Genomic DNA, 57,336 nt, shown 5'->3' with positions numbered 1-57,336 from the left:
TTCCGACTACCAGTCGATCATCGCCAAGATCAAGAAGTTCGCCGCCGAGGGCAAGAAGACCGCGGTGGTCTCGACGATCAACGGCGACTCCAACGTGCCGTTCTACAAGGAACTGGGCAACCAGGGTCTGAAGGCGACCGACGTGCCGGTGGTGGCGTTCTCGGTCGGTGAAGAGGAGCTGCGCGGCGTCGACACCAAGCCGCTGGTCGGCCACCTGGCGGCGTGGAACTACTTCATGTCGATCAAGAACCCGACCAACGCCGAGTTCATCAAGAAGTGGTCGGCCTACGCCAAGGCCAAGAACATCCCCGGCCACAAGGACAAGCCGCTGACCAACGACCCGATGGAGGCCAGCTACATCGGCTTCAACATGTGGGTGCAGGCGGTGGAGAAGGCCAAGAGCACCGACACCGACAAGGTGATCGCGGCGATGGCCGGCCAGACCTTCAAGGCGCCCAGCGGCATCGTGTCCAAGATGGACGAGAAGAACCACCACCTGCACAAGAGCGTGTTCATCGGCGAAGTCAAGGCCGACGGGCAGTTCAACGTGGTGTGGAAGACGCCGGGGCCGGTGAAGGCCCAGCCCTGGAGCCCGTATATCCCCGAGAACAAAGGCAAGAAGGACGAGCCCGTCGTCGCAGCGAAGCCCTGACGGAACCCGCCGCACGGGCTCCCTCCCCCTCTCCCGCTGGCGGGAGAGGGAGCCACGCCCCGCCCGCACCCTGACCCGGGTTCCCCGACGATGCTCCACCGACTCCTTCTCTGCCTGGCGCTGCTCGCGCCGCTGGCCGCCCAGGCGCTGACGCCCGAGCAGGCGGCGCGCATCGCCGCGGGCGACAGCGACGAGCGCATCGCGGCGCTCGCCGAGGCCGTCGCCGCCGGCGACCCGGCGCTCGCGCCCTTCGTGCAGGCCTTGCTCGACGACGCCGTCAAGGTGGCCGGCGGCAAGGCCTACGTCTTCGACGGCAGCGACACGCGCCTGGCCGGCACGGCCCAGGTCGTCGCCCTGCCCGACGACGCCGAGGACGTGGTCAACAACAACCGCATGCGCCGCGAGCTCGAAGCCGCGCTGGCCGGCCTGCGCCTGTTCTCCGCCGACCGCGCCGAACGCGCCGCGGCCATCGAGGCGCTGAAGGACGGCGTCGACGAGAGCCGCCTGCCGCTGCTGGAAAAAGCCGAGGCCGCCGAGCACGACGCGGCGCTGAAGTCGCGGCTGGCGATGCTGAAAGCCAGCGCACTGATCACCGCCGACGACCCGGCCAAACGCCTGGCCGCGGCGAGACTGCTGGCCGACAGCCCCGAGCCGGCGACACGCTCGCTGCTGCTGGAACGCCTGCAGGCCGAGACCGACCCCGGCGTCAAGGGCGCGCTGATCGCCTCGCTGGACCGCGTCGAATCGCGCCTGGCCTGGGGCGAGCGCCTGGGCGTCGTCTTCACCGGCATCAGCCTGGGCTCGATCCTGCTGCTGGCCGCACTCGGCCTGGCCATCACCTACGGCCTGATGGGCGTCATCAACATGGCGCACGGCGAGCTGATCATGATCGGCGCCTACGCCACCTACGTCGTGCAGGGCCTGTTCCGCACCTGGCTGCCGGGCGCCTTCGACTGGTACGTCGTCGCGGCGATCCCGGTCGCCTTCCTCGCCAGCGCGCTGGTCGGCGCGGTGCTCGAACGAAGCGTCATCCGCTTCCTCTACGGCCGGCCGCTGGAGACGCTGCTGGCCACCTGGGGCATCAGCCTGATCCTGATGCAGACCGTGCGCTCGATCTTCGGCGCGCAGAACGTCGGCGTCGAGAACCCGGCCTGGCTGTCGGGCGGCGTGCAGCTTCTGCCCAACCTGGTGCTGCCCTACAACCGCCTGGCGATCATCGTCTTCGCCGGTCTGGTGCTGGCCGGCGTCGCGCTGCTGATCGGCAAGACGCGGCTGGGCCTCTTCGTGCGCGGCGTGACGCAGAACCGGCGCATGGCCGCCTGCGTCGGCGTCGACACCGCGCGCATCGACACCTACGCCTTCTCGCTGGGCGCCGGCATCGCCGGGCTCGCCGGCTGCGCGCTCAGCCAGGTCGGCAACGTCGGCCCCGACCTGGGCCAGGGCTACATCGTCGACTCCTTCATGGTCGTCGTGCTCGGCGGCGTCGGCCAGCTCGCCGGCACGGTCTACGCCGGCCTCGGCCTGGGTGTGCTGAACAAGCTGCTCGAAGGCTGGCAGGGCGCCGTGCTGGCCAAGATCACCGTGCTCGTCTTCATCGTCGTGTTCATCCAGAAACGGCCGCAGGGCATCTTCGCCCTGAAGGGCCGCAGTGCGGAGGCTTGAGGAGATGGAACCGATGCAGGAACCCGCCCTCACCCCCGCCCTCTCCCGCCAGCGGGAGAGGGAGCCAAGCCCGCTCCGCCGGCATCGTCTTCCTCCCTCTCCCGCTTGCGGGAGAGGGTCGGGGTGAGGGCCGGTGTTCTCGCCGCCACCATCACCATCACCACCGTCGTGCCGCTGCTGAACCTCGCCGTGCCCGAGACCAGCGCGCTGCACCTCAGCGACTACGCCGTCAGCCTGCTCGGCAAGATCCTCTGCTACGCGATCTGCGCGCTGGCGATGGACCTGATCTGGGGCTACACCGGCATCCTGTCGCTGGGCCACGGGCTGTTCTTCGCGCTGGGCGGCTACGCGATGGGCATGTACCTGATGCGCCAGATCGGCCGCGACGGCCAGTACCGCAGCACGCTGCCCGACTTCATGGTCTTTCTCGACTGGAAGGAGCTGCCCTGGCACTGGGCCTTCAGCGACTCCTTCGTCTTCCAGATGGCGATGGTGGTGCTGGTGCCGGGGCTGCTGGCGCTGGTGTTCGGCTTCTTCGCCTTCCGCTCGCGCATCAAGGGCGTGTACTTCTCGATCATCACGCAGGCGCTGACCTTCGCCGCGATGCTGCTGTTCTTCCGCAACGAGACCGGCTTCGGCGGCAACAACGGCTTCACCGACTTCAAGCGCATCCTCGAGCTGCCGATCGCCACCTCGGGCATGCGGGTCGCGCTGTGCGTCATCAGCGGCCTGGTGCTGATCGGCTTCTTCGTGATGGCGCGTGCCATCGTCACCAGCAAGTACGGGCGTGTGCTGCAGGCCATCCGCGACGCCGAGAGCCGGGTGATGTTCACCGGCTACAACCCGCTGGCCTACAAGCTGAGCATCTGGACGCTGTCGGCGGTGATGTGCGGCGTGGCCGGCGCCTTGTACGTGCCGCAGGTCGGCATCATCAACCCCGGCGAGATGAGCCCGGCGGCGTCGATCGAAATCGCGATCTGGACGGCCGTCGGCGGCCGCGCGACGCTCGTCGGCCCGATCGTCGGCGCCTTCTTCGTCAACGGCGCCAAGAGCTGGTTCACCGTCGCCTTCCCCGAGTTCTGGCTGTTCTTCCTGGGCGCGCTGTTCATCGCGGTGACGCTGTTCCTGCCCGACGGGCTGGTGGGCCTGCTCAAACGCCGCAAGAAGGAGACCCGCCGATGACCCCGGACCTGATGGCCGCCGGCGCCGAGCGCCTGGCGCGGCTGCAAGCACGCGAGGCCGAACGCGGCGGCTCGGGCGGGCGCAGCGCCGCCTACGGCCGCGTCGCCGGCGCCGAGGCCGACTTCGCGCACGGCGTCGCGCTCTACGTCGAGGACGTCAGCGTCAGCTTCGACGGCTTCAAGGCGCTCAAGGCCCTGAGCCTGACGATCGACGTCGGCGAGCTGCGCTGCATCATCGGCCCCAACGGCGCCGGCAAGACGACGATGATGGACTGCATCACCGGCAAGACGCGCCCCGACAGCGGCCGCGTCAGCTTCGGCAGCAACATCGACCTGCTGCGCCTGTCCGAGGCCGAGATCGCCCAGGCCGGCGTCGGCCGCAAGTTCCAGAAGCCGACGGTCTACGAGGAGCTCTCGGTCTTCGAGAACCTGGAGCTGGCGCTGAAGGCCGACCGCGGCGTGCGCTCGGCGCTGTTCTGGCGCCTGAACGGCGAGCAGCGCGACCGCATCGCCGAGGTGCTGGCGCTGATCCACCTGCAGCACGAGCTGCAGCGCACCGCCGGCCTGCTGAGCCACGGCCAGAAGCAGTGGCTGGAGATCGGCATGCTGCTGATGCAGGACCCGAAGCTGCTGCTGCTGGACGAGCCGGTGGCCGGCATGACCGACGAGGAGACCGAACGCACCGCCGAACTCTTCCTGAGCCTGGAAGGCCAGCACAGCCTGGTCGTCGTCGAGCACGACATGAAGTTCGTCGAGCAGCTGACCGAAGGCCGCAAGACCGTCACCGTGCTGCACGAGGGCCGGGTGCTGGCCGAGGGCCGGCTGGCCGAGGTCCAGAACAACCCGGAAGTGGTCGATGTCTACCTCGGCCGCTGAGAGCGCTGCGCTGGCTGGCAGGCAGGGGTCAGGTCTCGCAAGACCTGACCCCGTCTTCGGTCTTCGACGCTGGCTGGGGCTGCTGGGGTCAGGTCTCACAAGACCTGACCCCGTCTTTCCGTCTTTCGGTCTCGCAACGCTGGCTGGGGTCAGGTCTCGCAAGACCTGACCCCGTCCTGCCCCCGTCTTCACACACCTGACTCCAAGATGCTCCAAGTCGACGGACTGAACCAGTACTACGGCGGCAGCCACATCCTGCGCAACGTCGGCTTCGAGGCCAAGGTCGGCGAGGTGACGGTCGTGCTGGGCCGCAACGGCGTCGGCAAGACGACGCTGCTCAAGAGCCTGATGGGCGTGGTGCCGGTGAAGACCGGCACGGTGACGCTGGACGGCGCCGACCTGACGAAGGCCACGAGCTACGAGCGTGTGCGCCGCGGCGTCGGCTACGTGCCGCAGGGGCGCGAGATCTTCGGCCGCCTGACGGTCGAGGAGAACCTGCGCATGGGCCTGGCGACGAAACCCGCCGGCACCGAGATCCCGGCCGAGCTCTTCGAGCTGTTCCCGGTCTTGAAGCAGATGCTCGCGCGCCGCGGCGGCGACCTGTCGGGCGGGCAGCAGCAGCAACTGGCGATCGCCCGTGCGCTGGCAGCCGGCCCCAAGCTGCTGATGCTCGACGAGCCCACCGAGGGCATCCAGCCCAGCATCATCAAGGACATCGGCCGCGTCATCCGCATGCTGGCCGACCGCAAGACGATGGCCATCGTGCTCGTCGAGCAGTACTACGACTTCGCCGAGGAACTGGCCGACCAGTACCTGGTGATGGAACGCGGCGAGATCGTCGCCCGCGGCCGCGGCGCCGACATGCAGGCCGACGGCGTGCGCCAGCGCATGTCGATCTGAGCGCCGGGCCGGCGGGCGGCGTAGGATTCAGTCCCACGCCACCGGAGACCGCCATGCGTTCGACCCAGCAGTTCAGCATCACGCTGCCGCACGAGATGGCCGACGCGGTGCGCGCCAAGGTCGCCTCGGGCCAGTACGCGACCGAGAGCGAAGTCATCCGCGACGGCCTGCGCGTGCTGCTGGCGCGCGACTCGGCGGTGGAGAAGTGGCTGCGCGAGGACGTGGCCGCGGCCTACGACGCGCTCGAGGCAGATCCGACGCGTGCGGTCAGCGTCGAAGAAGTCAGGGCCCATCTGGCCGCGCTGCACGCCGCCTCGAACGAACCATGATCCGCTACACCGTCGTCTTCTCGCACGAAGCGCGACGGCAGTTGGGGGAGCTGCAACGCTACCTCGCCCGAGAGGCTTCACCGGTCGTGGCCTCGCGCTACACCGCCGCCGTCGTCGACACCTGCGTCATGCTGTCGTCGTTTCCACATCGCGGAACACCACGACCCGAGATTCGGGCGGAGTTGCGGACGACACACCACAAGGGACGCACCACGATCGCCTATCGCATCGCGGAGGATCGAAAGGAAGTGGTCGTGCTCGGGATATTTCACGGCGGTCAGGACTTCGAGTCCGCGCTGAACGAAGGTCCGGATATCTGACTCGTGCGCCGATCCATGAGCCCTTCAGAAGCCCTGCTCACCCGCCTCGACACCATCGCCCGCTCGCTTGCCGCCAGCGGCCAGGCGCTGGCCCTGATCGGACTGGGCTCGGTGGGCCGCGAGACGGCGCGGCTGGACGCCTGGTCCGACCTGGACTTCTTCGCCATCGTCGAGCCCTGCGCCAAGGCGCGTTACCTCGACCACCTGGACTGGCTGGACGCCGCGCACCCGCTGGCCTGGCACTTCCGCAACACCGCAGACGGCCACAAGGCGCTGATGGCCGACGGCGTGTTCTGCGAGTTCGCGGTCTTCGAGCCGCAGGAGCTGGCCGCCATCCCGTTCGCGCCCGGCCGCCTGGTCTGGGCGCGTGACGGCGTCGACCCGGCGATCGTCGAGCCCCGCCGCCCGCTGCCGGCCGCCACGCTGCCCGACGAGACCTGGATCGTCGGCGAGGCGCTGTCCAACCTGCTCGTCGGCCTGCAGCGCTGGCAGCGCGGCGAAAAACTCAGCGCGATGCGCCTGGTGCAGGGCCACGCGCTGGACCGCCTGATCGAGCTGGACACGCTGCGCGCCGCCCCGGCGCCGGGTGACCCGTTCAACCGGGAGCGCCGGCTCGAAGCCCGCCAGGCCACGCTGGCTGCCGAGCTGCCGGCGCTGGCGCCCGGCTACACGCAGACGCCGGCCGCCGCGCTGGCGCTGCTGGCCGCGCTGGAGCGCCGCGGCGCGCTGCTGAACGGCGCCGTGGTGGCCCGCATCCACGCGCTGGCCGACGGCTGACGGCCCCACCCCGCCCACGCTTGCCGGCTTGACGGCCCCCCGGGGCGCGCGCGATCATGCGCCGCACGGGTGCGGCGCACCGCGCCCGGCCGGCGCCGGCGCACCCGCGGCGCATTCCGACAGACACACCCCCACGCTGAAGGAGAACCGCATGGCACGCACGATGAAAGCCGCCGTCTTCGTCGAGAAGGGCCGCATCGAACTGCGCGAGAAGCCGATCCCTGAGGTCGGCCCCAACGACGCGCTCGTCCGCATCACGACGACGACGATCTGCGGCACCGACGTCCACATCCTGAAGGGCGAATACCCGGTGGCGCCGGGCCTGACGGTGGGCCACGAGCCGGTGGGCGTGATCGAGAAGCTGGGCTCGGCGGTCGTCGGCTACCAGGAAGGCCAGCGTGTGATCGCCGGCGCGATCTGCCCCAACTTCAACAGCTATGCCGCGATGGACGGCAAGCCCAGCCAGGACGGCAGCTACCTGATCCCGTCGGGCCGCTGCGGCTGCCACGGCTACAAGGCGACGGCCGGCTGGCGCTTCGGCAACCTGATCGACGGCACGCAGGCCGAGTACGTGCTGGTGCCCGACGCCCAGGCCAACCTGGCGCCGGTGCCCGACGGCCTGAGCGACGAGCAGGTGCTGATGTGTCCGGACATCATGTCCACCGGCTTTGCCGGCGCCGAGAACGCCGGCATCCGCCTGGGCGACACGGTGGTCGTCTTCGCCCAGGGCCCGATCGGCCTGTGCGCGACGGCCGGCGCGCGGCTGATGGGCGCCACCACGGTGATCGGCGTCGACGGCAACGACCACCGGCTGGAAGTGGCCCGCCAGATGGGCGCCGACGTGACGCTGAACTTCAAGCGCTGCGACGTCGTGGCCGAGGTGATGAAGCTGACCGGCGGCCGCGGTGCCGACGCCGCGATCGAGGCGCTGGGCACGCAGCAGACCTTCGAGGGCGCACTGCGGGTGCTGAAGCCCGGCGGCACGCTGTCCAGCCTGGGCGTGTACTCCGAAGACCTGCGCATCCCGCTGGCGGCGTTTGCCGCCGGGCTGGGCGACCACACGATCAAGACCGCGCTGTGCCCCGGCGGCAAGGAACGCATGCGCCGGCTGATGAACGTCATCGAGGCCGAGCGGCTGGACCTGTCGCCGATGGTGACGCACCACTACCCGCTCGACGACATCGTCGCGGCGTACGAGCTGTTCTCGCATCAGCGGGATGGGGTGTTGAAGGTGGCGTTGAAGCCTTGAGCCTGGCCGCCGGGCGGCGCGCCTGGCGTGTCGCGCCGCTAGCAGGGTGGCAGCCCGGGCAGGTTGCCCGGGGCATCACGACGATCCTGGCGGGCTGACCAGGAAGCGGTGCGCCCGAGCAGATGGTCGTCAAGACGCCCGGGCTCGTCCTTCGCGCTGTGCTTGATTGCGGCCCGAAAGCTCAGGTCGAAGCGGGGCGGCACTTGCCTCGCAACTGCGCACGCCGGGCCTCCAGCTTGGCCTGAAGCTCGGCGTGGACCTCGTCGACCGGGTAGCTGACGCCGGTGCTTCGGTAATCGACCCATGCCGCATCCGCGCGGGCCGAAAGCTCTTTCTGGGCGAGGCGGTGCTGCACCGCGCTGCGCACGCTGGCCTCGGTGAACCCGGCCAAGGTCTCACCTTCGCTAAGCACCGATTCGAGATCCGCGCGCAGCTGGGGATCCACGTGCACCGGGGGAAGGATGGCGCTCTTCATGCGGCCAGCGTGTTGCACAGGCGTTGCAGCGTCAAGGTCTTCGGGGGCTTGTCCTGATGGCGGCCATGGCCGCAAAGCTGGGAGGCCACACGATCAAGACCGCGCCGTGCCCCGGCGGCAGCGAACGCATGCGCCGGCTGATGAACGTCATCGGGGCTGGACCTGGGGACGATGATGGGACGTCGGCATCGGCGCGTAGCGCCCCGCCCCCCACCCGCCGGCAGCTCCGGCTTCGGCGGGTGGGGGGCGGGGCGCTCGGCGAGGCTTGTGGGTCGCCGTCAATCGGCTGCGGTTCGCCAGTTCGGCGTGTCGCCGGACCAGCGCTCGCGCACGAAGTCGACGAAGCAGCGGACCTTGGGCGACTTGTGCGCGCCGGGCAGATGCAGCGCGTACAGGCTGCTGCCCAGGTTGCCGTGGGCCTGGTGGTCAGCGAGCACGCGGATCAGGCGGCCCGCGGCCAGATCGTCGTCGACGGCGAAGCGCGGCAGCAGCGCGAAGCCCAGGCCGCGCACGGCCAGGTCGCGCACCGCCTCGCTGCTGTTGACCGAGACGCGTGTCGTCACCGGCACTTCCTGCGTTGCCGCGCCCTGCGTGAAGCGCCACCGCGCGCTGCGGCTCTTGAAGCCGTAGAACAGGCAAGGCCGGTCGCGCAGATCGGCCGGCGTGGTGACGCCCGCGCCGTGCGCCAGCCCGGGGCTGGCGACGACGGCGTAGTCGATGGCGCACAGGCGCTGCGCCACGAGCGGGTCGGGCGGCGTGTCGCACAGCCGCAGCAGCACGTCGACGCCCTCTTCCATCGGGTCGACGTGGCGGTCCAGCAGGCAGAGCTGCAGTTCCACATCGGGGTATCGCTGCAGGAACGCCGGCACCAGCGGGACGAGGTGGCGCGTGCCGAAAGCCACCGAGGCGCTGACGGTCAGCACGCCGCGTGGCTGGCTGCGCAGCGACACCGCATCGGCCTGGGTCTGTTCCAGCTCCTGCAGCAGCCGCTGCGCACGTTCGTAGACCTGCGCGCCGGCTTCGGTGAGCACCAGGCGCCGGGTGCTGCGGTGCATCAGCCGCGTGTCCAGCAAGTCCTCCAGCGCGCGCAGCTGGCGGCTGACGGCGCCCTTGTCCAGCCCGAGGCTGGCGGCCGCGCCCGAGATGCTGCCCTGCGCCGCGATGTGCGCGAAGGTGATCATCAGCTTGGCTTGCTGGACGGGGGAGTGGGCCATGTTGTCCTGCAGTCAACGATTATTTGCCGATTAGACCGCTACCGCCGCATTGGCAGTGTTTCAACAATGGTGGCCTCTCTCCCTATCGAAGGAGCCGCCATGACCACCACCGCCGCCCCGCTCGCCGCCGCGCCTGGCGCCACCGCCCCGACGACGCCGCTGCTCTGGCCGGCGGTCTTCATCCTGATGTGGAGCACTGGCTACGTGGCCGGCAAGCTGGGCCTGCCGTACGCCGGCCCGTTCACGCTGCTGTTCCTGCGTTTCGGCGTCGCCGCCGCCGTGCTGCTGGCCGTGGCGCTGGTGACGCGCGCGCCCTGGCCGCGCACGGCGCGGCAGTGGCTGCACGTCGTCGTCGTCGGCCTGCTGATCCAGGCGCTGCAGTTCTCCGGCCTGTACGCCGGGCTAGCGCTAGGCGTGTCGGCCGGGGTGTCGGCGGTAATCGTCGGGCTGATGCCGGTCTGCACCGCGCTCGGCGCGGTCGTCTTCCTTGGCGAGCGCATCGGCCTGCGGCAGGTCATCGGCCTGACGCTGGGGCTGGCCGGCGTGGCGCTGGTCGTTGCGCACAAGCTGGGCGGCGGTGGCGGCGGCGTGGCCGGCCATCTGGCCGTGGGCCTGGCGCTGCTGGGCATCACCGCCGGCACGCTGTACCAGAAGAAGTTCTGCGCCGGCATGGACTTGCGCAGCGGCGGCGCGATCCAGCTCGGTGCGTCGACGCTGGTCGTCGGCGCGCTGGGCGCCTGGCACGAAGGGCTGGCGCTGCAGTGGACGCCGGCGCTGGTCGGCGCGTCGCTGTGGCTCAGCCTGGTGAACTCGATCGGCGCCGTCAGCGTGATGTTCCTGCTGCTGCGCCGCGGCGAGGCCAGCCGGGTGGCGAGCCTGTTCTATCTGATCCCGGCGGTGACGGCCGTCATGGGCTATGCGGTGCTCGGGGAGACGCTGACGGGGTGGCAGTGGGTGGGGGTCGCGGTTTCGGCAGCAGGGGTGTATCTGGCGACGAGGCGGGGGTGAGGCGGCTGCTCGATCTGACGTTGTCAGAGTGGTGCACCGACGTCGGCGCGTAGCGCCCCGCCCCCACCCACCGGCGGCTTCGGCTTCGACGGTCGGCCCTGAAAGCCGACTGCGCTGCTCGCCGCTGAAAAGTCGCTGCCGATGGGTGGGGGCGCTTGCGACGGCAGTGGAACGGCGCCCATAGACGCCGTTCGGCGCCTACAGCCTATATCTGCAACGCAGCGGGCGCAGCCCTCGCGGAAGGAGGCTGCTGGCTGACCGCTGTCGGCCAGGAGCGAAGTTCACAAGCGTCAGGCCACTGGTGGTGGCGGCAGCTGCCAAAGCGGCATAGAGGCACCACAAAAGCGCGCAGCGCGAACGACATATTGGCAGAAAGCTTCCACCCTTCTACCGAAGGGCGACCCAAATAGCGCTTCCCACAAATCGCGCAGCGCGATCAAATTTAAACCGCAAAACCCAGACCAAGAGATCAACAGCAGCAAACGCCTACTTAAACACAAATATTATTTGCACCACACCCAAACCAATCACAACCAAGATTCGTCAGCACCATAGCTCCGCCTCCGCCAGCAAACACCCCTTGACACCAAAACAGCATTGAAATTTTATCGCCTTTAGCACAACAAAATACCAACCCCACCCAAAGGAACGCAATATTTCATGAGATTCGAACTCACCCTTTTCCAAGGTCGCGCAGGCGACCACAACGATCTCGCCATGGCTGGTGCACGTTCTCTTGCCATAGCAATGCAAACCCTTCTTAAAGGCGAACTGGCGGTTATCGGAACACCAAAGCCTGCCTTGAACATGAACTGGGACGTCGAGCTTGAATCGGCACGATCAGAACTCGCCCAGTTACAGGCCCGCATCAACGACATCTACGCCCGGGGATGGCGGCCGCTCTCGGCAACCAGCCGTTGCGCGGCGTCGATCGCAACGCTCCCTGCCGTGGTGCGTCATCATCCAGATGCTTGTGTGGTTTGGTTTGATGCGCACGCGGACCTCAACACCCCGCTGTCCACGACGAGTGGCTACCTTGGAGGTCTGGCGCTATCGGCCTCCCTCGGACTGTGGGAGTCCGGCTTTGGCAACGGCCTGTCCTTCGGGAACGTTGTGCTGATCGGCCAACGCGACATGGATCCCTTCGAGTTGGAGGTCATGCGAGATCATAATATCAAGCATATTCCACCTAACGCTTCGATCACCGAAGTACTTCGAGAAGCCATCGATGGACGCTCGGTTTATGTTCACTTAGACTGCGACGTCCTTGATCCAGGCATCGTGCCAACAGATTACATTCACGATGGCGGCCTCTCGCTGAATGATCTGAGAGAAGCCATGATTGTCATTGGCGAGCACTCGGTCATTGGCATTGAGGTGGCAGAGTTCCAGGACGCGTGGGCACCTGGCGGAGGGCCTGTCTCGCCATCACCGTTGCTTGAGGCATTGCTTCCAGCGATTTTCAGTCGCTGAGCTACACGGTGTGACGAAACGCAACAGTGAGGAGCAACATCACCTGTGGCTTTGACACTTGAACGAGAGATTCCAAGGGCTACCAGGGATCTACAGTAGAAAGGGAACGGACAAACATAGGCGCGACCAGGGGACGTCGTGTTATGCGGGCAACCGGACTTGTTTTCCCTCATTTCGCCACGCCCCCGAAACTTGATTTTTGTTTTGTCCGCCGCTAGGTGGCGGACCGCGGGAACGCACTCACAGCTTGTAGTTCACCGTCACCGACACCTCCCGCGGCGCGCCGTAGATCGCGCCGTAGGACAGGCCGCCGATGTACTTCTTGTCGGTGACGTTGTCGACGTTCAGGCGCACGGTGGTGCGCTGCGTCAGCTCGTAGGCGGCGAAGGCGTTGGCCAGCAGGTACGAGCCCTGGTGCACGGTCGCGGCGCCGTTGCTGACGTCGGACTGCCAGCGCCCGCCCAGGCCCAGGCGCAGCTGCGGCGCCACGCGCGTGTCGAAGCGGAAGTTCACGGTGCTGCGCGGCACCCACAGGCTGGTGTCGTGGCCGTCCGGGCCGGTCAGCTTGAGCCGGGTGAAGCCCAGCGTCAGGCGGGTGTCGGTGCCCACGCGGCCGGTGGCCTCGGCCTCGAAGCCGCGCGACTTGACGTCCCTGGGCACGTACCAGCCCTTGTTCGTCACCGGGCTGTTGGTCGGCATCGCCGTCGCCAGGCCCTTCTGCTCGGCGGTGAAGACGGCGAAGGTGGTCAGCAGCTTGCGGTCCAGCCACTCGGCCTTGACGCCGGCCTCGGTGTTGACGCCCTTCATCGGGTCCAGGTAGTTGCCGTAGTAATCGGCCTGGTCCTGGTTCTGGAAGATGGTGGAGTACGACACGTAGCCCAGCACGTCGGGCGTCAGGTCGTAGGTCAGGCCGGCGTAGGGGCTGGTCTCGGTGGTGTCCGGGTAGCTCACGCCGACGGCACCGGTGTTGCCGTAGCGGTTGGCGCCCGAGCGCTGCAGCTTGATCGCGTTGACGCCGACGATGGCCTTCAGCCGCTCGGTCAGCGCCAGCCGCGACGCGGCGTACAGGCGCGTCAGCGTCTGCTCGCCGTCACGCTTGTCCTGCACCCCCAGCCACTCGGGCTCCGGATAGACGCCGTCGCCGTACGGGAAGGCCGGGAACGGCAGGTACAGGTAGGCGGGGTCGAAGCCCTGGGTGAGGGTCTCCGTCTCCTGGCGCGAGCGGCTCACGCCGGCGATCAGGCTGTGGCGGCGGCCGAAGGCGTCGAACTCGCCGCTGAGGTTCAGGTCGAACAGGTGGTTCGTCGTCTCGACGTCGGCAAAGTACGGCCAGCCGACGAGGCCAGTGTTGTCGGCGTTCAGGCCGGCGCCCCGCACGAAGGCGTACAGCAGCTTGGCCTGCTCGGTGCTGCGGCGGTAGTTGTAGGTGGCCTTCAGCTCCCAGTCGGGCGACAGCTCGTGGCGGTACTCGACGAAGGCGTTGTTGGTGCGCTTGTCCCAGTAGGTCCACTCCTGCGAGGTCGACGACGAGCGGTCGAACTCGGCCTGGCCGCCGCCGGCGTAGTTCAGCGTCAGCGAGCCCCACATCGGCGAGTCCTGGTCCGAACGCTGGTGGCTGAAGCCGAAGGTCAGCATGCCGTGCTCGCCGACCTGGCCGTCGACGACGCCGTAGACGCTGCTGCGCAGGTCCTGCAGGCCGCGCAGGAAGGAGTCCTCGTCCTCGCGCGCGACGACCAGGCGGCCGGCCCACGAGCCGTCCTCGGTGAGCACCTTGTTGTAGTCCAGCGCCAGGCGGTGGCTGCCGTACGGGCCCCAGGTGACGTTGGCCTCGCCGCCGTCCTCGTTGGTGGGGCGCTTGCGCACGTAGTTGATGGTGCCCGAGGCGTTGCCGACGCCGGTCAGCAGGCCGTTGGCGCCGCGGATCAGCTCGATGCGCTCGAACAGGTAGCTGTCCTGCTGGCCGACGACGGTGCCCCAGTCGTTGCTCATGCCGACGCCGTCGATCTGCGTCAGCTGGATCTCGAAGCCGCGCGAGTTGTAGGCGGCGCGGTTGGTCTCGTACTGCTCGACGTTGATGCCGGTGCCCAGGCGCAGCGCTTCGTTGCTGCCGGTGACGCCGAAGTCCTCGATGTCCTGGCGGTCGACGGTGCTGATGGTCTGCGGCGTGTCCTTGATCTCCATCGGCAGGCCGGTGGCGCCCTTGGACACACGTTTGGCGCGCTTGGCGGTGACGAGGATCTTCTCGGCGCCGTCGTCGGCCGCGGCGGTGGTGGAGGTCGCGGCCGGGGCATCGGCCTGGGCTTGTGCCTGCGCCTGGGCGGCCAGCGTGCACACGGCGAGCGCGCAGGCGCTCAGGATCAGTTTGCGGGTCATGCGGGTCTTGGGGGTGGTGATCGGGCCGGCGCCGAGCCTGTCGGTCGGGCGGCGTCCTTCCTGCGGATGATAACGTTTCTCGTTTCCATTAACATCCGCAAACCGTCCTGTCGTATCGGCCACACGAAAGACCGCATGTCGCCTGAACTCCGCCGCCTCTGGGCCTGGCCGCTGGCCCTGGGCCTGCTCACCACCTCGGGCCTGCTGAGCGCGCTCGTCTCCGACGGCTGGGGCGACGCCTGGGCCTGGTTCGCGCTCGCGGTGCCGGTGGCCGTGGGCGGCTGGTTCTCGCTGGCGCGGGGGGCACGATGAAGGCCCGATCGCTGCGCGCCTGGAGCGCGGTGCACACCTGGACCAGCCTGGTCAGCACGCTGTTCATGCTGCTGCTGTGCCTGACCGGGCTGCCGCTGATCTTCCACCACGAGATCGAGCACCTGGCGGGCGACGAGGTCGAGCTGCCGGTGCTGGCCGCACCGCAGGCCGCGCGGCCGCTGGACGAGCTGATGGCCTCGGCGCGCGCGCGGTACCCGCAGCGTGTCGTGCAGTACGCCGCCCCCGACGAGGAAGAGCCGGCCATCTGGCACTTCACGCTGACGCCGACGCCGGCGCCCACCGACGACTACAAGTCGATCGCCGTCGACGCGCGCACGGCCGAGGTGCTGCGCGACGCGAAGACCGGCGAGGGCTTCATGTACTGGATGCAGCGCCTGCACATCGACCTGTTCGCCGGCCTGCCGGGCATGCTGTTCCTGGGTTTCATGGGGCTGCTGATGGTCGTGGCCATCGTCTCGGGCGTGGTGCTGTACGCGCCGTTCATGCGCCGGCTGGACTTCGGCACCGTGCGCCGCGAGCGCTCGCCGCGGCTGAAGTGGCTGGACCTGCACAACCTGCTGGGCATCGTGACGCTGGTCTGGGCCACGGTCGTCGGCTTCACCGGCGTCATCAACACCTGGGCCGACCCGCTGGTGAAGTACTGGCAGTACTCGCAGCTGAGCGCGCTGCTGGCGCCCTACGCCGGCCAGCCGCTGGTGCCCGAGGCCGAACGCGCCCCGGTGCAGAAGGCGCTGAATGCGGCGCTGGCGCACACGCCGGGCCAGCAGGTGTCCTTCCTCGCCTTCCCGGGCACGGCCTACTCCAGCCCGCACCACGTCACCGTCTTCCTGCGTGGCGACACGCCGCTGACGTCCAAGCTGCTGAAGCCGGTGCTGGTCGACGCGCGCACGGCCACCGTCACGGCGTCACCCGCGCTGCCCTGGTACCTGACGGCGCTGCTGATCTCGCAGCCGCTGCACTTCGGCGACTACGCCGGCATGCCGATGAAGATCCTCTGGGCGCTGCTCGACGTCGCGACCATCGTCGTGCTCGGCAGCGGGCTGTACCTGTGGCTCAAGCGCCGCGCGACACGCACGCGCGAAGCCGCGGTCGGCGAGACCGAGGACGGCGTTCCGGCGCTGACTTGAGACGCCTCAGGTCCGCCAGATGCGCGGCGGGTTGGGCGCCAGGCCCCAGAGCACCTGCCGCCAGGCGGCGCGCAGCTTGACGGCCAGCGCCATCGCCGGCTCGACACGGTCGGCCAGCACACGCGCCACGACCACCGGCGCGTGCGGCGACGTGACGCCGGCGGTGGCGGCCAGCGCATCGGCGTCGATGACCTCGCGCGCGGCCTCGACCAGCGCCGTGCGCCGCGCGGCGTCGAAACCGACGCCACCGGCAGCGCAGAACAGCGTGCCCAGCACACGGTGGCCGGCGAAGCCGCAGGGGCCGTCGAGCAGCACGCGGTCGTCGCCGGCCACGATGCCGGCATCCAGCCAGACACCTGGCAGCTCGCAACGCTGGGCGTAGCGCCCGGCGTCGAAGGCTTCGCCAGCCGCGGGCAGGCCCAGCGCCAGCAGATCCCAGGCGATGGCCTCGGCGCCCGGCGCCAGGCGCAGGCTCAGGGCGTTGTCGGCCAGGCAGGCGCGGTGGGCGATGGTCTCCATCGGCAGCCATTCCAGGCGCGCGCCGGCGGCGACGTCGAAGCTCACGCGCTGGCGCGCGGTCTCGCCGGCGCTGCGGTAGAAGCGTGTCGCGCCGGGGGTCGTCAGCACGGCGTGCGTGCCTTCGGCCAGCGTCGCGTCGAGCTCCAGCACGTCGCCACCGACGATGCCGCCGGGCGGATGCACCAGCACGTGGTGGCAGATGCCGGGGCCTTCGGGGTACAGCCGCTGCAGCACACGCAGCGGGCCGTGGTGACGGTCCAGCGCGATGCAGCGCTCGCCGTCGCGGCGGTAGTCGATGCGGAGGTGGCCGTGCCAGCCCATGCGAGGCGGGCACGCACGCGGCGCCCGAGAGTGAGTGGGGACGGCCGAGTGTAGGAGAGCGCGGCGCTCAGGCCGCGCGCGGCTCGTCGTTGGCGGCGCGCGGCGCGGCCGGGCGCGCGCCCTCGGCCGCCAGCGCGCAGGCCAGCGCACCGACACGCGTGATGGCGCCGCGGTAGCTGTCGTCCCAGTCGCCGCCCAGGCTCAGCCGCAGGCAGTGGCGATAGCGGTCGCTGGCGCTGAACATCGTGCCCGGCGCGATGCAGATGCCGGCGGCGAGCGCACGGCGGAAGAGCTCGATCGAGTCCACGGCAGCCGGCATCTCGACCCACAGCATGATGCCGCCGGCCGGATCGGTGACGCGGCTGCCACGCGGGAAGTGCGCGGCGACGAGCTCGCGCGCCTCGGCCATGCGCGGGCCCAGCGCCCGCCGCAGCCGGCGCAGCCCCGGTTCGTAGCCGGGCTGGTTCAGCAGATCGGCCATCGCCATCTCGACGATGCCGGTGTTGCCGCCGCCGAAGGCCGGCTTGATGCGCCGCACCTCGGCGCCGTAGCGCCCGGCCTCGATCCAGCCGACACGCAGCCCCGGCGCCACGGTCTTGGCGAAGGAGCCGCAGACCATCACCAGGCCATCGGTGTCGAAGGACTTCACCGCACGGCGGTGTTCGTCGCGTTCGGCGAGGTCGTTGTAGATCACGTCCTCGATCATCGGCACCTGGTGCCGCGCCAGCAGTTGCGCCAGGCGCCGGCGCTCGCCCACCGGCATGCAGGCGCCCAGCGGGTTCTGCAGCGTCGGCACGGCCAGCAGCGCCCGCACCGGCTGCGTCTGCAAGGCCAGCGCCAGCGCGTCCACCGACAGGCCGTGGCGCGGGTGCGTCGGGATCTCCAGCGCGCGCAGGCCCTGGGCCTCGAGGATCTGCAGAAAGCCGAACGAGGTGGGCGACTCCAGCGCCACGGTGTCGCCGGGCCGGGTGACGGCGCGCAGGCCCAGCGCGATGGCCTCGTTGCAGCCGCCGGTGGCGACGATGTCGCGCGCGTCCAGCGTCAGCCCCATCGCGAGTGCACGGCGCGCGATCGCGCGGCGCAGCGTCTCCTCGCCGAAGCTGCCGGGATAGTGCGTCAGCAGCGCACGGTGGCGCAGCGCCGCCTGGCTGACGGCGCGGCGGATGCGTGCGCCCGGGTACAGCGCCGACGCCGGGCAGGCGGCACCCAGCGAGACGACGCCGGGCGCACCCAGCATCTGGATCATCAGCTCGTACAGCGAGGCGATGTCCACCGCCAGCGGCGCTTCGGGCGGCGACGAGGTGCCGGGCTCGGCCAGGCGCATGCCACGCGGCGCGGCGGCGACGAAGTAGCCCGACTTGGGCCGCGCCTGCACGAGCTGTTCGTCTTCCAGCGCACGGTAGGCCTGCAGCACGGTGGCCACCGACACCAGCTGCTCGCGCGCCGCCTGGCGCACCGACGGCAGGCGCGCGCCGGCCGGCAGCGTGCCGCCGCGGATGGCGCCGGCCAGGTGGTCGGCGAGGCGGCGGTACAGCGGGCGGGCGGCGTCGGCTGCGGTGGCGGGCATGCGTCCATTGTGGGCGCGGCGCGGGGCCGCGGACCGGTACAGCCGCGGCCCGAACAGGCCAGCACAGCCGCACGCCGGCGCCGATCTGTGCCGGTGAAGCCTGCGCCGCGCTGTGGCTGGCGGCCACCCGGCCGCGCCCCGAGCATCAGCGCCATGGACACCACCGCCCTCCTCCTCGCTCCCGGCCAGGCGCTGACGCTGCCGCCGGGCCCCGCCGGCCGCCGGCTGCGTGTGCTGCAGGGGCGGATCTGGCTGACGGCCCGCGGCTGCGCCGACGACGAGGTGCTGGCCGCCGGCGCCGAGCACGTGCTGCCGGCCGGCAGCCGCGGCGCGCTGGTCGTCGAGGCGCTGGACGGCGCGGTGCGCGCCGAGCTGCTGGCGCCCGGTGCCGCGCTCAGCCGCGCTGCCAGAAGTCCCGGTGCAGCGCCGCGATCTCCGGAACTGCGGCCGGCACCGGGCCGATGACCTCGATGGCGCGCTGGCCGCGGGCGAAGACCTCGCGGCAGGGCAGGTCCAGCGTCGGGTTCTCGGGGTGGGCGCCGGTCAGCGCGAGCAGCTCGCGCTCTTCCATGCCGTAGACCAGCCGGCCGATGCCGGCCCAGTACTGGGTGCCGGCGCACATCGCGCAGGGCTCGACCGTGGTCACCAGCGTGCAGCCGGCCAGGAACTCCGGCGCCCAGCGCCGCGCGGCCTCGCGCGCCAGCACCGCCTCGGCGTGTTCGACGGCGCTGACGTTGCCCTGCTCCAGCAGCACGGTGTCGCCGTCGGGGCCGACGAGCACGGCGCCGAACGGGTGCCGGCCTTCGGCCAGTGCCCGCGCGGCGACCTCGTTGGCCCGGCGCAGCCAGGCGAGCAGGCGGTCGGGCGCAGGCGTCGTCATGCCGGCGATGCTAGCGACGGCGCCCTCACGCCGGGCTCAGTGGTTCTGCGAGCCGCGGTGGGCCCAGCTCGTCGTGCGCTTCTCGATCCACGAGAACAGCTCGTACATGACCATCGCCATCGCGCCGATCGTCACCAGCCCGGCGAAGGCCAGCGGCATGCGCTGCTGGCTGCCGGCGGTCTGCATCAGGTAGCCGATGCCGGAGTCGCCGGCGGTCATCTCGGCGAGCACGGTGCCGACGAAGGCCAGCGTGATCGCGATCTTCAGCGAGCCGTAGAAGTACGGCAGCGAGCGCGGCAGGCCGACCTTGACGAGCACGTCCCAGCGTCTGGCGCCCAGCACCCGCAGCACGTCCTCCAGCTCCGGCTCCAGCGTCGCCAGGCCGGTGGCGATGTTCACCGTGATCGGGAAGAACGAGATCAGGAAGGCCGTCAGGATGCCCGGCCCCAGGCCGATGCCGAACCAGACGACGAGGATCGGCACGATGGCCGCCTTGGGCACGGCGTTGAAGCCGACCAGCAGCGGATACAGCGCGGCGTAGGCGGCGCGCGAGCTGCCGACCAGGAAGCCGAGCATCACGCCGACGACGATGGCCAGCGCGAAGCCGAGCATCGTCACCCAGAAGGTCTTCCAGGCGGCTTCGAGCAGCGGGCCGCCGAACTCGACGAACTCGCGGCCGATCTGGATCGGGCTCGGGAAGATGAACTCGGGGATGTCGAAGCCGGCGACGAACAGCTCCCACAGCAGCAGCAGCAGCGCCAGCAGGCCCCAGGGAGCCCAGCGTTCGAAGTTCTTGCCCAGTTTCATGTGCACCTCAGGGCTTCACTGCGGGACGGCGACGCCGCTCTTGCGGATCGCACCGATGTGGCCGCGCAGCTCGTGCACGATCTCGGTGAACTCGGGCGTGTAGGTCACTTCCAGGTCGCGCGGGCGCGGCAGGTCGATCTCGCGCCGCACGACGAAACGCCCCGGGCTCTTGCTCATCACGTAGACGGTGTCGGCGAGGAACACGCTCTCGCGCAGGTCGTGCGTGACGAGGATGACGTTGAACTTCTGCGCCGCCTGCAGGTCGCGCAGCGTGCACCACAGCTCCTCGCGCGTGAACGCGTCGAGCGCGCCGAAGGGCTCGTCGAGCAGCAGCATCTTCGGCTCGTGGATCAGCGCGCGGCAGATGCTGGCGCGCTGCTGCATGCCGCCCGAGAGCTGCCACGGGTACTTGTCCTCGTAGCCGGCGAGGCCGACGCTGGCCAGCAACCGGCGCGCCTTCTCGACGTACTCGGCCTTCTTCGTGCGGAAGCTGCTGCGGTAGGGCTCGACGATCTCCAGCGGCAGCAGCACGTTGGCCAGCGTCGTGCGCCAGGGCAGCAGGCTGGGCGCCTGGAAGGCCATGCCGGTGATCTTCAGCGGGCCGTCGACCTCGCGCCCGCCGATGATGACCGTGCCGCGGCTGGGCCGCCTCAGGCCCGTCGCCAGCTTCATGAACGTCGACTTGCCGCAGCCCGACGGCCCGACGATGGCGATGAACTCGCCTTCGTCGACCTGCAGCGTGATGTCCTCGACGGCGAACTGGCCCTGGGCCAGCAGCTCGTCGTTGTACGCGAGCCAGACCTCGCGGAAGTCGACGAAGGCGCTCACTTCTTGACCGGCGGGAGGATGTTGAGCTCGGCCTTGGCCGGCAGGTAGGCGTCGGTCCAGACGGCGGAGGCGTCGACCCGCGTCTTCGTCGCGAAGGCGTCGGACACCTGCGAGGCCATCAGCGCCAGACGGCCCGGCACGGCCTGGCCGAAACCTTCGGCACGGGCGTCGGGGCTGGCGACGACCGAGTCGATCGCCATCTTCAGCCGGCGCTGCTCGAGCGCGACGTTGATGATGCCGTCACGCGCCTTGACGTACTGGATCGAGGCGTCGGGGTTGGCGATCACCTCCTTGGCGCCCTTGGCGAAGGCCGACAGGAAGGCCTTCACCGCCGCCGGGTTCTCCTTCAGCAGCTTGGGGCTGGCGATGATGACGTTGCCGTAGAGCTTCACGCCGTGCTGGGCGTAGGGCAGCACGACGATGTCCTGCGTCTTGACGCCGCGCGCCTCGAGGTTGAGCAGCGAGGTGAACGAGAAGCCGGTGATCGCGTCGACGTCGCCGCGCGCGAGCATCGTCTCGCGCAGCGGCGGGTCCATGCTGACCCAGGTGACGTTGGCGACGCCGTTGGCCTTGGCGAAGATCGGCCAGCCGCGGCGGCCGGCGTCGAAGACCGGGGCGCCGAGCTTCTTGCCGGCGAGGTCGGCGGGCTTGGTGATGCCGCTCTTCTTCAGCGCCAGCACCGCGGCCGGCGTGTTGTTGTAGACCATCATCACCGCGACCGGCTTGTTCGCCGCGTCGGGGTTGTTGGCGTGGAACTCCATCAGCGCCGCCATGTCGGCGAAGCCCATGTCGTAGGTGCCGGAGGCCACGCGCGTGACGGTGCCGCCCGAGCCGTTGCCGGCGTCGATGCTCACGTCCAGGCCGGCGGCCTTGTAGTAGCCCTTGGCCTGCGAGGCCAGGAACAGCGCCGCCGGGCCTTCGAAGCGCCAGTCGAGCTGGAACTTGATCGGCGTGGCGGCCTGGGCCAGCGCCAGGGCGGGCGCGGCGAGCAGCGCGCCGGCGGCGAGGAGGGTACGGCGCTTCAGCGGGAACGAGGTCATGTCGGGCGGGCTCCTGGAGGACGTGAACGGGAACTTCTGTATGCAAAAGGCAAGTTCCGTGCTCACCCGCGACGACCCCGCCGCGTGCCGGCGCCGCCGCTATGCGCCGCCGCGGTGCACCGGCGCGGACAGCAGGTCGAACAAGGTGCGTGCGACGACCCGCGTGGCGCCGCGCAGGTCGGCCAGCTCGAGGTGCTCGTCGGCGCGTTTGGCGTTGCTCTCCAGCACGGTGCGCGGGCCGGCGCCGTAGATGACCGCCGGCACGCCGCGTGCACCGTACAGGCGCACGTCGGTGTACAGCGGCGTGCCCGAGACCTCGACCGGGTGGCCGAACACCGTCTCGGCGTGGCGCTGCAGCGCGGCCACCAGCGTGCCGTTGCCGGCCTGGGGCTTCAGCGCCTGGGCCAGCAGGATGCGGCGGATCTCGACGCGCACGCCCGGCGACGCGGCCACCGCGGCTTCGATCAGCGCGCGCACCTCGGCCTCGACCTCGGCGGCGTCTTCCTCGGGGATCATGCGACGGTCGAGCTTGAGCACCACCTTGCCGGGCACGACGTTGGTGTTGCTGCCGCCTTCGATGCGGCCGACGTTGAGGTACGGATGCGTGATGCCGGCGACCTGCGAGCGGCGGCCGCGCAGCACGTCGTTGTGGGCGTAGAGCGCGGCCAGCAGCCGGGTCGCCGCCTGCAGCGCGTCGACGCCGGTCTGCGGGTAGGCGGCGTGCGAGGCCAGGCCGTGCAGCGTCACCTCCAGCTGCAGGCAGCCGTTGTGCGCGGTGACGACCTGGTGGCTGAAGCCGGCGGCGATCAGCAGGTCGGGTTTCGTCAGCTCGTGCTGCAGCAGCCAGCCGGGGCCGAGTTCGCCGCCGAACTCCTCGTCGTAGGTGAAGTGCAGCTCCACCGCGCCGGCCAGCGGCCCGCCCAGCGACTCCAGCGCGCGCAGCGCGAAGGTGTAGGTGGCGAAGTCGCTCTTGCTGACCGCCGACGCGCGGCCGTAGAGCCGGCCGCCGACGACGGCACCGCCGTACGGGTCCTGCGTCCAGCCTTCACCCGGCGGCACGACGTCGCCGTGCGCGTTGAGCGCGATCGTCGGGCCGCCGGCGGCGAAACGCCGGCGCACGATCAGGTTGGTGATCGACTGCAGGCCGCAGGCCTGCACCTGCTCGGCCGGCACCGGGTGGGCCTCGGCTTCGTAACCGAAGGCGGCCAGCAGCTCGGCGGTGCGTTCGGCGTGCGGCGCGTTGTCGCCCGGCGGCGTGTCGGTGGGCACACGCACCAGTTGCTGCAGGAAGGCCACTTCGTCGTCGAAGTGGGCGTCGATCCAGGCGTCGAGCGCGGCGTAGGCGGTGGAGGTCATTCGCGGGCGAGTTGGTCGAGCAAGGTGGCGAAGGCGGCGACGGCGAGTTCGGCGTCGTCGTCGGTCACGGTTTCGAGCGGGTTGTGGCTGATGCCGAGTTCGCCGCCGCGCACGAAGAGCATGGCTTGCGGCATCAGCCGGTGCAGCGTCATCGCGTCGTGGCCGGCGCCGCTGGGCAGGCGCTGCACCGGCAGGCCGAGCGCGGCGACGGCGGCTTCCCAGCGCGCTTGCCAGGCCGGCGAACTGGGCGCGGCCGGGGCCTGCATCGTCGGCGTCAGCGTGCAGTCGACGCCACGGCGGAACGCGATCTCGGCCAGGTCGGCGAGGACCGCGTCGGCCACCGCGTCGCGCGCGGCGTCGGTCGTCGCGCGCACGTCCAGGCTGATGCGGCAGCGCCCGGGCACGACGTTGATCGAGCCGCCGGGCACCTCGACGATGCCGACGGTGGCCACCGCGTCGGGCACGGCGGCGGCGCGGCGTTCGGCAGCGAGCACGAACTCGGCGGCCGCGGCGGCGGCGTCGCGGCGGCGGTCCATCGGCGTCGTGCCGGCGTGGCTGGCCAGGCCGGTGATCTGCCCGGTCCAGCGCCGGCTGCCGTTGATCGAGGTGACGACGCCCAGCGGCAGGTCGAGCTCGGCGAGCACCGGGCCTTGTTCGATGTGGACCTCGACGTAGCCGAGGTAACGCGCCGGGTCGCGGCGTTCGGCGGCGATGGCATCCATCGTCGCCGGCAGGCCGGCGGCGCGCATCGCCTCGCGCATCGTCACGCCGGCGGCGTCGGCCTGGTCCAGCCAGGCGGGGTCGAAGTCGCCGGTGAGCGCGCTGGAGCCGAGGAAGGTGGCGGCGTAGCGCTGGCCCTCCTCTTCGGCGAAGGCGACGAGCTCGATCGCGAACGGCAGGCGCCGGCCTTCGGCCTTCAGCGCAGCGACGGCTTCGAGCGCGACGAGGATGCCCAGCCGGCCGTCGTGGCGGCCGGCGTTGCGCACGGTGTCGTAGTGGCTGCCGGTCAGCAGCCGCGGCGCGTCGGGCGTGGCGCCGTCGTAGACGCCGACGACGTTGCCGACCGCGTCTTCACGCACCGAGTCGAAGCCGCACTCGTGCATCCAGCGGGCGAGCAAGCGCGCGCAGTCGCGGTGCGCGGCGCTGAGGTAGGTGACGGTCAGCTCGCCACGCTCGGCGTACGGTGGCTCGCTGAACGCGGCCAGCGCCGCGGCGCGGTCCCAGACGGCGCGGCCGCGCAGCGGCGGCGCGGCCAGCTTCTCGGCGAGGCGGACTTCGGCGATGCGGTGCACCTGGCGCAGGCCCTCGGCGAACTCGACCTCGGGGTGCGAAGCCAGCCGGCGCTGCAGCGTGGCGATGATCTCGGTGCGTGTGAGCCCGCTGCCGCGTGGCCCGCGCACGGCGACGATGAACGGCCAGCCGAAGCGGGCGTTGTAGGCCGCGTTCAGGCGCTGCAGCGTCGCGAACTCCTCGGGCGTGCAGGCGGTGAGGCCGGCGCGCTGCTGCTCGCCGCTGCTCTCGGCGGTCAGCGTGCCGGCGACCATCGCCTTGCCGGCGAGTTCCGGGTGGGCGCGCAGCAGCGCGAGCTGCGCGTCGCGGCCGCCGGCGCGCACGGCCTGGATCAGCGCGTGTTTCAGCGCGGCGAGCGTGGCGAACGGCCTCGCCTCCCAGGCCACCGCGGCGATCCACGGCGAGTGTTCGTAGACACCGTCGAGCAGCGCGACGAACTCGTCGCGCGATGCGGCGTTGAGCGCGGCCAGCGTCGTCATCGGCCGTCCCAGACGTGTGCGGTGGACGCGTCGAACGGGTGGTGTTCGGCCCAGTGGCGCGCGATGTCGATGCGGCGGCAGACCCAGACGCCGTCGTGGCGGCCGATGTGGTCGAGGAAACGCTGCAGCGCCGCGATGCGCGCCGGCCGGCCGAGCACGCGGCAGTGCATGCCGATGCTCATCATCTTCGGCCGGTCCAGGCCCGCCGGGTCGCCTTCGGCGTACAGCGCGTCGAAGCTGTCGCGCAGGTAGGTGAAGAAGTGCTCGGCGGTGTTGAAGCCCTGCACCTGCACGCAGCGCATGTCGTTGGTGTCCAGCGAGTACGGCACGACGAGCTGCGGCGCCAGGCCGCCGTCGCTCTTGCGCACGTTGAGCCAGAACGGCAGGTCGTCGCCGTAGTAGTCGCTGTCGTAGGCGAAGCCGCCGTGGTCGGCGACGAGGCGGCGTGTGTTGGGGCTGTCGCGGCCGGTGTACCAGCCCAGCGGCCACTGGCCGTTCGTCAGGCGGCGGATCTTCTGCACCGCCAGTGCGAGGTGCTCGCGTTCGACCGCGTCGTCGACGGCCTGGTAGTGGATCCAGCGCAGGCCGTGGCTGGCGATCTCGTCGCCGCGGTCCAGGAAGACCTGGGCCATCTCGGGGTAGCGCTCCAGCGCGTCGGCGACGCCGAAGATCGTCAGCGGCAGCCCGCGCCGGTCGAACTCGCGCAGGATGCGCCAGACGCCGGCGCGCGACCCGTACTCGTACATCGACTCGATCGTCATGTGCCGGTTCGGGAAGGGCTGGGCGTTGATCAGCTCGGACAGAAAGGTCTCGCTCGCCGGGTCGCCGTGCAGCGGGTTGTTCTCGCCGCCTTCCTCGTAGTTCAGGACGAAGGAGACGGCGATGCGCGCACCGCCCGGCCAGCGGGCGTGCGGGGGGTTGCGGCCGTGGCCGCGCAGGTCGCGTGCGTAAGGTGTGCTCATGCGGCGGGTCTCAGCAGGTCGGCGAGGTCGCCGACTCTTGGTTGGCGTTGCAGGTTGCCGACGACGTTGCCCAGGTGCTCGGCCATCAGGCGCGCGGCGGCATCGGCGTCGCGGCGCTCGATGGCGTCGACGATCCCCACGTGTTCGTCCTGCGAATGGCCGGCGGCGTCGGCCGACTGGTACATCAGCGCGATCAGCGAGCAGCGGCTCAGCAGGTCGGCCAACAGCTCGGCGAGCACCGCGTTGCCCAGGCACTCGGCGAGCACGACGTGGAACTGCGCCAGCAGCCGCGTGCGGCCGGCGACGTCGTGGCGGCGCACGGCGTCGGCCTCGGCGGCGAGGTGGGCACGCAGGCGCACGACGTGGGCCGGCTCGGCACGCGCGCAGAGCTCGCGCACCATGCCGGTCTCCAGCAGACGGCGGGCGTCGAAGACCTGGCGCGCTTCGTCGACGCTGGGGCGGGCGACGAAGGCGCCGCGGCCGGGTTCCAGCGTCACCAGGCGGTCGCGGCTCAGGCGGTTGAGCGCTTCGCGCACCAGCGTGCGCGAGACACCGAAAAGGTCGGCCACCGCCTGCTCGGCGAGCTTGGTGCCGGGCATCAGCCGGCGCTCGACGATGGCGGTGGTGATCGTGTCGACGATCTGCTGCGTCGTCGCGCCGGCGCCGGGCGCACGCCTGGGCGCCTCGTCGGGCGCGAGCGGCAGGGGGTCGGCGGGCGGGCGCGGCATCGGTGTGGCGGGAGTCGCCGATTAGTGTATACACTTTGGTCGACAACACGAACGGACCTCGCATGGGACATCTCAGCACCCACGTGCTCGACACCGCGCACGGCTGCCCCGCGGCCGGCATGGTGGTGACGCTGCAGCGCCTGGACGGCGGCACGGCGACGACGCTGAAGCGCCTGACGCTGAACGCCGACGGCCGTGCCGACGGCCCGCTGCTGGCGGCACACGAGATGGCCGCCGGCCGCTACCGGCTGCTGTTCGAGGTGGCGCCCTACTTCCGTGCGCGCGGCGTCGAACTGCCCGAGCCGCCGTTCCTGGACACCGTGAGCATCGACTTCGGCATCGCCGACGCCGCCGGCCACTACCACGTGCCGCTGCTCGTCAGCCCGTGGAGCCACTCGACCTACCGCGGCTCGTGAGCAGGGCACGGCGCTTGCAAGACCCGACGCGTTAACCTGTCTTCCGCAGTCGCCGTGGGCGGGCGGCCCGGTCTTCCGGGTTGCCCTCGGCGCGACACGAACCGGCTCAGAGCGCCCGCCGTGGTGAGCCCCCTCGCTTCGCGACGATTCCTGCCATGGAAACCTATCTTCTCGACTGGGCCAACCTGCTGCTGCGCTGGGCCCACGTCATCACGGCGATCGCCTGGATCGGCTCGTCGTTCTACTTCGTCTTCCTCGACAGCAGCCTGCTGCCGCCGAGCGACCCCGAGCTGAAACGCAAGGGTGTCGACGGCGAGTTGTGGGCGGTGCACGGCGGCGGCTTCTACAACCCGCAGAAGTACCTCGTCGCGCCCAAGGCGCTGCCCGAGCATCTGCACTGGTTCTTCTGGGAGAGCTACAGCACCTGGCTGACCGGCTTCGGGCTGTTCACGGTGCTCTACCTGTTCCAGGCCGGCACCTTCCTCGTCGACCGCACGCGGCTGGACTGGGCGCCCGGCGCCGCGGTGGCCGCGGCGCTGGCCTTCCTGGCGGTGTTCTGGATCGTCTACGACCTGATCTGCCGCACGCTGGGGCGGCGCGCCGGCGGCGACAAGCTGGTGGGCGCGGCGATCGCGGTCGTCGTCGTCTTCGCCGCCTGGCTGGCCTGCCAGCTGTTCGCCGGCCGCGCGGCCTTCCTGCTGGTCGGCGCGATGATGGCCACGGCGATGAGCGCCAACGTCTTCTTCTGGATCATCCCGGGGCAGCGCACCGTCATCGCGCAGATGAAGGCCGGCCAGCCGGTGGACCCGGTGCACGGCCAGCGCGCCAAGCAGCGCAGCGTGCACAACACCTACTTCACGCTGCCGGTGCTGGTGGCGATGCTGTCCAACCACTACGGCTGGTTGACGCAGGGCACGCACAACTGGGCCGTGCTGGTGGTGCTGATGGCTGCCGGTGCGGCGATCCGCCAGTTCTTCGTCGCCCGGCACAAGGCCAAGCTGAAAGGCGTGCAGCCGCCCTGGGGCTACGCCGCGGCGGGTGTCGTGGCGATCGTCGCGCTGATCGTCTGGCTGGCGCCGGCGCCGCGTGCACCGCAGGCGGCCAGCGCCGCGCCGGTGACGCTGGCGCAGGTGCAGGCGGTCGTCGAGCAGCGCTGCGTGGTCTGCCACAACGCGCAGCTGCAGCAGAAGAACGTCGCGCTGCACACGCCGGAGCTGGTGCGCCAGCATGCGCAAGCGATCTACCAGCAGGCGGTGGTGCTGAAGGCGATGCCGCTGAACAACGCGACGGGCATCAGCGACGACGAGCGTGTGCTGCTGGCGCGCTGGTACGAGGGCGGGGCGAAGTAGCGCAGCCTGAAGCGCGCAGTTCCGGTGCGCGGTTGCGGCGTGTGGCTCCGGCGCGCCCGGGCGTCCTGCGCCGGGACGGGGTTCAGTCCGGCTGGTCGAGCTGCCAGACCGTCGTGCCCCAGTCGCCGCCCAGTTCGGGCATCACCGTGCCCGCGACGAAACGCCGCCGCGCCGGCGCGGCCGGTGTCGTCCACCAGCCGGTGCGCGGGCAAGCCTCGCCCGCCACGCAACGCTCGCGGATGCCGGCGAGCCAGGGGTCCGACGCCCCGGGGATGCCGCCGCCGGAGTCGGCGATCTTCTCGACGAGGGTCCAGGTGGTGGGGATGGCGCGTTCGTCGGTCGTCCGCAGGTCGTTCGGATCGTCCGGAGGCAAGGCGCCGAGCGCTTCCTGACCCGCGATCAGGAACTGCGCGCAGCCGGCTTCGGCGGGCAGATAGACGCCGCTGACCACGATCTTGTCGCCGGTCTTGACTCGTACTTGGGGATTGGGGCGGTAGACGGGCCAGGACGGAGGAGCGTCGAGGGGGCCGCGCGCTTCCTCGTTGTAGTCCCAGCTGAGGTCACCGGGCTCCCAAATGCACTGGCAAGAGCGATCGATGTTGCTGGCTATGCGCCAAGAGTCTCGACGCCCTTGCTCGAACCGTTCCAGATAAAGCCCCGGCATCCAGCGAGTGTCGTAGTCTCGCATTATGGAAACAAAAACGGTCGATAGCCCACCTGCAGAAGCAAGGAAGCCCAACTGACCGTGCGAGACACGGATATACGCCTCATTCAATCCCGCCAAAACGCTTGTCATATTTGGAATGACAACAGCACCCCACGCAATGTCCGGCTGCGCATGAACCGGGCGATTCCGGTAGTCCCGCGGAAGACTCATAAGAATTTGATCGAGCGCACTTTCCGCAGCACTAACACAATCCGCAAAGTGATCGCGCATCAAACCAAAATAGCTCAAGGAAACATAGCGCTGCAGCAGAAAAGGCTCAGACGGATCAAAAGAGACTGTCATATCTGTTCATTTCCCCATTGATTCTTTAGAACCGGCACACCCACCGGCATCAATAGATCATCCACACTCTCGTTTGCATAACTCCACCCGGTCCTTTTCCTGCGCTCCAAGAATGCTGGATCGAGATCCGCCGGATTCACTACGAACTGTTGCGCACCGCCGGATAACCAGAACATCTCTCCAGATTCATTGAGGACCGGCTTCCCAGAAACCTCCAATCGCTGTGACGCGGCAGTGCCTCGCCAAACAGGGAGGCCACCGCCCGGCGGCACAACGTACACGGTGTATTCACCGTTACCGTTCCAGTGAGCCCACACGGCGCACTTCTCCCGCCACTCTCCCTTGCTCTTCAGCGCCCGAAAATCGTCCTCAGCCATCCAAAATGGGCTGTCATCACGCGACCTCGGGTCAACCACACGCACCAAACGCGCACCGGGCGGTAGCCTGTCCGCGACGACTCTTTCCGAGAAACTCTGGAACGCCCCCTTCACCACCGAGGCCTCATCATCACCAATCCCGAAGTGTCCGGGGGGCACCGCCGGCGCTTCAGCCAGAGACGGATGGCGCGCGCGCCTAGACTCATGAACCCAGGGCGGCGGGCGAGAGCGAATCGACTCGACCTCTATGTCGTGGCGCAGTCTTGTCGGAACCAGCTTGTGCCCATTCCGGGCATTCACCATCGCCCGGTACTGCATGTCCCCGCACACCTCCAGCCGCCGCGCCAAGCAGGCGAGCCAATATCGCAGGGGCTCCAAGACCTGCGCAAGACCGTCGTTCAAGCGATCTCGCACGCGACCGAGCGAAGCCAACAGTTCGCCGGCAGCACTGGCACTCGCCGCCGTTCCCCAGCGCTGCACGCGCCCCAGCACCCACTCCAGCGCGTCGATCGCACTGTCGTAGGCAGCACGCAGGCTCTTGGCATCGAGCGAGGCCGCTGACGCGCGGATCTCGGTCGCCAGATGGCGATACGGCTCGTCGATGCGCAACCCGGCCAGCGCCTTGCGCATCGGCGCACTCGCCAGCAACGCATCCAGCCGCGCGATACCGCGCTCGACGGACTCGGCCGTCTCGTTCCAGAGCTTTTGGCCCTCGAGCCAGTTCCGGCCCTTGTAGGCCACCGTGGCGGCCCGATAGACCTCCCGCCGCGCTTCGGCGACCACGACCTTCAACCCGGTCTTCACCAGGCTGCCCAGCGTCGGAAACAACCCGACCAGCGTCAACGCCAGCGCCACCCAACGCCACGGATCGTTCTCGTCCTCCCGCAGCGCCCGCACATTGGCCACCAGGTCGCGCAGGTCGCTGAGCTGGTCGACCAGCGGGATCATCGAGATCAGGCCGCCGGTGACCGTCTGCGCCGTCGTCGGGTTGTCGGCGAAGTCGCCCTGCAGCACCACCCACACCCACTCGGCCACCGCTTCGGCGTCGCTGCGCCAGCGCGCCGGCGCGCTGGTGAACCAGGCGAGTGCGTTCTCCAAGGGGTTGGCGTCGGACATCGGCGCGTTGATACGCGCCGGCATCACGCCCCGCATCGCCCCGGCGGGTGGGCCGCCCCTTCCGGGCGCCAGTCACCTTGGCGACCGCTGCGGGCCATCCCGCATGCGGCAGCGCCGGGGGCTTGGACAGAATGGGTCGAGCCCCGCCGGCACCGCGTCGGACGCCGGCCCCAGAACAGACCAGGAGACAAGAATGAACGGCCTGATGATGCAGCAGCCGCTGCTGATCTCTTCGCTGCTGGTGCACGCCGAGCGCCACCACGGCGACCGCGAGGTCGTCTCGCGCCGCGTCGAAGGCGACATCCACCGCTATACCTACCGCGAGATGGCGGCCCGCGCGCGGCGCCTGGCCAACGCGCTGGCGGCGCTGGGCGTCAAACCGTCCGAGCGGGTCGGCACGCTGGCCTGGAACGGCTACCGCCATATGGAGCTGTACTACGCGGTCTCCGGCGCCGGCTCGGTGCTGCACACCATCAACCCGCGCCTGCATCCCGACCAGATCGTCTACATCGCCGACCACGCCGAGGACCAGGTGCTGTGTTTCGACCTGAGCTTCCTGCCGCTGGTGCAGGCGGTGGCCGGGCGCACGAAGACGATCCGCCACTTCGTCGCGATGACCGACCGCGCGCACATGCCGGCCGACCCGAAGATCCCCAACCTGCTCTGCTACGAGGATCTGCTTGAGGCGCAGGACGACCACTACGACTGGCCCGAGTTCGACGAGAACACCGCCAGCTCGCTCTGCTACACCTCGGGCACCACCGGCAACCCCAAGGGCGTTCTCTACAGCCACCGCTCGACGGTGCTGCACACCTTCGCGATCGCCCTGCCCGACGCGCTGAACTGTTCGGCCAACGACAGCATCCTGCCGGTGGTGCCGATGTTCCACGTCAACGCCTGGGGCCTGCCGTACGCGGCCTGCATGACCGGCGCCAAGCTCGTCTTCCCCGGCCCGGGGCTGGACGGCAAGTCGCTGTATGAACTCTTCGAGGCCGAGCAGGTGACGGTCTCGGCCGGCGTGCCGACCGTCTGGCAGGCGCTGCTGGCCTACGTCGACGCGAACAAGCTGAAGTTCAGCTCGATGCGCCGCACCGTCGTCGGCGGCTCGGCCTGCCCGCCGGCGATGCTGCGCAAGTTCGCCGAGGACTACAACGTGCACGTGCTGCACGCCTGGGGCATGACGGAGATGAGCCCGGTCGGCACGGTGGCCGCGTTCAAGCCGCAGCATCTGGCGCTGCCGGTCGAGGAGCGCTACACGGTGATGGCCAAGCAGGGCCGCGCGGTCTACGGCGTCGACATGAAGATCGTCGACCCCGCCGGACGCGAGCTGCCCTGGGGCGGCGCGGCCTCGGGCGACCTGCTGGTGCGCGGGCCCTGGGTGCTGTCGCGCTACTTCAAGGGCGAGGGTGGCGACCCGCTGCGCGGCGGCTGGTTCCCGACCGGCGACGTCGCACGCATCGACGCCGAGGGCTACATGCAGATCACCGACCGCAGCAAGGACGTCATCAAGTCCGGCGGCGAATGGATCGGCTCGATCGACCTGGAGAACATCGCGATGGCGCACCCGGCGGTGGCCATCGCCGCCTGCATCGCCGTGCCACACCCCAAGTGGGACGAGCGCCCGCTGCTGGTCGTCGTGCGCAAGCCCGGCGCCGAGCTGACGCGCGAGGAGCTGCTGGCCTTCTACGAAGGCAAGATCGCCAAGTGGTGGACACCCGACGACGTCGTCTTCGTCGACGCCATCCCGCTCGGCGCCACCGGCAAGATGCAGAAGAACAAGCTGCGCGAGATGCTGAAGGACTACCGGCTGCCGGCGGCCTGATCGTCGTCGGCGACGGCCGGCCCGAACAGGTGCCGCCAGGCGTGCGCACGCAGCGTGCGCAACTCCGGGCTGTCCGTGCCGGCCGCGGCGGCGGCCAGCGAACCGCTCGACTGGTTGGCCGCGACGTAGAGCCGGCGCACCAGCGTCACCCGGTCGCGCTTGTGCGGCATCGCCCAATGCCCCGGCGCCGCCAGCCCCGCCTGCTGCAGCACCAGCGCGCCGAGGTTGTAGGCCGCCACCTCGTCGGGCAGCGTCACGAAGCCGTCGCGGCTGTCGAACAGCGCCAGCGGCGGCTTGGAGAAGTCGCGCTCCAGGTTCAGCGGCGCGTCGGCGCCGTGCAGCACCCGGTTCAGGCGTTCGTAGACCGCCAGCGAGCCGAACGACGGATAGTGGTCGCCGTAGAACAGCACGAGGGTGCGCCGCGGCCGCGACTTCAGCTGCTCCAGAAAGCCGCAGAACGCACGCTCGTGGTCGTAGAGCATCGACGCGTACTGCGTCAGCGCCAGGGCGTCGTCGTCGAGCCCGGCCGGCAGACGCGCGGCCAGCCCCGGCTCCAGCGGGAAGCGGCCCTCCCAGTCGTAGGGCAGGTGCGCCATCATCGAGACGGCGTGCACGAGGCGCGGCTCGGCGCCCGGGGCGTCCAGGCGCTTCAGGATCTGGTCGAAGAGCACGCGGTCGTCGACGTACTGTCCGCGCCGGGCCGCACCGGGCAGGTCCTCGAGGCCGGCGTAGTCGTCGATGCCCAGCGCGGCGTAGGCCTGCGGGCGGGAGAAGAAGTCGCGGTGGAAGGTGTGCACGGCCTGGGTGCGCCAGCCACGGTCGCGCAGCACACGCGGCAGGGCCGACACGACCGGCCGCGACAGGTACATCTGGAACGGCACCGAGCCCGGCGGCAGCATCGCGTAGGGGTAGCCGGTCAGCAGCTCGAACTCGACGTTGGCCGTGAAGCCGCCCCAGGCCGGTGACACGAGGCGCGACTCGGGTGCCGCGGCGAGGCAGCCGTAGGGCTTGCCGAAGAGCTGCTCCGGCAGCCGGGTGAAGGACTCCGACAGCAGCAGCACGATGTCGGGACGTTCACCGCCAGGCCCTGCCGCCGGCGACGCGGCGGCATCCAGCGCCCGGGCCGCGGCCAGGTCGTCGGCCGCCGGGCGGGGGATGCCGATGAACGGCAGGTTGACCGCGAACGCGTAGTACGGCCCGAAGTTGGCGAAGTTCGCGCCCTGGTCCCAGGTGATGTTGTGCACCTGCCCGGACAGGCCCCGGGGCGTCGGCGGCAGCACCACGCCCCAGGCGCAGACACCGACCAGGCCGGCGGCGGCAACCGCCGAGCGGGCGATGCCGCGGCGGCGGCGGAACACGGCATGCCGCCAGCGCCACGCCAGCACGAGCAGCACCGCCGCCGCCGCAGCCGCCAGCGCCGCCACCGCCGCGAGCGACCAGCCGAGAAAAGCCGCGAAGTCGGCGAGATTGCCGACGAACCACAGGTCCCAGGGCAGCAGCGGCATGTCCAGCTCGAGCATCTTGCGCGCGGAGACCACCGCCACCGTGCCCAGCAGCGTGATCGCCGTCAGCGCCGCCGCCAGCGGCGTGAAGACCAGACGCGCCAGCGCATACAGCGTCAGGCCGAAGAGCGCGTTCAGCAGGTCGACCTCCCAGGCCAGCGTGTCGCGCGCGCTGAAGAGCCAGAGATGCCGCTGCGGCCAGCGCATCGCGAACAGGTCCGCCCAGTGCACGGCGCTGTAGGCGCAGGCCGCTGCCGCCGCCGGCCCGGCCAGCCAGCGCAACGCGGCGAGCCATCGTGCGCTGGCGGCGGGCGGAGGGGAATCGGCGGTTGATCGCGGCGGCTCGGGGCCGCGCTGCAGCTCGGACATGGCGGCACTGTAGGCCCGGCCATCGCCGGCCGCAGGGCAAACTCTCCAGGGACGTGCATTGCTGTGCAAAGCCCGGCCGCAGCGCCCTCGCGCGCACGCATCACGCGCGTGCGGCCTCGCAGGCGATGGAATCGCCTCGTAACCGACCTGAGCATGGGCAAGCCACTTGTCCTGGCGCAGATGCCGTTTTGCCCGGCTTCATACCGCGCCTGCCGCTTGATCTGGCGCAATCGGCACCCCGTAGGGGTACTGGAAAGTGCCTCCACCCGCCTGTAGGCCGGGTAGGGGTGACAACATGCAACACAGTTTCCAGATGCCCGACGGCGCCCTGGCTGAACGACCAGCGCGCCCGCCATTGCGTCCGACGACGACGGCTCGCCCGAGCGCCGCGCCGGTGCGCGAAGACGACCGGCCCGAGACCCGTGGTCCGGACGCGCGCACCTGGCAAGGTCTCTTCGGCACGCCGGCGCTGTCCACCGCCGAGCAGCTCGCGCTGTCCTCGATCGCCCGCGTGCGCACCGTGCCCGCCGGCGCGACCGTGTTCGACCGTCGCGACGGCGCCAACGCGCTGGTGCTGGTGCAGAGCGGCGACGTCGCGCTGGGCTATCGCGGCGCCGACGGCGTCTTCCACATCGAACGTCCGGTGCGCGGCCCGGCCTGGCTGGACCAGAGCTCGGCGTGGCTGCACGAGAACCACGCGCTCGATGCCCGTGCGACGACCGAAGCGGTCGTCGTCGAGCTGCCGCGTGACGCGGTCCAGGCGCTGATCGAGCGGTACCCCGCGCTCGGCCGCCACCTCGTCGCCAGCCTCGCGCGTGAAGTGCAGACGCTGCAGATGAACACGCACGAGCTGATGCACAAGGACGCGCCGGCACGTTTCGCCGCGTGGCTGGTGCAGCGCATCGAGCTGACCGACGCCGCCGGCCTGCGCGGCGTGGTGCGCCTGACCGAACGCAAGCGCGACATCGCGTCGCAACTCGCGATCACCCCGGAGACGCTGTCGCGCCTGATGCGCAGCCTCACCCGCCAGGGCGTGATCTCGGTGGCCGGCTACAACGTCCAGGTGCTCGACGCACCGGCGCTGCGCCAGATCGCCACCGGCGGCTGATTCCTCCTCAAGGAACGTCGAAGATTCGCGGGGGCTTCAAGCCCCCGCTTTTTCTTTGTGCGGTCAGCTGCGCGCCAGCAGCTGCGCGACGACGGCGACAGCGATGACCGCCGGCTCCTTGCCGGCGATGCCCGGCAGCCCGATCGGGCAGACCAGGCGCGCCAGCGCCTCGGCCGAATGGCCGCGTGCCGCCAGCCGGGCGAGGAAACGTTCGCGCTTGGTGCGCGAGCCGATCAGGCCGACGAAACCCAGGTCCGGCCGCGCCAGCGCCGCGTGCACGATCTCCAGGTCCAGGTCGTGGCGGTGCGTCATCACCAGCACGCAGGCGCCTGCCGGCGCGCGTGCCACCTCGTCGGCGGCCGCGGCGGCCACCACCGCCTGCACCTGAGGCGGCAGCTCGACGCCGTCGAAGGCGTCCTCGCGTTCATCGACCCATTGCACGCGGCAGCGGATCTCGTCGAGCACGCGCACGATGGCGCGGCCGACGTGGCCGGCGCCGTGCAGCTGCAGCACGAAACGCGGCGCCGGCAGCGGCCAGGTCTCGGGCGGGCAGTCCGACAGCGGCAGAAAGGCCAGCGTCGCATGGCCGCCGCAGCACTGGCCCAGCGCCGGACCCAGCGGCACGGCCCATTCGGGCTCGACGGCTTCGCCGCGCAGCAGTGCACGGGCTCGTGCGATCGCCTTCAGCTCCAGGTGCCCGCCGCCGATCGTGCCTTCGGTCGTGTCGGCCGCGACCAGCATGCGCGTGCCGGCTTCGCGCGGCACCGAGCCGCGCACCGCACGCAGCTCGACGACGACCGCCGGCCGGCGTTCGCGGCGCCAGCGTGCGGCCGTGGCGGCCAGCCTCACGCGGCGCTCCGCACCGCCTGCACGGCGGCGAGGATGGCTTCGCTGGTGGCCGGCGCCGACAGCGGCGGGTCGACACGGTGGCCGCCGGCGGCCGAGACGGCGTCGCGGATGGCGAAGAAGACCGAGAACGGCAGCAGCAGCGGCGGCTCGCCGACGGCCTTGCTGCGGTGGATGCTGTCCTGCGCGTTGGGCCGGCCGAACAGGCGCACGTGGAACTCGGGCGGCACGTCGTTGGCGGTCGGGATCTTGTAGGTGCTCGGCGAATGCGTGGCCAGCCGCCCGGTCTTCGGGTGCCAGACCAGCTCTTCCATCGTCATCCAGCCCATGCCCTGCACGAAGGCGCCTTCGACCTGGCCGATGTCCAGCGCCGGGTTCAGCGAGGCGCCGACGTCGTGCAGCACGTCGGCGCGCAGCAGCCGCCATTCGCCGGTCAGCGTGTCGACCAGCACCTCGCTGCAGGCGGCACCCCAGGCGAAGTAGTAGAAGGGTTTGCCGCTCATCGTCTGGCGGTCCCAGGACAGGCCGGGCGTGGCGTAGAAGCCTTCGCTCCAGAGCTGCACCCGCTCCAGGTAGGCGGCGTTGCAGAGTTCGGCGAAGGACATCGAATGGCCGCCGGCCAACACGCGGCCGTCGGCGAAGCTCACGTCCTCGGCGGCGACGCCCCAGCGCCGCGCGGCGAAGGCCACCAGCCGCTCGCGGATACGGCGCGCGGCGTCCTGCGCCGCCTTGCCGTTGAGATCGCTGCCGGTCGAGGCCGCGGTGGCCGAGGTGTTGGCGACCTTCTGCGTGTCGGTGGCGGTCACGCGCACCGCCTCGAACGGCAGGCCGAGCTCGTGCGCGACGACCTGGGCGACCTTGGTGTTCAGCCCCTGGCCCATCTCGGTGCCGCCGTGGTTCACCAGCACCGAGCCGTCGAGGTAGACGTGCACCAGCGCACCGGCCTGGTTCAGGTGCACGACATTGAACGAGATGCCGAACTTCAGCGGCGTCAGCGCCAGCCCCTTCTTCAGCACCGGGCTGGCGGCGTTGAAGGCGGCGACGGCCTCGCGGCGCGCGGCGTAGCCGCTGCTGGCGGCCAGCTCGTCGACCAGCGGCGCGACGATGTTGTCCTCGACCCGCTGGCCGTAAGGCGTCAAGTCACGTTCACCGACGCCGTAGAAGTTGGCGCGGCGAACGTCCAGCGCGTCGCGGCCCAGGCGGCGTGCGACGCTGTCCAGCGCGTACTCGATCGCGAACGCGCCCTGCGGCCCGCCGAAACCTCGGAAGGCGGTGTTGCTCTGGGTGTTGGTGCGCGCCGCGTAACCCTGCATCGCGACGTCGGGCAGCCAGTAGCAGTTGTCGAAGTGGCACAGCGCACGCGTCACCACCGGCCCGGACAGGTCGGCCGAGTGGCCGGCGTTGGCGACCATCGTGACCTCGGCGCCGAGCACACGCCCGGCGTCGTCATGGCCCAGCGCGAGCTGGTAGCGGAAGCCGTGTCGCCGCCCGGTGACGAGGAAGTCGTCGTCACGGTCCAGCCGCAGCTTCACCGGCCGGCCGGTGCGCACCGCCGCCACCGCGGCGACGCAGGCCGGCAGCGCCGACTGCGACTCCTTGCCGCCGAAGCCGCCACCCATGCGCCGGCACTCGACCTGCACCGCATGCGACGGCCGGTGCAGCGCGTGCGCGACCAGGTGCTGCATCTCGCTCGGGTGCTGCGTCGAGCACAGCACTTTCATGCCGCCCTGCTCCTGCGGCTGGGCGTAGGCGATCTGGCCTTCGAGATAGAAGTGCTCCTGGCCACCGACGCCGAAGTCGAGTTCGACACGGTGCGGCGCCGCGGCCAAGGCAGCCGCCGCGTCGCCGCGCGCCAGCCGCAGCGGCGGCACGACGTGCTGGCCGGCGGCATGGGCCTGCATCGCGTCCAGCACCGGCGGCAGCGCATCGAAGCTGATGACCTCCTTCGCCAGCGCCGCCGCGCGCCGCGCGGCTTCGCGTGTCGTCGCGACGACGGCGTAGACCGGCTGGCCCAGGTGGCGCAGCGTGGCACCTGGGCCTCCGGCGAGGATGGGCTCGTCCTTCACGAGCGAGCCGCACTGGTTCTCGCCGGGGATGGCGTCGGCGCAGAAGGCGTCGACGACCCCCGGCACGGCGCGCACACGCGCCAGGTCGACGCTGCGCAGCACGCCGTGCGCCACCGGCGACAGGCCCAGCGCGGCGTGCAGCGTGCCGGCGAGCTCCGGCAGGTCGTCGGTGTAGGGCGCGCTGCCGGCGACGTGCGCCTCAGCCGACTCGTGCGGGCGCGAGCGGCCGACGACGGCCGTCGCGGGCAACGGATGCGCCGGCGCGTTCAAACTTGCACCTCACGCTGCCAGACATCCAGCGCTGCCGCAGGCAACGGCGCGTCGGGCCGGGTTTCGAGCCAGAGCCGTTCGAGCAGGTTCTTCGCGACCTGCATGCGGTAGGCCGCGCTGGCGCGCAAATCGCTCAGCGGCGTGTAGTCGGCGTCGAGCGCCGCCTGCGCGGCGCGCAGCGCGGTTTCGTCCCAGCGCCGGCCTTGCAATGCCGCCTCGGCCGCCGCGGCGCGTTTGACCGTCGCCGCCATGCCGCCGTAGGCCAGGCGCACCTGCTGCACGGTGTCGCCGTCCAGACGCAAGGCGAAGGCGGCGCAGACGGCCGAGATGTCCGAGTCGTGGCGCTTGGAGATCTTCCAGCCGCGCACGACAGTGCCCGGCGCGGCGTGCGGCACGACGATGGCCTGCACGAACTCGCCCGGCTCGAGCCGGTTCTTCAGGTAGTCGACGTAGAAGTCGGCGAGCGCCAGCTCGCGCACACGTTCGCCGCGGCGCAGCACGAGGCGCGCGTCCAGGGCCAGCAGCACCGGCGCCGAGTCGCCGATCGGCGAGCCGTTGGCAACGTTGCCACCCATCGTGCCGGCGTGGCGCACCGGCGGCGACGCGAAGCGCCGCCACAGTTCGGCCAGCTGCGGATGCTCGGCGGCGAGCGCGGCCCAGGCGTCTTCGAGCGACGCCGCGGCGCCGATGACCAGCGCGTCGTCGCGGCGTTCGACGCGGCGCAGCTCGGCCACGTCGCCGGTCCAGATCAGCTCGGGCAACAGCCGCAATTGCTTGGTCACCCACAGGCCGATGTCGGTGCCGCCGCCGAGCAGGCGCGCGTCGGGCCGCGCTTCGTGCAGCGCGGCGAGCTCGCCGACGCTGCGCGGCGCGTGGAAGCCCGAGGCGGTGTGCAGCGGCGGAGCCGCGCGCATCTGCTGCAGCGCGGCGACGACCGGCGCCGTGTCCAGGCGCAGCGGCGGCGCGTCGAACATCGCCAGCCCGGCGTCGAGGATCGGCCGGTAGCCGGTGCAGCGGCAGAGGTTGCCCGCCAGCTCGTCGGCCAGCTCCTGGCGTGTCGGCCGCGTGCCGGCGGCCTGGTGGCGCTCGTAGGCCGCCCACAAGGACATCACGAAGCCCGGCGTGCAGAAGCCGCACTGCGACCCGTGGTGCGCCACCAGCGCCTGCTGCACCGGATGCAGCACGCCGCCGGGCGCGACGTCCTCGACGGTGAACAGCGCGCGCCCGTCCAGCGTCGGCAGGAAGCGGATGCAGGCGTTGACGGTCTCGAGCTTCAGCCGGCCGTCCTCACCCAGCTCGCCGATGACCACGGTGCAGGCGCCGCAATCGCCTTCGGCGCAGCCCTCCTTGGTGCCGACCAGGCGCTGCTCCTGGCGCAGCCACTCCAGCACGCTGAGGGTGGCCGGCGCGTCGGCGATCTCGACGATGCGCTGGCGGTGGAAAACGCGGATCGGACGGGGTTCGCTCATCGGCAAGGCATCGGATGCGGTGGGACCACGGTACAGCGCAAGCGGCACGGGCGTGCAGCACGGGCAGAATATCGCCACCCGCGACGCGGCCCGGTGCACAGGGCCCGCGCGAGATCACCACCACCGTGAAGCCCGAACGCAGCGCCCCCGAGGTCGACCTGCGCGCTGCCCTCGGCATGCGCGTGCCTGCTTGCGCGCTGTTTTGCATGCAATCCGCGGGCCTGCCCCGGTGCACCAGCACGGAACGGAGTGCCCGGTGAACAAACTCGCGCTGCACGGCGACCTGCTGGACTTCGAGGCCACGCCGGCCTGGGGCGACCCGGCGCTGCACGGCGTGCGCTGGCGCCCCGACCACTGGCTGCTGATCGAGGACGGCCGCATCGCCGGCACCCTGCCCGGCCGTGAGCCGCCCGGCGAGGACTGGCGGCGCGAGGAGCACAGCGGCCGGCTGCTGATGCCCGGCTTCATCGACACCCACGTGCACTGCCCGCAGCTCGACGTCATCGCGAGCTGGAGCCCCGGCCTGCTGCACTGGCTGGACACCTACACCTTCCCGGCCGAGCAGCGTTTCGCCGACCCCGAGGTCGCCGCCGCCGGCGCCGGGCTGTTCCTGGACGCGCTGCTGGCGCACGGCACGACCAGCGCCGTCGTCTTCCCCACGGTGCACGCGGCTTCGGCCGAGGCGCTGTTCGCCGCCGCCAGCGCGCGCGGCATGCGCCTCGTTGCCGGCAAGGTGCTGATGGACCGCGGCGCGCCGCCGGCGCTGACCGACGACGTCGCCGGCGCCGAACGCGACTGCGAGACCCTGATCGCACGCTGGCACGGCCAGGGACGCAATGCCTACGCGGTGACGGTGCGTTTCGCGATCACCAGCACGCCGGAGCAGCTGGCGATGGCCGGCCGCCTGCTGGCACGCCACGAAGGTCTGTACCTGCAGACCCACGTCGCCGAGAACCGCGACGAGGTCGCCGAGGTCGCGCGCCTGTTCCCCGAGGCGCGCAGCTACCTCGACGTCTACCACCGCCACGGCCTGCTGGGCCCGCGTTCGGTGCTGGCGCACGGCATCTGGCTCGACGACGAGGACCGTCGCCTGCTCGCCGCCACCGGCGCGCAGATCGCCTTCTGCCCGACGAGCAACCTGTTCCTCGGCAGCGGCCTGTTCGACTGGCAGGCCGCGATGGCCCACGGCCACAAGGTGTCGATCGCCACCGACGTCGGCGGCGGCACCAGCCTGTCGATGCAGCGCACGCTGGCCGAGGGCTACAAGGTGCAGGCGCTGCGCGGCACGCAGCTGACCGCTTGGCGCGCGCTGCACGCGGCCACACGCGGCGCCGCCGAGGCGCTGGGCCTGGGCGCCGAGATCGGCCACTTCGACGTCGGCGCGACGGCCGACGTCGTCGCCTGGGACTGGGCGCACGGCGCCGCAGCATCGCACCGCGACGCCGTGGCGCGTGGCGCGGTGGCATCGCTGCCGGCGCAGGACCTGCACGCGCGTGTCTTCGCCTGGATGACGCTGGCCGACGAGCGCAACGTCGCCGCCGCCTGGGTGGCCGGCGTGCCGCGTTTCGAACGCGGCCGCATGCTTCAAAATGTCGACATTGGCACGGCGCTTGCGACCCGTCCCGATCCACGAGACCCCCAACACGCCGACGGCGCCGACGTCCGTTCGCGGCACTCCTGAGTCCATGTACCGCCTCGAACTCGACGGCATCACCAAGCAATACCCCGCGGTGCGCGCCAACGACGGCGTCGGCCTGCGCGTCAAGCCGGGCGAGATCCACGCCGTGCTCGGCGAGAACGGCGCCGGCAAGTCGACGCTGATGAAGGTGATCTACGGCGCCGTGCAGCCCGACGCCGGCACGATCCGCTGGAACGGCCGGCCGGTGACGGTGAAGAGCCCCGCCGAAGCGCGTGCGCTGGGCATCAGCATGGTCTACCAGCACTTCTCGCTGTTCGACACGCTGACCGCGGCCGAGAACGTCTGGCTCGGGCTGGACAAGGCGATGAAGCTGCCCGAGGTGACGCGCCGCATCACCGAGGTCGCGCACACCTACGGCCTGGACGTCGACCCGCTGCGCCCGGTGCACACGCTGTCGGTCGGCGAGCGCCAGCGCGTGGAGATCGTGCGCGCGCTGCTGACCGACCCGCAGCTCCTGATCCTCGACGAGCCGACCTCGGTGCTGACGCCGCAGGCCGTCGACAAGCTCTTCGTCACGCTGCGCCAGCTCGCCGAGCGCGGCACCAGCATCCTCTACATCAGCCACAAGCTCGACGAGATCCGCTCGCTGTGCCACCACTGCACGGTGCTGCGCGGCGGCAAGGTCACCGGCGAGGTCGACCCGACGCTGGAGAGCAACGCCAGCCTGTCGCGGCTGATGATCGGCGCCGAGCCGCCGCAGCTGCAGCACGGCACGCGCCCGGCGGGCGACGTCGTGCTCGCGGTGAAGGGCCTGTCGCTGGCGCGCGAGGACCAGTTCGGCGTCGACCTGAAGGACATCGGCTTCGACGTGCGCGCCGGCGAGATCGTCGGTGTCGCCGGCGTCTCGGGCAACGGCCAGCAGGAGCTGATGGCCGCGCTGTCCGGCGAGGACCGGCGCGCGCCGCACGGCAGCATCCGCCTGTTCGGCCGCGACATCGCCCACCACGGCGCGCGCAAGCGCCGCCACGAGGGCCTGCACTTCGTGCCCGAGGAACGCCTGGGCCGCGGCGCGGTGCCGACGCTGAGCCTGGCGCAGAACACGCTGCTGACGCGCACCGAGACGGTGTCGCGTGGCGGCTGGATCCCGAGCGCGCGTGTCACGGCGCTGGCCGACTCGATCATCCAGCGCTTCAACGTCAAGGCCGGCGGCCCGGGCGCGGCGGCCAAGAGCCTGTCCGGCGGCAACCTGCAGAAGTTCATCGTCGGCCGCGAGATCGACGCCGACCCGAAGCTGCTGATCGTCAGCCAGCCGACCTGGGGCGTGGACGTCGGCGCCGCGGCGCTGATCCGCGGCGAGCTGCTGAAGCTGCGCGACGCCGGCTGCGCGCTGCTCGTCGTCAGCGAGGAGCTGGAAGAACTGTTCGAGATCAGCGACCGGCTGATCGTCATCGCCCAGGGGCGCGTGTCGCCGTCGATTCCCGTCGCCGAGGCGACGATCGAGAAGATCGGCGAATGGATGAGCGGCCTGTGGGCGCCGCGGGAGACGGCCTGATGTTGAAGCTCGAGGCACGGCCCGAGCCGTCGAAGTGGATGTCGATCGCCTCGCCGCTGCTGGCGCTGGCGATCACGGTGCTGATCGGCGTGGTGCTCTTCGTCCTGCTCGGCAAGGACCCGGTGCGCGGCCTGCAGGTGTTTTTCGTCGAGCCGGTGAAGAACCTGTACGCGCTGTCGGAGCTGAGCGTCAAGGCGACGCCGCTGATCCTGATCGCGCTGGGGCTGGCGGTCTGCTACCGCTCCAACGTCTGGAACATCGGCGCCGAGGGCCAGTTCGTCATCGGCGCGCTGGCCGCCGGCTGGGTGGCGATGCAGGCGCCGGCGCTGGCCTGGATGGGGCGCGGCATCGTCGTCGTGATCCTGTTCGCCGGCGTGCTGGGCGGCATGGTCTGGGCCGGCGTCGTCGCGGCATTGCGCGACCGTTTCCACGCCAACGAGATCCTGGTCAGCCTGATGCTGGTCTACGTCGCCGAGATGATCCTCGGCTGGCTGGTCTACGGCCCCTGGAAGGACCCGAACGGCTACAACTTCCCGCAGACCATCACCTTCGACGCGCTGACCAAGATCCCGCGCCTCGTCGACGGCCTGCGCGCCAACATCGGCGTCGTCATCGCGCTGGTCGCGGTGGTCGGCTTCTGGGCGTTCATGTTCCGCACCTACCGGGGCTTCCAGCTGCAGGTCGGCGGCCTGGCGCCGGCGGCGGCGCGTTACGCCGGCTTCTCGTCGCGCAGCGCGCTGTGGACCTCGCTGCTGCTGTCCGGCGGCATGGCGGGGCTGGCCGGCGGGCTGGAGGCGGCCGGGCCGCTGGGCCAGCTGACGCCGTACGTGCCGGCCGGCTACGGCTTCGGCGCGATCATCGTCGCCTTCGTCGGCCGCCTGCACCCGGTGGGCATCGTCTTCTCCGGGATCCTGATGAGCATGTTCTACATCGGCGGCGAACTCGCGCAGTCGCGCCTGGGCCTGCCCAAGTCGCTGACCGGCGTCTTCCAGGGCCTGCTGCTGTTCACGCTGCTGGCCTGCGACACGCTGATCCACTACCGCGTGCGCTGGTGGCACGCGGCGCGCGCCAAGGCCTGAGACCGCGATGGACTTCACCACCCTCCCCCTGCTGATCGCGGCGACGCTGAACGCCGGCACGGTGCTGGCCATCGCCGCGCTGGGCCTGCTGATCAACGAACGCGCCGGCATCGTCAACCTCGGCGCCGAAGGCCTGATGCTGGTCGCCGCGATCGCCGGCTTCGCCACCGCGATGCACACCGGCAGCGACTGGCTGGGCTTCGCCGCCGGCATCGGCGCCGGGGCACTGCTGTCGGCGCTGTTCGGCCTGCTGGTCATCTGGCTGAACACCAACCAGTACGCCAGCGGCCTGGCGCTGAGCCTGTTCGGCGCCGGCTTCTCGGCCTTCGTCGGCATCGGCTACGTGCAGGGCAAGCTCGGCGAGCGGCCGTCGTTCGCCGTGCCCTTCCTGTCGGACATCCCGTTCGTCGGCCCGGCCTTCTTCCGCCAGCACCCGATGGTCTACCTGGCGATCGCGCTGGCCGTGGCGCTGGCCTGGTTCCTCTACCGCTCGCGCGCCGGTCTGGTGCTGCGTGCGGTCGGCGAGTCGCCCGAGTCGGCGCACGCGCTGGGTTATCCGGTGCGCAAGATCCGCCTGGCGGCCGTGGTCGCCGGCGGCGCGCTGTGCGGGCTGGCCGGGGCCTACCTGTCGGTGATCTACACGCCGCTGTGGGTCGAGGGCATGGTCGCCGGCAAGGGCTGGATCGCGCTGGCGCTGACGACCTTCGCGACCTGGCGCCCGGCACGAGTGCTGCTTGGGGCCTACCTGTTCGGCGGCGTCACGATGCTGCAGTTCCACCTGCAGAGTCAGGGCGTCGAGATCCCGAGCCAGTTCCTCAGCATGCTGCCCTACGTCGCGACGATCGTCGTGCTGGTGCTGATTTCCCGCAATCCGGCGTGGATCCGGATCAACATGCCGGCCTCGCTCGGCAAACCGTTCTTCCCCGGTTCGTGAGCCGGGCCAATAATTTCCTCTTTCGTCACCCCCTGGAGAAAAGACCGATGTCTTTCGAATCGAAGCGCTCGCTGCTGAAGCTGGCCGGCTGGTCCACGCTCGCGGCGGCCGCCGCCCTCGTCGGCTGCGGCAAGAAGGAAGAAGCGGCGCAACCGACGGCCGAACCGGCGTCGGCGCCGGCCTCGGCCGCTGCGGCCAAGCCCGAACCGCTGAAGATCGCGTTCGCCTACGTCGGCCCGGTGGGTGACGGCGGCTGGACCTTCGCCCACGACAACGCGCGCAAGAAGCTCGAAGCCGAGTTCGGCGACAAGATCGTCACCACCTTCGTCGAGAAGGTGCCCGAGGCCGCCGACGCCGAGCGTGTGTTCCGCGACCTGATCGGCCAGGGCAACAAGCTGGTCTTCGGCACGACCTTCGGCTACATGGAGCCGATCCAGAAGGTCGCCGCCGACGCCAAGGACGTGAAGTTCGAGCACGCCACCGGCTACAAGCAGGGCGAGAACATCCGCACCTACGACAGCCGCACCTACGAGGGCGCGTACATGGCCGGCGTGATCGCCGGCTCGATGACCAAGAGCAACACGCTGGGCGTCGTCGGCTCGATCCCCATCCCCGAGGTCATCCGCAACATCAACAGCTTCACGCTGGGTGCGCAGAGCGTGAACCCGAAGATCAAGACCAAGGTGGTCTGGGTCAACGAGTGGTTCAACCCGCCCAAGGAGACCGAAGCCGCGCAAAGCCTGATCAACGGCGGCGCCGACATCCTGTTCCAGAACACCGACTCGTCGGCCGTGCTGCAGACCGCCGCGAAGAACAAGAAGTTCGCCTTCGGCTGGGACAGCGACATGACGGCCTACGCGCCGGAAGCGCACCTGGCCTCGGCGATCATCGACTGGTCGCCGTACTACATCAAGGCCACCAAGGAAGCGCTGGAAGGCACCTGGACCGGCGGCAGCGCCACCTGGTGGGGCGTCAAGGAAGGCGCGATCGACATCGTCTCGATCAGCGACAAGGTGCCGGCCGAGACCAAGACCAAGATCGACGAAGTCAAGGCCGGCCTGAAGGACGGCAGCTTCGCGATCTGGAAGGGCCCGATCGTCACCAACGCCGGCAAGGAAGTGCTGAAGGCCGGCGAGGTGGCCGACGACCAGTTCCTGGGCGGCATCAACTTCTTCGTCAAGGGCGTCGAGGGTAAGGTTCCGACGGGGAAGTGAGAGCCCCCGGCCGCCTGGCGGCCGCCCCCCGAGGGGGGCAACCTGACCGGACCGGGGGACCCGGATCCGGTCAGGCGCGTTAACACCGCCGCTCCCCTGACCGCCTGCGGCGGTCTGTCCCCAGGGGGGGACAAATGCAAAGGCCACCGTGGTTCGCGCACGGTGGTCTTTTCTTTGTTCGGGCGGCCCTGACCGCCTGCGGCGGTCTGTCCCCAGGGGGACAAATGCAAAGGCCACCGTGGTTCGCGCACGGTGGCCATTTCTTTGTTCGGGCGGCCCTGACCGCCTGCGGCGGTCTGTCCCCAGGGGGGACAAATGCAAAGGCCACCGTGGTTCGCGCACGGTGGCCTTTTCGTTGTTCGCGCGGGCGAAAAAAAAGCGGCACCCGAGGGTGCCGCTAAAGCTGAGGTACCGTGGCGGGCGCCCCCGCCAGGGTTTTAGAACTTGTGGCGGATGCCGACGGCGAAGGTGTCGCCGGTGTCGGCGCCGGTCACCTTGTCTTGCATGTAGATCGCGTAGACGTCGGTGCGCTTGGACAGGTTGTAGTCGTAGCCCAGCGTGAAGGTCTTGTTGGTCTTCTCGACCGCGTTGCCGTCTTCCTTGGCGTGGCCGTACTGGGCCAGGACCTTGCCGCCGGCCAGCGGGATCGAGGCGCCCAGGCCCCAGATGTCGGTGCCGGTGTCGACCGTCGCGGTGGTGTCGACCGCGGTGTACTGGCCGAAGACCTTGACGACGCCGAAGTCGTACCAGGCGCCGACCTGCTTGGTCTCCTGGTCTTCGAAGCCGGCCGGGGCGCCGATGACGTCGTTCTTGACCTTCGAGTACGACACCGTCGCGGCCAGCGGGCCGTTCATGTACAGCACGTTGCCGCCGATGTTGTTGCCGAAGGAGTTCGCCGCGTCTTCACCGGCGTTGGCCTGGATGTTGACGCTCAGGCCGTTCCAGCTCTTGCTCTTGAACAGCACCGAGTTGGCCCAGCCGGTGTCGCCGTACCAGGACAGCATCTGCGCGCCGGCCGGACGGTTGCCGGTCTGCGGCGTCAGCACCTGCAGGATGCTCGGCGAGAAGGCGAACGAGTCACCCAGCGCGTTGAACATCAGCGTCGAGACGAACATCGTCGTCGTCGTGCGGCCGAACTGGTACTCGCCGTAGTTCGTGGCCAGGCCGACGTAGGCGTTGCGCGCCCAGAAGCGGTCACCGACGAAACGGCCGGCGGTGCCGGCGTCGGCCTGCAGGAAGTGCTCGATCGCGAACGTGACCTTCAGGCCGTTGCCCAGGTCTTCGCTGCCGTTGAAGCCGATGAACGACGTGGTCATGTTGCCGCTCTGGACCTTGGTGGTCGAGTCGGCACCGGCCATCTGGAAGCTGCCGACGGCAGCGTCCATCAGACCGTAGATGTTGACGTTGGACTGGGCGTGGGCCAGACCGACACACAGCAGGGCGGCAGCGCCGGCCACCGCCTTCAGCGAACGAGACATGGAAACTCCTGGGAGGGTGGTGAACAGGAAGATCTAACGACTTGTCACGAAGCAAGCGTTATGCCGCAGGTGTATACAAGTCTGCGGTCCGGCGTGATTGTGTGACAGCGAGGTGACGGCTCCAGGGGTTTTCCCGCAATGCACCGCGATGGGCGTGGGCGCGGCACCACAGCCGGGCGGGCGCACCGCGCCGGCCCGGTCGCCGAGGGCCGCCGGGAGGCTCCGGCGACGGTCGCCGGAGCCCCGCGGCGGTCTCAGAACGGCATCGAGAAGCGCAGCGCCAGGCTGTCGACCCGGCCGTCGCTCGCCCGCTGGCCGCTGTACGCCAGTCTCAGCACCGAGCCGCCGTCTTGCAGCAGGTCCACGCCCAGGTCGACCAGCACGAAGCGGTCGGGCCGCCAGGCCTGGGTCGTGAAGCTGCCGGCGCCTTGCGGCGCGCCGTCCAGGCGTGCTCGCAGCGCCCAGTCGGCGCCACCCAGGTACTGCAGCACGCCCAGGCCGAGCGCCGGCCGCAGCCGCGCACCGCCGGCCAGCTCGAACTCGGTGCCGTACTCCAGGCCGATCTGCAGCGTCAGCTCGTCGTCGCGGCGGCTGGCCGCGGCCAGGTCCAGTGCACCGGCGCCGCGTTCGTGGAAGGCGCCGCGCCAGAAGCGCGCGACGCCGAGGTCCAGGCTCGGGCGCAGGTAGCCGCCGCCCCAGGCCTGGTCCTCGCTGACGCGGGCGTGCAGCGCGACGAACCGCGTGTCCTGCGTGCCACGCGCCTGCGTGTCCGCCTCGGGGAAGGCGACCACCCGCGTCGCGTCCTGGCTGGCGGCGCCGGCGCTCAGCGAGACACCCAGCCGCGTCGGGCCGTACTCGCGCTTGAGCACCGCGCCGGCCATCGCCGCCACGCCGCTGGCGCTGGCGTGGCCGTCGTCGGAGCGCGCGTGCTCGCGCACGAAGCCGAAACCCAGGCCGAAGTGCCAGCCCGAACCCAGGCGCCGCTGCTCGCCGGCCGACAGCGTCCACGAACCGCCGTCCAGCCCGATGTGCTCGCGCGTGGCGTCGGTGCGGAAGTCGCCGTAGGCCACGCGGGCCCAGCTGCAGTCGCCCTCGGCGGAGAAGCGGTGCTCGCCGTCGCGCACGCGGCAGCTGAACAGCCCGTCGCCGAAACGCTGCGTGGAGGCCGACAGCCGGGCCTGCCAGGCGGCGTAGACCTCGGGGCTGAAGCCGGCATACGCGCCGGCCAGCTGCGACACCTGCGGCAGCGCGAAGATCGTCTCGACGACCGGCGCCAGCGCCGTGGAGCCGCCGGCCCGCTGGATGGCGTTGAAGTGCTCGCCGACCGCCCGGCCGTTGCGGTTCAGGCCGTCGGGCGCGAAGTCCACCGAGAAACGCACCGCCAGCTCGCCGCCGCCGGCCGGCAGCAGCTCGTAACGCGCCACCGCGGTCTGCGGCGCGTCCAGCGTGGCGCTGGAGCTGACGCCGTCGCTGGCCGAGACCAGCACCAGATCGCGCACGCCAGGCATCACCGACGCCGTGTGCAGCGGCGTCAGCACGACCCGGCCGGCGAGCTCGGCGCCGCCTTCCACGTCGAGCCCGTCGAGGGTGTCGTCGACGAGGTCGACGTCGGCCAGCAGCGTGCCGGTGGCGGTCTGGCGCAAGTCGCCGCTGAGCGCGGTGCGCTGCACCGTGCCCGGCAGGCCGGGCAGCAGGAAGCCGGCGTTGAGCAGCTCGTTGCCCTGGCCCAGCACGACACGCCGGCCGCTGGCGAACGCGGCCCCGGCCAGGTTCTCGAAGCCGTTGGCGCCGCTGCCGAGGTCGACGTCGCCGACCACGGCGCCGTGGTTCTCGACCCGGTCGTCGCCTTCCTCGCCGACGACCGCCCGGCCGGCAACACCGTCGGCCCCCTGCAGCACCGCCCGGTTGTCGAGCCAGTTGGCCGCGCCGCCGGAGAGCCAGACGCCGGTGCCGCCCGGGCCGAAGGCCAGCGTGCTGCCGGTCAGTCGCACGGTGATGTCGCCCCGGCCGTCGGCGCCGCGCGACTGGGCGAAGACCCCGACCCCGTCACGGCCGGTGGCGAACACGTCGCCGGCGAGCGTCAGCTCGATGCCGGCGCCGCGGCCGGCACCGCCGGCCGTGTCGGCGAAGACCCGGTCGACCGCCCCGCCGCCGCCGCCCAGGCTCTGCACGAAGACGGCCACGGCCCGTTCGCCGCCGACCTGCACCGTGCCGCGCTGGTCCAGCGTCACGCTGCCGGCATCGCCGGCATTGCGGCCGTCGGCCTGCACCGCGACCGCGGCCGGCGCCAGGTCCGACAGCACGAAGCCGCCACCGCCGCCGATCGACTGCAGCACGATCCCGTGAGACAGCACGCCGGTGCTCAGGACATCACCCTGGTTGTCCAGCGTGACGGCGCCGGCGCTGCCTTCGCTGCCGCCGGCGCCGAAGCGCAGCGTCAGCGCGTCCAGCCCGCCGAGGCCGGCCTGACCGCCACCGCCGCCGATGCTCTGCAGCAGCAGGCCGGGCGAGCGGTCGCCGAGCGTCGTGACGTTGCCAGTGGCCGCCAGCGACACCGAGCCGCCGTCATGACCGCTGCCGCCGGTCGCGCCGAGTTCGATCGTGCCCTGCGCCGAGCCGGCCACCGCCGCACCTGCCGCCGCCGGCGCCGCCGCCTGGCGCTCGAGCACCAGCTCCAGGCTGCCGCCGCCGCCACCCACCGACTGCAGCAGCACGCCCGGCGACTGCGCGCCGGCGGTCGCCAGGTCGCCGTCGCGCCCCAGCAGCAGGCTGCCGGCCGCCGTGTCCTGCGAGGACCGGCCGCCGAGCCGGCTGCCGAAGTCCAGGCTGCCCTGCGGGTCGAGCACGTAGTGCAGGTCGGCGTTGCCGCCGCCGCCGGCGACGTTCTGCACCAGCATCGCGCCGGACTCGCCCCCCAGCGACAGCAGGCGGCCGTCATGGCGCGCCGTCAGCGCGGAGGTCGCCGCCGGGCCGCTGCCGGCGACCTCGTCGCCGCCGAGCCCGATGAAGGCGGCCAGCGCCGCGATCGCGGTGTCGGCGCCGCCCGCGCTGCCGCCGGGTTCGCCGTCGCCCGGCGCGGTGGCCGGCATCGCGTGGCGGCTCGCATCGAGGAACAGGTCGAGGTCGCCGCCCCCGCCTTCGACCGCCTGCCAGAACAGCGCGCGGCTGCGCCGGCCGGTGACGACGATGTCGCCGCGGCTCTCGACGCTGACCGTGCCAGCCCGGCCGGACGTGCCGTCGCGGCTGCCGAGCAGCGCGTCGAGCGCGAGGTCGGCGACCATCCAGATCGGGCTGGTGATCGCGCTGCCGACCTTGCCGCCGCCGCCGGCGACGCTCTGGGCGTAGATGCCGTAGCCGCCGTCGCCGGCGACGAGGATGCTGCCGCTGTGGCGCACCGTGACGTCGCCGCCGTCGGCCCCCTGGCCGCCGCTGCCGCCGAGGCCGACGTGCAGCAGCGAGGCCGCGCTGCCGACCGGGTTGCGGCGCAGGTCGAAGGACGGCGTCAACGCCAGCCCGCCGTCGCCGCCGCCGCCGCCGACGCTCTGGGCATCGATGCCGTCGGAGCGGGGGCCGTGCACGGCGATGCTGCCGGTGTTCGTCACGGTCACGCTGCCGGCGCGGTCGCCGGCGCCGCCGCGGCCGCCGAGCGCGAGGCCTGCGGTCGCCGCCCCCGGCGTCGTCTCGCCGAAGTCGCCGATGGCCACGTCGCCCGACACCGCCAGCCCGCCGTGGCCGCCGCCGCCGCCGATCGACAGCGCGACGATGCCGTGGGCCTTGGCGCCCCAGGTGCTGATCGCGCCGCCGTTGTCGACGACAACGTCGCCGCCGGTGCCGCCGGCGCCGCCGCTGCCGCCCAGGTTCAGCGCCAGCGTCTTGGCGTCGCCGCCGCCGGCCTGCTCGGCACGCGCGCTCAGCGTCGTGCTGCCGGTGCCGCCACCGCCGCCGACGCTCATCGCCAGGATGCCGTGCGAGGCGTCGCCGTAGGTCGTGATCGACGGCGCCGCCGGGATGTCGCCGGGGTCCGGCAACGCGGCCAGGACGCCGGCCGCGGGCGCGCAGGCCGGATTGCAGACCTTCACGAGCCCGCCGTCGCCGGCGTTGCCGCCGCTGCCGCCGAGCCCGAGGTCGACGCTGCCGCCCGAGCCCTGGCCGGAGATCGTGCCGCTGACGACCTGGCGGGCGTTGCCGCCGCCGCCGCCGACGGACTGCGCGAACAGCCCGACCGCGTCGTCGCCGCGCGTCAGCACGCTGCCGGCGTTGGTGACCGTCACCGCGCCACCGAGACCGGCGGAGCCGCCGGTGCCGCCGATCGCCACGCCCAGGCGCAGCGACTCGTCCTCTTCGTCGGCGACGACACCGTTGACCGTCATGCCGGCCTCGCCGCCGCCGCCGCCGATGCTCTGCGCCAGCACGCCGTGCGAGCCCTCGCCCTCGGTGACGACCTGGCCGCGGGTGATCACGGCGACGGCCTTGCCGTCCATGCCGGTGCCGCCGTCGCCGCCGAGGTCGAGCTGCACGCTGCCGCCCTTGGCCGGCGCGCCGGCCGTCGTCGCCATGCCGCCGGTGCCGCCGGCCCCGCCGACGGACTGCGCGAGGATGCCGTACGCACGCGGCCCGGCGGTGTAGACCAGCGCGTCGCTGGTGACGGCCACCTGGCCGCCGGCACCGCCGTGGCCGCCACGCCCGCCGATCGCCAGGGCCAGCGTCGCCGCCGCGGCCGAGGCGTCGGAGCCGTTGCCGCCGCCACCGCCGACCGACTGCGCGAAGACCGCATGTGCACCGGCCCCGAGCGTCGCCACGGTGCCGACTACGTCCACCCGGACCCGCGACGCCGCACCGCCCTGCCCGCCTTCGAGCCCGACGACGACCTGCGCCGAGCGGTCGGCGCCGTCCTCGCCCTCGGGCAGCGTCAGCGCCACCGAGGTGCTGGAGCTGTTGCCGCCGCCGTTGCCGATGGATTGCGCGAGCAGCCCGTAGGCCTCGCGGCCATGCGTGAACACGGTGCCGCGCGAGACCAGCTCGACTTCGCCGCCGCTGCCACCGCTGCCGCCGATGCGGCCGAGCGTCACCGCCAGCCGGCCGCCGCCGGCCTGGGACTCGCTGGAATCGGCGCTGGCGTTGCCGCCGCCGCCGCCGACGCTCTGCGCGAGAACGCCGATCGAGCGTCCGCCCCAGGTCTCGATCGTGCCGTCGTGCAGCACCGCGACCCGGCCGCCGTCGCCGCCGTCGCCCGGGCTGCCGCCCAGCGAGAAGCTCAGGCCCAGCGTCTCGTCGTCGTCGCCGGCCACGAGCTGGCTCAGGTTGACGTTGGCATTGCCGCCGCCACCGCCGATCGACTGCGCCAGGATCGCGTGGCTGTCGATCAGCAGCGTGGCGATGTCGCCGTGGTGGCGCACCGTGACGGCCTTGCCGTCGCCGGCGGCGCCGCCGGCGCCGCCGATCGCCACCTGCGCGGCAAAGCGTCGGCTGCCGCCTTCGCTGCCGCTGCCGCCGCTGCTGCCACCGCCGGCCTCCTCGTCCGGCGCGATCGCATCCTGCACGGCGCCGATCTGGTCGAGCATGCCGCTGAAGCGCTCCCAGACCGCGTCGTCGACGCCGGGGTGGCCGGCCTCGTCGAACAGCGTCTTGCCGTCGTCGGCGGGGTCGCCTGAACGCTGCTGGGTGATGACGAGGTTCATCGCCGCGTCGCCACCGCCGCCGCCGATGCTCGAGGCCTCGATGCCGTAGGCGCCGCGCCCCTCGGTCAGGATGCGGCCCGCGGCCGCGAGCACCCGGCCGTCGGCGTCCTCGAGGCCGCGCACGACGGTCACGCTGCCGGCGTCGTTGCCGGCGCCGCCGCCGCCGCCGATGCCGACGCTGAGCGGCGAACCGTTGCGTGTCGACACGCCGGTGACGTTCAGCCCGGCGTTGCCGCCACCGCCGCCGATGCTCTGCACGAAGATGCCGCGGGCATGGTCGCCGAGCGTCGTGATCTCGCCGGTGGAGCCGACCGTCACCGCGCCGGCCGCGGCGCCGTCGCCGCCGAAGCCGCCGACGCCGGCGACGATGGCCAGGTCGCTCATGCCGCCGCCGCCCTCGCCGGCCGCACGCCCGGCCGCGCCGGCGACGTCCAGGCCGCCGTTGCCGCCGCCGCCGGCGACGCTCTGCGCGAACACCCCGTGGGTGTAACCGCCGCTGGCGGTGATGCGGCCGTGCTGCGTGACCGTGACGTCGCCGCTGCCGGAGCCGTCGCCGCCGAAGCCGCCGACACCGACGGTGACCGACGGTGCCTTGCTGCCCTCGGCGGTGCGCAGCCCGCCGCTGACGTTCAGGCCGCCGTTGCCGCCACCGCCGCCGATGCTCTGCGCGAGCAGGCCGGCGCCATGCAGCGTGTTGCCGGCGTTGGCGCCGATGGCCAGGTCGGCGGTCCGGTTCAAGGCGGCATTGCCGGCCTCGACCGTGACCGCAGCCCCGGCGCCGCCGTTGCCGCCGAAACCGCCGACGCCGACGACGATCGGCGCGCCGGAGGTGATACCGCCGCTGACGTTCAGGCCGCCGTTGCCGCCGCCACCACCGATGCTGGAGGCGACCACCGCCGAGCGGCCGTCGCCCCAGGCGCTGACGCTGCTGGTGCCGGTGAAGTCCAGCGTCACCGCGCCGGCATCGCCGCCGCGGCCGCCGAAGCCGCCGACACCGACCACCAGCGCGCCGGAGACGCCGCTGCCACCCGACCCCGAGCCCGAACCGGAGCCGGAACCCGAGCCGCTGCCGCCCGCGGCACTCGGCCCGTACTGCAGAGCGCCGGCGACGTTGGTGCCGCCGTCACCACCGCCGCCGCCCACGCTCTGGGCGACGATGCCGTTGGCGCCGCCGCCGGTGTCGAGGGCCCAGGACCGCGGGTCGCCCCCGAACGCCAGCGACGGCCTCGCGACCAGCGTGCCGCTGTAGTGCAGCAAGACCGCATCACCGGCGCCGCCACCGCCGCCGAAGCCGCCGACGCCGATCGACACCGAGCCGCTGCTCGCGCCGGACGACAGCGTCAAGCCGAGCGCGCCGCTGACGTTGGTCGCGCCGGCGCCGCCGCCGCCACCGACCGACTGCGCCAGCAGGCCGGCCGAGTCGCGGCCCCAGGTCGAGACATCGGCGTGCACGTCCAGCGTGACCTCGCCGCCGTCGCCGGCGCCGCCCCCGAAGCCGCCGACGCCGACCGCGATCGCGGCGCCGGACTGGCCCGTCAGGTTCACTGCGCCGGAGACGTTGACGCCGCCGTTGCCGCCCCCGCCGCCGACCGACTGCGCGACGATCGCCGTCGACGCCGCGCCGAAGGTGACGACCCGCGGGTCCGCCGACACGCCGCCGACGGTGCCGTGCACGTCACCGGCATCGCCGCCGGCCCCGCCGAAACCGCCGACCCCGACGCCGAGCGCGCCGCCGGAGGACTTGCTCAGGTTCAGCGCGACGCCGACGTTGGTGCCGCCGCTGCCGCCACCGCCGCCCAGGCTCTGGGTGAGGATGGCCGCCGAATGCTCGCCATGTGTCGTGACGTCGGCCAGCACGGTGCTGGTCGCGGTGCCGCTGGCGCCGCCCTGGCCGCCGAAGCCGCCGACCCCGACCGCCAGCGCGCCGCCGCCGTCCAGCGACGCGGAGACGCCGCCGGCGACGTTCATGCCGCCGCTGCCGCCACCACCGCCGACGCTCTGCGTCAGCACGCCTGCCGAACGGTCGCCGCCGGTCGTGACGCTGCCGCTGACCTGGCTCGAGGCGTCGCCGCCGACGCTGCCGGCGCCGCCGGCGCCGCCGACACCGACCGCCAGCGCGCCCGAGGCCTTGGCAGCGGCGAACGCCCCGCTGACGTTGACGCCGCCGTTGCCGCCGCCGCCGCCCACCGACTGCACGATGACGCCGGCCGAGTTCTCGCCCGAGGTCTGCAGCGTGCCGTCGTAGTCGGCCGTCACCCGGCCACCACGGCCGCCGGTGCCGCCGTCGCCGCCGAGGCCGACGGCGAGGCCGCCGGAGCCGGTGGCGGCCGCGGCGCCGGCGGCGCTGACGTTGAGCCCGCCGTTGCCGCCGCCGCCGCCGACCGACTGGACGAGCACGCCGCCCGAGTTGAGGCCGGTGGTCGTGACGTCCGACTGCAGCCGCGCGTTGACCGCGCCGCCGTCGCCGCCCCCACCGCCGTCGCCGCCGAGGCCGAAGCCGACCGACACCGATCCGGAGCCCGCCGCCGACAGCGCCGCCGAGACCGAGAAGCCGCCGTTGCCGCCGCCGCCACCCACCGACTGCGCGAGGATGGCGGTCGAGTTCTCGCCGCCGGTCGTCACCGAGCCGCGCTCGGCGTCGCGCGCGGTGACGAGCACGACCTCGCCGCCCGCACCGCCACCGGAGCCGCTGCCGCCGAGCGCGACCGAGGCGCCGGCCGCGCCGCTCGCCCGACGCGGCCAGCGTCGCGCTGACCGCACCACCGCCGTTGCCACCGCCGCCGCCCACCGACTGCACCAGCAGCCCGGTGGCGTTGGCGCCGTCGGTGTCGATGTCGGCGAGCAGCCCGACCCGCACCTTGCCGCCGTCGCCGCCGCCCGCACCGCCTCCGCCGAGCGCGACACCGACGCTGGCGCTGAAGCCTTCGGACAGCGACGCGGCCGCCGCGACGGCGAGGCCGCCGTTGCCGCCGCCGCCGCCGACGCTCTGCGCGATGAAGCCGGCCGACCGTTCGCCGCCGGTCGTCACCGAGCCGGTGAAGCCGGTCTCGACGAGGCGGTCGCCGGCGTCGAACACCGCCGGCGTGTCGTCGACGAAGCGGCCGACGGTCACGAGCCCGCCGTCCCCACCACCGGCGCCACGGCCGCCGATCGCCAGGCTGAGCGAGCCGGCGACCGGCCCGGCCGACGCCGACGCCGCGACGGCGTAACCGCCGCTGCCTCCCCGCCGCCGACGCTCTGCAGCAGCACGCCGGGCGAGTCGATGCCGCGGCGTGCGCTTCCGCCGCGTCGGGCGTGCCGGTGACAATGACCGCCGG

The 57,336-nt window shown here is 71.4% G+C and carries 45 protein-coding genes (1 of these 45 only partly in view); 24 read left to right on the top strand and 21 right to left on the bottom strand.

Translation table 11 applies throughout. From position 1 onward, the window contains the following. From urtA to RBXJA2T_RS04200, 9 genes are all read left to right on the top strand, one after another. On the top strand, positions 1-652 hold the 3' portion of the coding sequence (urtA, locus tag RBXJA2T_RS04240) for an urea ABC transporter substrate-binding protein (RefSeq protein WP_009856085.1). Its footprint begins 632 nt before the window's first position; only the last 652 of its 1,284 coding nucleotides appear in the window; the start codon falls outside the window, past its left edge; the stop codon is at positions 650-652. Between the two features lie 90 nt (positions 653-742). After that, positions 743-2,314 (top strand): urea ABC transporter permease subunit UrtB, encoded by a 1,572-nt coding sequence (urtB, locus tag RBXJA2T_RS04235; protein WP_009856084.1) that lies wholly within the window; start codon positions 743-745, stop codon positions 2,312-2,314. Between the two features lie 123 nt (positions 2,315-2,437). Next, positions 2,438-3,496, top strand: coding sequence for an urea ABC transporter permease subunit UrtC (urtC, locus tag RBXJA2T_RS04230; RefSeq protein WP_009856083.1), 1,059 nt, complete (start codon positions 2,438-2,440; stop codon positions 3,494-3,496). Next, entirely contained in the window at positions 3,493-4,371 is an 879-nt protein-coding gene (gene urtD / locus RBXJA2T_RS04225; protein WP_009856082.1) for an urea ABC transporter ATP-binding protein UrtD, read from the top strand. Before urtC ends, urtD begins: the two co-directional genes overlap by 4 nt. A gap of 207 nt (positions 4,372-4,578) precedes the next feature. Then, a complete protein-coding gene (urtE, locus tag RBXJA2T_RS04220) occupies positions 4,579-5,271 on the top strand; it encodes an urea ABC transporter ATP-binding subunit UrtE (protein WP_009856081.1) in 693 nt (230 codons plus the stop codon). Between the two features lie 53 nt (positions 5,272-5,324). After that, complete coding sequence (locus RBXJA2T_RS04215) at positions 5,325-5,600, top strand: ribbon-helix-helix domain-containing protein (RefSeq protein ID WP_009856080.1); 276 nt, start codon at positions 5,325-5,327, stop codon at positions 5,598-5,600. Next, positions 5,597-5,920, top strand: a complete 324-nt coding sequence (locus tag RBXJA2T_RS04210) for a type II toxin-antitoxin system RelE/ParE family toxin (RefSeq protein WP_009856079.1) — start codon at positions 5,597-5,599, stop codon at positions 5,918-5,920. Before RBXJA2T_RS04215 ends, RBXJA2T_RS04210 begins: the two co-directional genes overlap by 4 nt. A 15-nt stretch (positions 5,921-5,935) precedes the next feature. After that, a complete protein-coding gene (locus RBXJA2T_RS04205; RefSeq protein WP_009856078.1) occupies positions 5,936-6,697 on the top strand; it encodes a hypothetical protein in 762 nt (253 codons plus the stop codon). Between the two features lie 151 nt (positions 6,698-6,848). Next, positions 6,849-7,946, top strand: a complete 1,098-nt coding sequence (locus RBXJA2T_RS04200) for an NAD(P)-dependent alcohol dehydrogenase (protein WP_009856077.1) — start codon at positions 6,849-6,851, stop codon at positions 7,944-7,946. Between the two features lie 181 nt (positions 7,947-8,127). Here the strand turns inward: RBXJA2T_RS04200 and RBXJA2T_RS04195 are convergent, their stop codons facing one another. Then, the gene (locus RBXJA2T_RS04195; protein ID WP_009856076.1) at positions 8,128-8,421 is read right to left on the bottom strand and encodes a YlcI/YnfO family protein; all 294 of its coding nucleotides are present in this window, start codon (positions 8,419-8,421) and stop codon (positions 8,128-8,130) included. Positions 8,422-8,699: 278 nt separating this feature from the next. Continuing rightward, on the bottom strand, positions 8,700-9,635 hold the full coding sequence (locus tag RBXJA2T_RS04190) for a LysR family transcriptional regulator (protein WP_009856075.1): 936 nt from the start codon (positions 9,633-9,635) through the stop codon (positions 8,700-8,702). A gap of 99 nt (positions 9,636-9,734) precedes the next feature. Between RBXJA2T_RS04190 and RBXJA2T_RS04185 the strand changes: the two genes are divergently transcribed. After that, positions 9,735-10,643 carry a DMT family transporter gene (locus RBXJA2T_RS04185; protein WP_009856074.1) on the top strand — a complete coding sequence of 303 codons (909 nt, stop codon included), beginning with the start codon at positions 9,735-9,737 and terminating at the stop codon, positions 10,641-10,643. 660 nt (positions 10,644-11,303) lie between these two features. Next, complete coding sequence (locus RBXJA2T_RS19720; protein ID WP_081467588.1) at positions 11,304-12,116, top strand: arginase family protein; 813 nt, start codon at positions 11,304-11,306, stop codon at positions 12,114-12,116. A 240-nt stretch (positions 12,117-12,356) separates the two neighbouring features. Here RBXJA2T_RS19720 and RBXJA2T_RS04180 read toward each other — a convergent pair whose 3' ends face one another. After that, complete coding sequence (locus tag RBXJA2T_RS04180) at positions 12,357-14,489, bottom strand: TonB-dependent siderophore receptor (RefSeq protein ID WP_009856073.1); 2,133 nt, start codon at positions 14,487-14,489, stop codon at positions 12,357-12,359. A 135-nt stretch (positions 14,490-14,624) separates the two neighbouring features. Between RBXJA2T_RS04180 and RBXJA2T_RS20510 the strand changes: the two genes are divergently transcribed. Next, entirely contained in the window at positions 14,625-14,801 is a 177-nt protein-coding gene (locus RBXJA2T_RS20510) for a hypothetical protein (RefSeq protein ID WP_009856072.1), read from the top strand. Further along, complete coding sequence (locus RBXJA2T_RS04175; RefSeq protein WP_009856071.1) at positions 14,798-15,949, top strand: PepSY-associated TM helix domain-containing protein; 1,152 nt, start codon at positions 14,798-14,800, stop codon at positions 15,947-15,949. Before RBXJA2T_RS20510 ends, RBXJA2T_RS04175 begins: the two co-directional genes overlap by 4 nt. A gap of 6 nt (positions 15,950-15,955) precedes the next feature. On the opposite strand, the gene RBXJA2T_RS04170 is transcribed toward RBXJA2T_RS04175, so the two are convergent. Beyond that, the gene (locus tag RBXJA2T_RS04170) at positions 15,956-16,789 is read right to left on the bottom strand and encodes an urease accessory protein UreD (protein ID WP_009856070.1); all 834 of its coding nucleotides are present in this window, start codon (positions 16,787-16,789) and stop codon (positions 15,956-15,958) included. Positions 16,790-16,856: 67 nt separating this feature from the next. After that, positions 16,857-18,356: an aminotransferase-like domain-containing protein gene (locus tag RBXJA2T_RS04165; protein ID WP_009856069.1), complete on the bottom strand. Its 1,500-nt coding sequence runs from the start codon at positions 18,354-18,356 to the stop codon at positions 16,857-16,859. A 153-nt stretch (positions 18,357-18,509) separates the two neighbouring features. Here RBXJA2T_RS04165 and RBXJA2T_RS04160 point away from each other — a divergent pair, with 153 nt between their 5' ends. After that, entirely contained in the window at positions 18,510-18,821 is a 312-nt protein-coding gene (locus RBXJA2T_RS04160) for a DUF2917 domain-containing protein (protein WP_009856068.1), read from the top strand. On the opposite strand, the gene RBXJA2T_RS04155 is transcribed toward RBXJA2T_RS04160, so the two are convergent. From RBXJA2T_RS04155 to RBXJA2T_RS04120, 8 genes are all read right to left on the bottom strand, one after another. After that, positions 18,751-19,236, bottom strand: coding sequence for a nucleoside deaminase (locus RBXJA2T_RS04155; RefSeq protein WP_009856067.1), 486 nt, complete (start codon positions 19,234-19,236; stop codon positions 18,751-18,753). The two genes, RBXJA2T_RS04160 and RBXJA2T_RS04155, sit on opposite strands and share 71 nt — an antisense overlap. A gap of 36 nt (positions 19,237-19,272) precedes the next feature. Further along, complete coding sequence (locus tag RBXJA2T_RS04150; RefSeq protein WP_009856066.1) at positions 19,273-20,043, bottom strand: ABC transporter permease; 771 nt, start codon at positions 20,041-20,043, stop codon at positions 19,273-19,275. A gap of 15 nt (positions 20,044-20,058) precedes the next feature. Further along, positions 20,059-20,871: an ABC transporter ATP-binding protein gene (locus RBXJA2T_RS04145; RefSeq protein ID WP_009856065.1), complete on the bottom strand. Its 813-nt coding sequence runs from the start codon at positions 20,869-20,871 to the stop codon at positions 20,059-20,061. Beyond that, positions 20,868-21,911: an ABC transporter substrate-binding protein gene (locus RBXJA2T_RS04140; protein WP_009856064.1), complete on the bottom strand. Its 1,044-nt coding sequence runs from the start codon at positions 21,909-21,911 to the stop codon at positions 20,868-20,870. The genes RBXJA2T_RS04145 and RBXJA2T_RS04140 overlap by 4 nt, the downstream gene beginning before the upstream one ends. Positions 21,912-22,010: 99 nt before the next feature. After that, positions 22,011-23,267 carry a M20/M25/M40 family metallo-hydrolase gene (locus RBXJA2T_RS04135; protein ID WP_009856063.1) on the bottom strand — a complete coding sequence of 419 codons (1,257 nt, stop codon included), beginning with the start codon at positions 23,265-23,267 and terminating at the stop codon, positions 22,011-22,013. Further along, positions 23,264-25,036 (bottom strand): 2-oxo-4-hydroxy-4-carboxy-5-ureidoimidazoline decarboxylase, encoded by a 1,773-nt coding sequence (gene uraD / locus RBXJA2T_RS04130; RefSeq protein WP_009856062.1) that lies wholly within the window; start codon positions 25,034-25,036, stop codon positions 23,264-23,266. The genes RBXJA2T_RS04135 and uraD overlap by 4 nt, the downstream gene beginning before the upstream one ends. Continuing rightward, on the bottom strand, positions 25,033-25,998 hold the full coding sequence (gene puuE, locus RBXJA2T_RS04125; protein ID WP_009856061.1) for an allantoinase PuuE: 966 nt from the start codon (positions 25,996-25,998) through the stop codon (positions 25,033-25,035). The genes uraD and puuE overlap by 4 nt, the downstream gene beginning before the upstream one ends. After that, on the bottom strand, positions 25,995-26,726 hold the full coding sequence (locus RBXJA2T_RS04120; RefSeq protein ID WP_009856060.1) for a GntR family transcriptional regulator: 732 nt from the start codon (positions 26,724-26,726) through the stop codon (positions 25,995-25,997). Before RBXJA2T_RS04120 ends, puuE begins: the two co-directional genes overlap by 4 nt. 62 nt (positions 26,727-26,788) lie before the next feature. Between RBXJA2T_RS04120 and uraH the strand changes: the two genes are divergently transcribed. Together uraH and RBXJA2T_RS04110 are read left to right on the top strand one after the other, a co-directional pair. Next, positions 26,789-27,142: a hydroxyisourate hydrolase gene (gene uraH / locus RBXJA2T_RS04115; RefSeq protein WP_009856059.1), complete on the top strand. Its 354-nt coding sequence runs from the start codon at positions 26,789-26,791 to the stop codon at positions 27,140-27,142. Between the two features lie 155 nt (positions 27,143-27,297). Then, on the top strand, positions 27,298-28,491 hold the full coding sequence (locus RBXJA2T_RS04110; protein WP_009856058.1) for a urate hydroxylase PuuD: 1,194 nt from the start codon (positions 27,298-27,300) through the stop codon (positions 28,489-28,491). 82 nt (positions 28,492-28,573) lie between these two features. On the opposite strand, the gene RBXJA2T_RS20670 is transcribed toward RBXJA2T_RS04110, so the two are convergent. Together RBXJA2T_RS20670 and RBXJA2T_RS04100 are read right to left on the bottom strand one after the other, a co-directional pair. Further along, on the bottom strand, positions 28,574-29,500 hold the full coding sequence (locus RBXJA2T_RS20670) for a hypothetical protein (RefSeq protein ID WP_081467587.1): 927 nt from the start codon (positions 29,498-29,500) through the stop codon (positions 28,574-28,576). Continuing rightward, the gene (locus RBXJA2T_RS04100) at positions 29,497-30,993 is read right to left on the bottom strand and encodes a hypothetical protein (protein WP_009856056.1); all 1,497 of its coding nucleotides are present in this window, start codon (positions 30,991-30,993) and stop codon (positions 29,497-29,499) included. The genes RBXJA2T_RS20670 and RBXJA2T_RS04100 overlap by 4 nt, the downstream gene beginning before the upstream one ends. A gap of 193 nt (positions 30,994-31,186) precedes the next feature. Here RBXJA2T_RS04100 and RBXJA2T_RS04095 point away from each other — a divergent pair, with 193 nt between their 5' ends. Further along, positions 31,187-32,815, top strand: a complete 1,629-nt coding sequence (locus tag RBXJA2T_RS04095; protein WP_009856055.1) for a 3-(methylthio)propionyl-CoA ligase — start codon at positions 31,187-31,189, stop codon at positions 32,813-32,815. Here RBXJA2T_RS04095 and RBXJA2T_RS04090 read toward each other — a convergent pair. After that, complete coding sequence (locus tag RBXJA2T_RS04090; protein ID WP_081467586.1) at positions 32,794-34,686, bottom strand: LTA synthase family protein; 1,893 nt, start codon at positions 34,684-34,686, stop codon at positions 32,794-32,796. The genes RBXJA2T_RS04095 and RBXJA2T_RS04090 overlap by 22 nt on opposite strands. 295 nt (positions 34,687-34,981) lie before the next feature. Here RBXJA2T_RS04090 and RBXJA2T_RS04085 point away from each other — a divergent pair, with 295 nt between their 5' ends. Then, entirely contained in the window at positions 34,982-35,794 is an 813-nt protein-coding gene (locus RBXJA2T_RS04085; protein ID WP_230246335.1) for a Crp/Fnr family transcriptional regulator, read from the top strand. Positions 35,795-35,857: 63 nt separating this feature from the next. On the opposite strand, the gene xdhC is transcribed toward RBXJA2T_RS04085, so the two are convergent. Genes xdhC through xdhA form a run of 3 tightly spaced genes read right to left on the bottom strand, consistent with a single transcriptional unit; the run spans position 35,858 to position 40,445 of the window. After that, the gene (gene xdhC / locus RBXJA2T_RS04080) at positions 35,858-36,643 is read right to left on the bottom strand and encodes a xanthine dehydrogenase accessory protein XdhC (protein WP_009856052.1); all 786 of its coding nucleotides are present in this window, start codon (positions 36,641-36,643) and stop codon (positions 35,858-35,860) included. Continuing rightward, entirely contained in the window at positions 36,640-38,955 is a 2,316-nt protein-coding gene (xdhB, locus tag RBXJA2T_RS04075) for a xanthine dehydrogenase molybdopterin binding subunit (RefSeq protein WP_009856051.1), read from the bottom strand. Before xdhB ends, xdhC begins: the two co-directional genes overlap by 4 nt. A gap of 17 nt (positions 38,956-38,972) precedes the next feature. Continuing rightward, positions 38,973-40,445, bottom strand: coding sequence for a xanthine dehydrogenase small subunit (gene xdhA / locus RBXJA2T_RS04070; protein ID WP_009856050.1), 1,473 nt, complete (start codon positions 40,443-40,445; stop codon positions 38,973-38,975). Between the two features lie 256 nt (positions 40,446-40,701). Between xdhA and guaD the strand changes: the two genes are divergently transcribed. From guaD to RBXJA2T_RS04045, 5 genes are read left to right on the top strand one after another with little or no spacing between them, the layout of a single operon-like run. Continuing rightward, positions 40,702-42,126, top strand: a complete 1,425-nt coding sequence (guaD, locus tag RBXJA2T_RS04065) for a guanine deaminase (protein ID WP_009856049.1) — start codon at positions 40,702-40,704, stop codon at positions 42,124-42,126. Positions 42,127-42,130: 4 nt separating this feature from the next. After that, the gene (locus tag RBXJA2T_RS04060; RefSeq protein ID WP_009856048.1) at positions 42,131-43,636 is read left to right on the top strand and encodes an ABC transporter ATP-binding protein; all 1,506 of its coding nucleotides are present in this window, start codon (positions 42,131-42,133) and stop codon (positions 43,634-43,636) included. Then, complete coding sequence (locus RBXJA2T_RS04055) at positions 43,636-44,715, top strand: ABC transporter permease (protein WP_029718500.1); 1,080 nt, start codon at positions 43,636-43,638, stop codon at positions 44,713-44,715. The genes RBXJA2T_RS04060 and RBXJA2T_RS04055 overlap by 1 nt, the downstream gene beginning before the upstream one ends. Positions 44,716-44,722: 7 nt before the next feature. Beyond that, on the top strand, positions 44,723-45,649 hold the full coding sequence (locus RBXJA2T_RS04050) for an ABC transporter permease (RefSeq protein ID WP_009856046.1): 927 nt from the start codon (positions 44,723-44,725) through the stop codon (positions 45,647-45,649). 47 nt (positions 45,650-45,696) lie between these two features. Continuing rightward, positions 45,697-46,863, top strand: coding sequence for a BMP family ABC transporter substrate-binding protein (locus tag RBXJA2T_RS04045; protein WP_009856045.1), 1,167 nt, complete (start codon positions 45,697-45,699; stop codon positions 46,861-46,863). 437 nt (positions 46,864-47,300) lie between these two features. Here RBXJA2T_RS04045 and RBXJA2T_RS04040 read toward each other — a convergent pair whose 3' ends face one another. Further along, positions 47,301-48,341 (bottom strand): porin, encoded by a 1,041-nt coding sequence (locus RBXJA2T_RS04040; RefSeq protein ID WP_009856044.1) that lies wholly within the window; start codon positions 48,339-48,341, stop codon positions 47,301-47,303. A gap of 254 nt (positions 48,342-48,595) precedes the next feature. Next, positions 48,596-56,677 (bottom strand): autotransporter outer membrane beta-barrel domain-containing protein, encoded by an 8,082-nt coding sequence (locus tag RBXJA2T_RS04035; RefSeq protein ID WP_138938779.1) that lies wholly within the window; start codon positions 56,675-56,677, stop codon positions 48,596-48,598. On the opposite strand from RBXJA2T_RS04035, the gene RBXJA2T_RS20055 reads away from it, so the two are divergent. Further along, on the top strand, positions 56,610-57,323 hold the full coding sequence (locus RBXJA2T_RS20055) for a hypothetical protein (protein WP_138938778.1): 714 nt from the start codon (positions 56,610-56,612) through the stop codon (positions 57,321-57,323). The genes RBXJA2T_RS04035 and RBXJA2T_RS20055 overlap by 68 nt on opposite strands. The last annotated feature ends 13 nt before the right edge of the window (positions 57,324-57,336 follow it).

The sequence above is a fragment of the Rubrivivax benzoatilyticus JA2 = ATCC BAA-35 genome (assembly GCF_000190375.1).
Lineage (GTDB): Bacteria > Pseudomonadota > Gammaproteobacteria > Burkholderiales > Burkholderiaceae_C > Rubrivivax > Rubrivivax benzoatilyticus.
The sequence above is the reverse complement of the archived record's forward strand: the minus strand, read 5'-3'. Positions and strand labels throughout refer to the sequence as shown.

Bases quoted from the DNA above. Each gene is read 5' to 3' on its own strand.
- RBXJA2T_RS04190 (WP_009856075.1), bottom strand. From the start codon at position 9,635: ATGGCCCACTCCCCCGTCCAGCAAGCCAAGCTGATGATCACCTTCGCG.
- RBXJA2T_RS04055 (WP_029718500.1), top strand. From the start codon at position 43,636: ATGTTGAAGCTCGAGGCACGGCCCGAGCCGTCGAAGTGGATGTCGATC.
- RBXJA2T_RS20055 (WP_138938778.1), top strand. From the start codon at position 56,610: ATGGCGGTCGAGTTCTCGCCGCCGGTCGTCACCGAGCCGCGCTCGGCG.
- RBXJA2T_RS19720 (WP_081467588.1), top strand. From the start codon at position 11,304: ATGAGATTCGAACTCACCCTTTTCCAAGGTCGCGCAGGCGACCACAAC.
- RBXJA2T_RS04180 (WP_009856073.1), bottom strand. From the start codon at position 14,489: ATGACCCGCAAACTGATCCTGAGCGCCTGCGCGCTCGCCGTGTGCACG.
- xdhA (WP_009856050.1), bottom strand. From the start codon at position 40,445: ATGAGCGAACCCCGTCCGATCCGCGTTTTCCACCGCCAGCGCATCGTC.
- RBXJA2T_RS04040 (WP_009856044.1), bottom strand. From the start codon at position 48,341: ATGTCTCGTTCGCTGAAGGCGGTGGCCGGCGCTGCCGCCCTGCTGTGT.
- RBXJA2T_RS04050 (WP_009856046.1), top strand. From the start codon at position 44,723: ATGGACTTCACCACCCTCCCCCTGCTGATCGCGGCGACGCTGAACGCC.
- urtB (WP_009856084.1), top strand. From the start codon at position 743: ATGCTCCACCGACTCCTTCTCTGCCTGGCGCTGCTCGCGCCGCTGGCC.
- RBXJA2T_RS04155 (WP_009856067.1), bottom strand. From the start codon at position 19,236: ATGACGACGCCTGCGCCCGACCGCCTGCTCGCCTGGCTGCGCCGGGCC.
- uraH (WP_009856059.1), top strand. From the start codon at position 26,789: ATGGGACATCTCAGCACCCACGTGCTCGACACCGCGCACGGCTGCCCC.
- RBXJA2T_RS04110 (WP_009856058.1), top strand. From the start codon at position 27,298: ATGGAAACCTATCTTCTCGACTGGGCCAACCTGCTGCTGCGCTGGGCC.
- RBXJA2T_RS04095 (WP_009856055.1), top strand. From the start codon at position 31,187: ATGAACGGCCTGATGATGCAGCAGCCGCTGCTGATCTCTTCGCTGCTG.
- RBXJA2T_RS04210 (WP_009856079.1), top strand. From the start codon at position 5,597: ATGATCCGCTACACCGTCGTCTTCTCGCACGAAGCGCGACGGCAGTTG.
- RBXJA2T_RS04215 (WP_009856080.1), top strand. From the start codon at position 5,325: ATGCGTTCGACCCAGCAGTTCAGCATCACGCTGCCGCACGAGATGGCC.
- RBXJA2T_RS04090 (WP_081467586.1), bottom strand. From the start codon at position 34,686: ATGTCCGAGCTGCAGCGCGGCCCCGAGCCGCCGCGATCAACCGCCGAT.
- uraD (WP_009856062.1), bottom strand. From the start codon at position 25,036: ATGACGACGCTGGCCGCGCTCAACGCCGCATCGCGCGACGAGTTCGTC.
- urtE (WP_009856081.1), top strand. From the start codon at position 4,579: ATGCTCCAAGTCGACGGACTGAACCAGTACTACGGCGGCAGCCACATC.
- RBXJA2T_RS20670 (WP_081467587.1), bottom strand. From the start codon at position 29,500: ATGACAGTCTCTTTTGATCCGTCTGAGCCTTTTCTGCTGCAGCGCTAT.
- urtD (WP_009856082.1), top strand. From the start codon at position 3,493: ATGACCCCGGACCTGATGGCCGCCGGCGCCGAGCGCCTGGCGCGGCTG.
- RBXJA2T_RS04175 (WP_009856071.1), top strand. From the start codon at position 14,798: ATGAAGGCCCGATCGCTGCGCGCCTGGAGCGCGGTGCACACCTGGACC.
- RBXJA2T_RS04135 (WP_009856063.1), bottom strand. From the start codon at position 23,267: ATGACCTCCACCGCCTACGCCGCGCTCGACGCCTGGATCGACGCCCAC.
- RBXJA2T_RS04140 (WP_009856064.1), bottom strand. From the start codon at position 21,911: ATGACCTCGTTCCCGCTGAAGCGCCGTACCCTCCTCGCCGCCGGCGCG.
- RBXJA2T_RS04150 (WP_009856066.1), bottom strand. From the start codon at position 20,043: ATGAAACTGGGCAAGAACTTCGAACGCTGGGCTCCCTGGGGCCTGCTG.
- RBXJA2T_RS04085 (WP_230246335.1), top strand. From the start codon at position 34,982: ATGCAACACAGTTTCCAGATGCCCGACGGCGCCCTGGCTGAACGACCA.
- RBXJA2T_RS04185 (WP_009856074.1), top strand. From the start codon at position 9,735: ATGACCACCACCGCCGCCCCGCTCGCCGCCGCGCCTGGCGCCACCGCC.
- RBXJA2T_RS04160 (WP_009856068.1), top strand. From the start codon at position 18,510: ATGGACACCACCGCCCTCCTCCTCGCTCCCGGCCAGGCGCTGACGCTG.
- RBXJA2T_RS04205 (WP_009856078.1), top strand. From the start codon at position 5,936: ATGAGCCCTTCAGAAGCCCTGCTCACCCGCCTCGACACCATCGCCCGC.
- RBXJA2T_RS04120 (WP_009856060.1), bottom strand. From the start codon at position 26,726: ATGCCGCGCCCGCCCGCCGACCCCCTGCCGCTCGCGCCCGACGAGGCG.
- RBXJA2T_RS04195 (WP_009856076.1), bottom strand. From the start codon at position 8,421: ATGAAGAGCGCCATCCTTCCCCCGGTGCACGTGGATCCCCAGCTGCGC.
- puuE (WP_009856061.1), bottom strand. From the start codon at position 25,998: ATGAGCACACCTTACGCACGCGACCTGCGCGGCCACGGCCGCAACCCC.
- RBXJA2T_RS04045 (WP_009856045.1), top strand. From the start codon at position 45,697: ATGTCTTTCGAATCGAAGCGCTCGCTGCTGAAGCTGGCCGGCTGGTCC.
- RBXJA2T_RS04060 (WP_009856048.1), top strand. From the start codon at position 42,131: ATGTACCGCCTCGAACTCGACGGCATCACCAAGCAATACCCCGCGGTG.
- RBXJA2T_RS04200 (WP_009856077.1), top strand. From the start codon at position 6,849: ATGGCACGCACGATGAAAGCCGCCGTCTTCGTCGAGAAGGGCCGCATC.
- RBXJA2T_RS04165 (WP_009856069.1), bottom strand. From the start codon at position 18,356: ATGCCCGCCACCGCAGCCGACGCCGCCCGCCCGCTGTACCGCCGCCTC.
- RBXJA2T_RS04170 (WP_009856070.1), bottom strand. From the start codon at position 16,789: ATGGGCTGGCACGGCCACCTCCGCATCGACTACCGCCGCGACGGCGAG.
- RBXJA2T_RS20510 (WP_009856072.1), top strand. From the start codon at position 14,625: ATGTCGCCTGAACTCCGCCGCCTCTGGGCCTGGCCGCTGGCCCTGGGC.
- RBXJA2T_RS04100 (WP_009856056.1), bottom strand. From the start codon at position 30,993: ATGTCCGACGCCAACCCCTTGGAGAACGCACTCGCCTGGTTCACCAGC.